Origin of the sequence: Parasaccharibacter sp. TMW2.1890, from assembly GCF_023337645.1 — a bacterium.
Lineage (GTDB): Bacteria > Pseudomonadota > Alphaproteobacteria > Acetobacterales > Acetobacteraceae > Bombella > Bombella apis.
Window position 1 is genome coordinate 345,069 of record NZ_NWUV01000002.1, and the last position, 57,671, is coordinate 402,739.

Here is a 57,671-nt window from a genome sequence, read left to right on the forward strand (position 1 = left end):
TGCCGTCCAGCCCTCAAAAGCATTTTTGTCATATTTTTTTAGGACGTACCCCCTCCGGGCCGAAAAACCCGCCATCATGGGCCGATATCCGGTACGACATGGCCACAATGCTTCACAGCCTCCCGGCAGCCGCCTATAGTTGCCGCACAATTGGCCGCACCGGGCCGCCAGTACGGTGACCATGGCAGAACCTTGTATCTGCCCCACAGCCTCAACAGAGAGAAGGACCAGCCGCATTCATGGCCAGTGATTCCTACATCCAGCAATGGACCCAAAGACCCGTCAGGGAAATATTGGCAGGCATGGTGGGCACGTTCGCCCTCATTCCTGAAGTCATCGCCTTTTCCTACATTGCTGGCGTGTCACCGGCCGTCTCGCTGTTCGCTTCCTTCGTCATCTCCGTTTCCATCGCCATCTTCGGAGGCAGGCCGGGCATGATCTCCGGGGCCGCCGGGTCTGTTGCCCTAGTGCTGGCACCGCTCGTCCATGCCCATGGCCTCCAGTACATGCTGCTGGCCACCCTGATGGCCGGGGGCCTGCAGGTCATCTTCGGGCTGCTGCGCCTCCACTCCCTGATGCGCTTCGTCTCCAGCGAGGTCCGTACCGGCTTCGTCAACGCCCTGGCCATTCTCATCTTTTCCGCACAGGTCCCGCAGATGCTGGGAGTGAGCTGGCAGACCCATCTGCTCATCATCATCGGGCTGGTCATCATCTATCTTCTGCCCCGGCTCTCCAAGGCCATTCCCTCACCGCTCATCTGCATCATCGTACTGACGGCCATCACCATCATCCATCCGATGCCGGTCCGTACCATTGCGGACCTCGGGGCCCTGCCGACAGGCCTGCCGCAGTTCACCCTGCCACAGCTTCCCCTGAATGCTGAAACGCTCACCATCACCTTTCCGTATGCCCTGGCCGTGGCGGCTGTCGGACTGCTGGAATCCCTGATGACTGCCAGTGTGGTGGATGACCTGACGGACACGCACGGCACACCACAGAGAGAATGTACCGGGCTGGGAATCTCCAACATTTTCGTCGGCCTGTTCGGCGGGATTGCCGGATGCGGCATGATCGGCCAGACCGTCGGCAACCTGCGCTATGGCGGGCGTGGGCGGCTCTCCACCTTCACGGCCGGAGCCTTCCTCCTGCTGCTGATGGTCGTGCTGCACCCGTGGGTGGCCCGGGTGCCGGTCGCCGCCCTCGTGGCCATCATGATCATGGTATCCGTCAGCACCTTCGCCTGGGGCAGCCTGAAAGACCTCTTCCACCACCCCAAGCTGACCAGCCTCGTGATGCTCGTCACCGTCGGCGTGGTCGTGCTGACCCACAATCTGGCGGCTGGCGTGCTCGTGGGCGTCCTGCTCTCCGGCCTGTTCTTTGCATGGCATACGGCCCGGCTGGTGCAGGTCCGCTCCACGGAAGAACATGACATACTGACCTACCACATACAGGGTCAGATCTTCTTTGCTTCAGCAGACCTGATGGCCGAGGCCATGACCTACACCACCCATGCCCACCGGGTGACGCTGGACCTCTCCCACGCGCGCTTCTGGGACATCACGGCCGTGCAGGCCCTCGAGAAGATTGTCGAGAAATTCCGCAAGCACGGCAAGGAGGTGACCGTCTGCGGGCTGGATCATGCCCAGCATGGCATCCTCACCGAGCAGTCCGACGAAAAGGCTTTCACCATCTGAAGGAGGCCCGACCTCGGCCTCCGGATACGGAAAACCCCGGCAGGATGACCTCGCCGGGGTTTTTCATGATCAGCCCTCCTGTTCCAGCATGAGGGGCAAGGCTGGAAACTGCCGGACAAAACGCTGCTGATCCGCCGGGAACAGACGGACCCGGAGATGCAGTCTCTCCTCATCATCCAGCCGTTCCATCACCTCCCCATGCTCATGAAGCCATGCCAGTGCGGCACCATCCGTGACAGGAACCTGCACCGAAAACTGCTTCATGGACCGTGTCATGAAGGCATCCAGAGCCTCCATGAGGTCCGGCAGCCCTTCCCCCGTCAGGGCGGACACGGCCACGCTGCCCTCACGGCGGGGCACGGCCTCCGTACCGCCCAGAAGATCAGCCTTGTTCAGCACCTCGATCGTCCGTTCCGGCCACGCCTCATCCAACATCCCGTCGGCTGTCATGTCACCCAGAACGGACAGCACGTCCTCCCGCTGGGAGGCACTGTCCGGATGGGCGACATCACGCACATGCAGGATGATGTCCGCCTCCGCCACCTCTTCCAGCGTCGCCCGGAAGGCGGCGATCAGCTCGGTCGGCAGGTCGCTGATGAATCCCACCGTGTCGGACAGGATGACCCGACGGCCTGAAGGCAGGGTCAGGTTCCGCATGGTCGGGTCCAACGTGGCGAAGAGCTGGTCCTGTGCGTGGACACCCGCCCCGGTGATCCGGTTGAACAGGGTGGACTTTCCCGCATTAGTGTAACCCACCAGAGCCACGACCGGGAACGGAACCTTGCGACGGGCATGGCGGTGCAGGCCACGGGTCCGACGGACCTGCTCCAGCTCCTTCCGCAGCTTGACCAGACGTTCATCCAGCATCCGCCTGTCCGCCTCGATCTGCGTTTCACCCGGGCCACCAAGGAAGCCGAACCCACCACGCTGCCGCTCCAGATGCGTCCAGAGCCGGACAAGACGGGACCGCTGATATTCCAGATGCGCCAGCTCCACCTGCAACACACCCTCCCGTGTCGCAGCTCTGGCTCCGAAAATATCCAGAATCAGGCCGGTCCGGTCCACCACCTTGCAGCCCATCTCTTTTTCTAGGTTGCGCTGCTGGGCGGGCGAAAGACGGGCATCGACCACCACCACGCCCACGGACTCCGCCTTGACGATCTCTGTCAGCTCCTCCAGCTGCCCCGCACCGAGGAGGGTCGCCGGGCGCTTCGTCCGCAGCGGATAAATGGCCGTATGGACGATCTCCAACCCGATGGAGGCCGCGAGCCCCACCGCCTCCTCCAGCCGGGCTTCTGCGGCTCGGCCTTCAGTGAAGGCCTGCTTCTCCGCAGGGAGAATGACGGCGGCGAGGGTGGGCTTGCGGGCGGTTTCCTTGGGCTGACGTCTCAAATCCGGAACATCCTGTCTTCAAAATCCTGTATCGGCCTTCTTCAGGCCCGCCTCATATGGGAGGGAGCCCTGCCAGACACAAGCACCCCCCGGAAGAGAGGCACCAGTCAGGGCAGGTCCGAAAGAGCCGCCACGGGCATGATGGTGCTGATCGCATGTTTGTAGACGAGCTGCACATGCCCGTCCCGGCGAAGCAGCACACTGCGACCATCAAACCGTGTGATGACCCCCTGGAGCTTGACACCATTGACCAGAAAAACCGTCACCGGTTCTTCCCGCTGCTGCACATGGGCCAGAAACTGCTCCTGCACGTCGCCTGTTCTCTGTTCTGACATGGATTCCTTCATCATTTCCCACCCTGCCCGTCACGTTCGGACGGGGCAGCAGACCGATCTTCCTGTGTTACACCAAGCTGCTTGAGTTTGCGGTGCAGTGCGCTCCGCTCCATGCAGACAAAATTGGCCGTCCGGCTGATATTGCCACCAAAACGCATCAGCTGGACCTGCAGATACTGTGTCTCGAACTGGTCCCGAGCCTCCCGCAAAGGCAGGCTCATCACATCAGCACCAGCTGTCAGGCAGGTCATGGAAGGAGCCCCCTCCCGGACTGCCTCTGGCAGCATGTCTGCCCGTATGACGTGCGGGGTGTCACCATCCCCACCGGGGGCCAGAATGAGCATCCGTTCCATCAGGTTCCGCAGCTCACGCACATTCCCCGGCCATTCGTAAGTCTGGAGACAGGCCAGAGCATCCACGGCAAGTGTCCGGACCGGCAGGCCGGAAGACCGGGCACAACGTTCCAGAAAATGCTGCGCCATGACCGGAATATCTTCTGGTCGCTCCGAAAGAGCCGGAACCTGAAGGGGCACGACGGCCAGCCGATAATACAGGTCCTCCCGGAAACGGCGCCGGACAATTTCAGCCTGAAGGTCCCGGCTGGTGGTCGCCAGCACCCGGACATCCACCTTCACGCTGTGATTGCCACCCAGACGCTCGAACGTATTGACCTGAAGCGCCCGCACGATCTTGCCCTGTGTCTCCAGCGGCATGTCGGCCACTTCATCCAACAGCAGGGTGCCCCGATGGGCACGCTCCAGCAGGCCCGGACGGCCCGGCCTGTCACCGGCTCCCTCAACCCCGAAAAGTTCTTCCTCCAGATGCTCCGGGGCCAAAGCAGCACAGTTCAGCACCACGAAAGGGCCCTCCGCCCTTTTGGATTCAGCGTGGATGAGCCGGGCCACCACCTCCTTGCCCGCACCGGCAGGGCCGGTGATAAGAACACGGGAGTTGGTAGGGGCCACACGGCTGATCTGCCCCCGCAGCGCATTGACGAGCGCACTGTTGCCCATGAGCGTGCTCTGCTCTCCGGCTCTCAGGCGCAGCTCGGCATTTTCCTTGCGCAGCCGGGCTGCCTCCAGCGCCCGACGGACAATGACCAGAAGACGGTCCGACTGGAAGGGCTTCTCCAGAAAATCATAAGCCCCCTGATGCAGGCTGGAGACGGCCGTCTCGATCGTTCCGTGCCCGGAAATCATGATGACAGGCACATCCGGCTGCTCCTCCCGGAACAGACGCAGCAGGGCCATGCCATCCAGACGGGAGTTCTGGAGCCAGATGTCCAGTATCACCAGCGAGGGCCGATTCTCCCGGAAAACCCGGATGGCCTCATCAGCCTCCGCAGCTCCACAGGTCACGTAGCCATCATCCTCCAGAATCCCGGCAAGCAGGAGGCGGATATCCGGCTCGTCATCAACGATCAGAATTTCATGCTCCATGGGATACCTTCATGCTTTGCTCACGCCCTCTGCTGCAAGCCCCCTGCCCACCAGCGGGAAGATGAGTGCCACCAGGGTGCCAGCCGTTCCCACATCTCCGGTACCGGCAAGCACCCGGCGCTCTTCCTCTGTCAGGGACCGCAGGTGCAGCCGCCCCTTATGGGCCTCCATCGCCCGGTGAACAATGGCCAGCCCCAGCCCGGTCCCCTTCTCCTTGTGGGTCACGTAAGGCTCTGTCAGACGCTGATGCTCCCCAGCGGGCAGCCCCACGCCGTTATCAGCCACACCAATGATTGCCGCTTCATCCTCAAGCGTCAAGCGGAGGACAATCCAGCCCAGCACGGGCTGGTCCACCCCCAGGCGCCGCCCTGTCATCAGGATGGCATCTGCTGCATTCTGTAGCAGGTTGATAAGAGATTGACCAATCAGGCGATGGTCACACCGCACCATGACCGGCCCACCAGCCGGGACATCCAGCCGATACGCTATCTCCGGATGGGCATTCTGCTGGAGGAACAGCGCCTCACGACACAGGCGGACAAGGTCATGCTCGGCCATCTCTGGCTGGGGCATACGGGCAAAGGATGAGAACTCATCCACCATGCGCCCGATATCCCCTACCTGCCGCACGATCGTGCTAATGAGCTGATCGTAGATTTCCGGGTCGCTGGTAATCTCCCTGTAAAAACGCCGTCTCAGCCTCTCAGCCGCCAGCTGGATAGGAGTCAGTGGATTCTTGATTTCATGGGCGATGCGACGGGCCACATCGGCCCAGGCGGCCTTGCGCTGGGCTACCTGAAGGAGGGTGATGTCATCAAAGGTGACAACATATCCCCCCCGGCCTTCATGCCCGTTCTGCTCCGCCACGGCAGAGACGAGCAGGGTCCGTCCGGCTCCGGCACCACCCCCGCCTCCCGGCCCACCCGGCGCCCGGGCACTTTCAGTATCGATCTGGATTTCAGCCCCATGCTCCTTCTCGGGATGCTCTTTCACAGCCTGAAGCAGAGTAGCGAATTCGGGCACATGATCGACCAGAGGGCACCCCTTGGCCTGTTCCAGGTCCCGCTGAAGAATGGAGGAGGCAGCCCGATTGGGAAGTTCGACAGTCTGGTCATGGTCCAGCCCGATCACACCGGCAGACACACCAGCAAGAACGGTCTCCGTGAAACGCCGCCGTTCGTCAATCTGGTCATAAGCCTGCATCAGCTCAGAACGCTGGCTGGCCAACTGGCTGGCCATCAGGTTGAAGGCACGGGAGAGGGCCACCAGCTCATCCTCACGCAGGCCACGGCTTTCCACAGGGACCCGTGCCGTCAGATCCCCCCGGGAAATGCGACGGGCTGCCCGGATCAGAAGGCTGAGGGGCCGGGTGATCCTGTTGGCCTGGGACAGGCCGCTGAGCATTCCCACCGCCAGCACCAGCAGACCCATCAGCGCCAGAATCACGATGAGTGTCAGCTGGGTCTTGCCACGATTGTTGAGCATCCGCTGATAATCCTGCACCAGCGTGTCTGTCCGTGTCATATGGTGGAGGATGTCCGGGTCCACTGGCCGGGTAATGACCAGCATGAGACCAGAATTGCCCCCCAGCGAGACAACCCCCCGCACCAGCTGCGCCTCTGGCTGGTCCAGAAGCACGACTTCTCCTGTTCTGGCCATGGCCGCCACAGACCGGGGCGGCAGCTCCTTTTCCGGGTCCCCCGCCCGGATGGCCATGAGCCCCCCCGTAGCGATGATCCTGTAGGTGATCGGATTGAAAATGATCGCATCATTCAGTCCCCGTTCCGTCACCTCATCTTCCAGCAGGGCCTGAAGGCGTGGCTGGTCGTGGAACAGGTCCGTCCCGTGGGCGAACATCTCGTCGTTCTGGACTGTCAGAAGCGTGTTGGCCAGGGCAAAGGCCTCTGTCCTCGTATTCTCATTATGCTCCCGCAGATATCCTGCCGCTACGGAACGGGCCTCGCTCAGGGCCGTGTTGACCCGGTTTGAAAACCAGATCTCCACACCATAATGGAAGAACAGGGCCGAAAGGGCACCGACCATCAGTGTAGGCGCCACGGCCACCACGCCAAACAGCATGACAAGCTGGCTGTGCAGCCGGGCCCCGGCCTGCCCCATGCGCCGTGCGGCCAGCATCCGGCCAATCTGCCGTACCCCGGCAGCACCGATGAGCATGAGCGTGATGAAATCCAGCAGGAAAAGCAGGGCCTGCGCCCGTGGTACCCGGGCCAGTGAAACACCACCCGCAAGGACGATGAATGTCACGAACGTGAGGACCAGCGCCACGACCGTCAGCACCACCACGCCATCAGGGCTGGTCAGACGCCCGAGAGAGGCCCGCATCCTGCTGGCAAGACGTCTGATCATCACGGTATCTTTCCTGCTCAACGGTCCCCCGGCTTCGCTCCGGGCCGGGGGACAACGATATGAAGTTCCCTGATGCGCTTGCGCAGAGTGTTGCGGTTCAACCCCAGCAGAGCAGCGGCACGGAGCTGATTCCCACCCGTATGCTGGAGGGCCATGGTGATGAGGGGACGTTCCACTGCTCCCACCACGCTGCCATGCAGGTTGCAGCTGCCCGCCTCCAGCCCTGCCCGTACATAACTGCGCATGACCGGCTCGAACATCGCTGCCAGCCCCCCGCTCCGGTCACCGGAAAGAGCCCGCACGGCCCGCAGACGTTCCGGCCCGAGGCACTGCTCCATCGGCAGGGAAGCCAGCCAGTGCCGCAGGCCATCCTCCAGCCCTCCGTGACGCAACAGGGTCGCCTGGTCATGCCGGCTGGCCACCACGATACGCACGGCCTCCTCCCGCCGTGCCGGCGGCCTGTGGGCCAGAACAGCCGCAAAACGCTTCTGGAGTGTCGGGCACAGGCAATCCAGCTCATCCAGAAGAAGCGTGCCGCCACGGGCCTGCTCCAGCCAGCCATTGCCTGCCGTACCAAACAGCCGCTCCTCCCGCAGGGCACGGGGAACAGCCGTCAGCCCCGCAACGACAAAAGCTCCGCCTGCACAGGAACTGTGGGCGTGAATCCTCTGGGCCACGTCCAGACGCTCCTGCGAGCTGGCACCATGCAGGAACAACGGGCGCAGCGCACGGACTGCCCGGGCCGTCGGCTCACCCATCACGCCACATGCCGGGCAAGAGCCCCTTCCCGATCACGCACGATGCCAGCCGCGATGGCGTCATCATAGAACCGCTCCAGCAGAGCAATGACAGCAGGAGCGGAATCCAGCCGGTTCACCTCCGCCCGGAATGCCGCCGACCCCGGAAGACCGGCGGAATACCAGGAGACATGCTTGCGGGCGAGGCGCAGGCCCGGTCGCTCCCCAAAATGGTCCATCATCATGTGATAATGTTTCAGGACAATCTCTTTCTCCGTTGCGAGATCGGGGTCTGGCACGTCCACGCCGCTCCGCAGGGACTGGGTCAGCTGGGCGAGGAACCAGGGCCGCCCATAGCAGCCCCGCCCCACCATGACGCCGTCCGCCCCCGAATCCGCCAGGGCCTGACGGGCCGAGGCCATGCTCACGATGTCACCATTGACGATCACTGGAAGCCTCACCGCCTCCTTGACCCTGCGGACAAACTTCCAGTCCGCCCGGCCATTGTAGAACATCTGGCGGGTCCGCCCGTGCACCGTGATCATGCGGATGCCGACATCCTCGGCAATACGGGCCAGGGCATGAGCATTGAGATGCTCATGGTCCCACCCCATCCGCATCTTCAGCGTCACGGGGACATCCACCGCCTTCACTGTCGCCTCCAGCAGGCGGGCGGCGAGAGCTTCATCCCGCATGAGGGACGATCCGGCCATCTGGCCGATGGCCACCTTCTTGACCGGACAGCCGAAATTGATGTCCACGACATCCGCACCACCCGCCACGGCGATCTTCGCTGCCTCTCCCATGGCCTGCGGGTCACACCCCGCCAGCTGTACGGCATTGACACCACCAGCCCCGGCGCTGCGGGCCATGCTCAGGGTCCGTTCATTCTCCCGCACCATCGCCCATGAGGCGATCATCTCCGAAATGACAAGTCCCGCTCCCAGCTCTCTGGTCAGCCTGCGAAACGGCAGGTCCGTGACGCCGGACATGGGAGCGAGGATGACAGGGTCATCAATCACGCAGCCCGTCCCCAGAGTGATGGGCGGCAGAGGAATCGGCATTGGCATGGATACGGGATACCTGTCAGGTTTTCGTGGAGCAGACCGGGGCGGGATTTTACAGTTACGGCCTTCAAAGCGCAAATGGCGGCTGCCTTACCCCTGCCTGCGCCGCCGGGCCCGCCTCATGGAAAGAATCTCCCGGTCATGACGCTGTTCCCCAGCCGGTGTGACCTCAAAACGTCCGTCATCCCTCTGCCGGGCCAGCCCCATGCCAGCCAGCCGCAGCAGGCAGGACCGGTCCTTGAGAGGGGCCCGGAAATCGGGCATCCGCCCTTCCGGCGGGGGGCCGACCGGGCGGCCCGTTTCACCGCTCAGCACAAGCCGGTGCAGGGCCGAACGGCAGCAGGTTTCCAGGTACAGGTCATCCCAGCTCATGGCTCCGGCTCCCGTTTCATCGACATGGCGCAACTCCCTCTCTGCAAAGCCACACAACAGTCATCAATACCGCAAATTGTCTTGACAAGAACGACCATGCGTTCTGAAAGGTTCTTAACTGTCAGTAAGGGAAGAGTGAATGCTCGATATCGGAAAAACAGCCACGTGGCTTCTGCGCCGTCTCAACCCTGAAACTGCACATGAGCTTGCCATCCACAGCATTGCCCACGGCCTCGCCGGTCGCGGCAAACCCGATCATTCGGCCCTCCGGACGGAAGCTCTGGGGCTTTCCTTCCCCAACCCGATCGGCCTTGCAGCAGGGTTCGACAAGAATGCCCGGGCCGTGCGGGGGCTGGCCAGACTCGGCTTCGGCTTTGTGGAGACCGGCACGGTCACACCCCGGCCCCAGCCGGGCAATCCCCGGCCCCGCCTGTTCCGTCTGGTCGATGACCACGCCATCATCAACCGCATGGGCTTCAACAGCTGTGGGATTGACCGGTTCTGCCAGAACCTGACACCCCTTTTCCGCCCGGACGGGAATGGCACCGTAAAAGCCGCCGGTGTTCCGCTGGGAATCAATCTGGGCATCAACAAGACAGGGGCAGACCCGCTTGTGGACTACCCCGCCCTGGTAGGCCGGACGAAATCCTACGCCGATTATATCACCATCAACCTCTCCTCCCCCAACACCCCCGGCCTGCGGGACCTTCAGGCTACCGACATGCTGGCCCGCCTGCTGGATGCCATACAGACCGCCCATCCCGACCGCCCCCCTTTGCTGGTGAAGCTTGCCCCTGATCTTGAAGATGACGCCTATGGCCCCATCCTCCAGACGGCACTGGACGGTGGCGCTGATGGTCTCATTCTCACCAACACCACGCTGGCCCGTCCCGCCAGCCTGACGGACCCTCACCGTGAGGAGGCCGGAGGCCTCTCCGGTGCGCCACTGGCCGAACGGGCCCGCCATGTGCTCCAGCTCGTGAGCGACCTGAACAATGGCCGCCTCTGCCTCGTTTCTTCCGGCGGCATCGAAACCGGAAAAGACATTCTCGAGCGTCTGAAAATGGGGGCGGACCTCGTACAGGTCTACACGGCCTTCATCTACGAAGGGCCCGCCGTCCTCACCCGGCTGAAGCAGGAGCTGCTGCACGAGATGAGCCGCTCCGGCATCCGCACCCTCGCCTCTCTCCGGCGCTGAATCACCGTAACGCAGGGGCCACGTAGCACCATGAAGACTGCTCTGGTCGGCATCGTCAAAAACGAAGCACACGACATACTGTACTGGCTGGCCTGGCATGCCCTCCTCGGTGTGGACAGTTTCATCCTGTTTGATGATGATTCAGATGATGGCACGAGGGATCTCGTCACGGCCGCCAGCCTGCACTGGGATGTGCGCCTTTTCCATATCCGTGAGCACAGCCTTGACCTGTCCAGCCAGGACCATGCAGAGCGCCAGAGACAGGTCTATCTCGATGCCCTGTCGGCCATTGCCATGGATGAACAGTCTTACGACTGGGTGGGTTTTCTGGATACGGACGAATATGTCAGGCTGTACGCCCACGAAACCCTGCCGGAATTTCTGGAATCATTGCCTGCCGATGCCGGTGCAGTAGCCCTGCACTGGCAGGTTTATGGCCATGACAATCACATCACGACACCCAGCCTGCCGCCTTTCCACAGTTTCAGCCGCCACAGCACGGCGGGAGAGGCCATCAACCGGCATGTAAAGAGCTTCATCCGCCCTCATTGCTGGAAGAAAGGCAAATGGGTCAATGTCCATTATTTTGCGCTGGCTGAAGGGCGTTATGTCACCTCATCCGGTGCGCCTGTTGCCTGGTCTGCCGTACCCGGCATTACGGTGGGGTATCCTGACTGGGCTGTTGCCAGCCTGATGCATTTCCAGCGGCGCAGTCTGGAACAGTTCGTCAAACGGGTCCTCAACCGCAAAGACCTCCAGCTCACCCTTTCAGACCACCAGCTGGCCCAATGGAACGACATTGAAGACACGGTCCCCCGTGAAAAGACGTCGGACGTTCTGCGCTGGGTCAGGCCGGTCATCACGGCAGGGGCCATGACCGTGCTGGAAGAGATGCGGCGTCAGCACCCTCCCATCCCCGGCCTGACTCCCCCCTCAACCCGGCAGAATCCGGCTGGCTTCCGGGTCTTTTCCCTGCATCCGAAGGATGCCCGCCATCCCGGTCTCGTCAATGATCTGCTCCAGGACCTTGGCAGTGCCGAGCAGCAGGGGGGTGAGTTCCAGCTTTTCCTGATCCAGAGCCTGATCCATCCCGAAGCCGCCTTTCTGTTCGGCCTGGATGAAAAGGACAGGATACGGGACTTCTTCATCCTGCATGATGGCCGCCTCACCGGCCTGCCCCGCTACGACATCCTGCCTGTCATCGAACAGACAGCCATTGCCCTGAGGCAGCATGGGGGCCAGAAACGTTTTCTCTGCTCTCCTCCCACGGAACCAATGGCGCCTGACAGGCAGGCCGTCAGCCTTTGGGAATGTTTCATCACCATTCCTCAGGAGACCACACCCTCAGGGGCCTCCTGGTTGAGCCTGTCGCCCTTCAACCTGCTGGAGATGGCTCTGGGCGCTCCAACCTTCACGCTGGACACCATTTCCACCCTGACAGCCATCGACCGGGAAACCACCGTATGGCTTCTCCCTCTTCTGGCCCTCCATTTACAGGCGCCACAATACAGGGAACTGCACAGCCATCTGGGCGCCCTGGCCCCCTTCATCCTGTAAGAACAGGGGAGCAGGCCCATTCCCTTCATTGAAAAAGGCTCACCAGAGGACTGGTGAGCCTTTTTTCTCTTCGTGCCAGACAGGCTGACCGCCATGGCTCAGCGCCCAAGTTTGCGCAGCTTCACACCACTCATCAGCCGTTCTTCAATCTTGGCCAGAGACATGCCTTTGGTCTCCGGCACGTACAGATATGTCAGACCAATGAAAATGAAGTTCAGAACGGCCAGAAGCCAGAACGTGCCAGAGGCCCCAAAGGCCTCCATCAGCGGCAGAAAGCTGACACTCACGCCCATATTGGCCAGCCAGTTCATCAGGGTAGAAGCGGACATGCCGAAATTGCGCCCCTGAATGGGCTGGATCTCTGCACACAGCACCCACATGAGCGGCCCCGCCGACATGGCATGACCGGCGCAGAAAACCATCAGCACGAACACGGCGATCATCTGGGAAGCCTGCTCCGCCATACCCTCATGCAACAGGGCTGCAAGAGCCCCCATTGTCAGCGCCATGACGGCAAAACCGACATAAAGAATGGGCTTGCGGCCCCAGCGGTCCACCAGACCAACCGCCACGAACGTGGCCAACATGTTCACCAGCCCGATGATGGCCGTACACCAGACCTGTGCATGTGTATCAAAATGGGCAGCCTGAAGAATCTTCGGAGCATAAAACATGACGATATTGATGCCCGCCAGCTGCTGCATGGCCTGAAGGCCAATACCCAGCAGCACGGAACGACGGAAATTGCTGTTGCGCTTCAGCAGTGCCCACCCTTCCTGCTTCGTTTCCAGCTGCTGGCGGATGGCCTGAATCTCCTTGGCGGCCTCCAGCGGGTCATCCCGCAGGTCCAGCAGGATTCTCCGCGCCTCCTTGTGGCGGCCTTTCATCACCAGCCAGTGCGGACTGTAAGGCAGGAACAGAACCCCGATAAGAAACAGCGTTGCCGGGAAGGCTGCAAAAGCAAACATGCTCCGCCAGCTGCCACGATAGGAAAAATAGGCATCGGCCAGAAAAGCCACGAATATGCCGATCGTCAGCATAAGCTGGTAGGTGGAGATCATCGCACCACGGGTATCTTCACTGGCAATTTCAGAAAGATAGAGCGGCGCCGTAAAGGCGGACAGCCCGATGGCATAGCCCATCACCACCCGGAAGGAGATCATGGAGGCGACAGACCAGCTCAGGCAGCAGCCCAGTGCCCCAATCACGAACACTGCGGCCCCGCAGATCAACGCCCGCTTGCGCCCGACCTTCTGGGCCAGCTTGCTGGCACTCACCGAGCCAAGGGCCGCACCGGCCATCATGGCACTGACAACCCATGAGAGCGCCAGTGTGGAAGGATGAAACTCCCGGGAAAACAGATCCAGCGCACCGGAAACCACGCCGATATCAATACCAGACATCAGCCCCGCAAGGGCCGCAACACCACCAATGACAAGAATCTTGAATTTCGTGGGATCGAAAAATGACGCATCGTCATCATCGCCTGTCCCTGGGGATACAGAACGGGGATCAACTTCATCTACCATGTAAAGGGCGCAACCTCCCTGATGCAGACCAGCCCCACCAGCCAGACACGAAACCGGGCAGAAGAGACGGACTGTCCCTCCTGCCCGGCAGTGCATGAACAGGGCTGATCTTCAATCAACTACCAAGATCACGCAGTTTTACACCACTCATGAGGCGCTTCTCAATAGTTTCCAGCGAAACATCCTTTGTTTCTGGAACGAAGAGATAAAGTAACACGACACAGATGGCGTTGAATCCGGCAAACAGCCAGAAAGTATTGGGGCCGCCAATCAGCTCCAGCACACTGAGGAATGTCGTGCCGATAAGAAGGTTGCTCAGCATGTTTGTCCCGGTAGAGATGGAGATGCCAAGACTGCGCCCTGCGGCAGGCTGGATCTCCGAGCAGATGACCCACATGAGCGGCCCGGCGGACATGGCGAACCCACCCACGAAGATGATGATCATGCCAAGAGCCAGAAGCTGAAGAGCAAGGGTCGTCGTCCCGTACCACAGCAGGAAGGCAAGAATGGCCATGCTGGCTGCCATGCTGGCATACCCGGCATAGAGGATCGGCTTGCGGCCCCAGCGGTCGGAATAACCAACGGCCACAAATGTCATCAGCACGTTCACAAGGCCGATCAGCGCCGTACACCACATCTGGGCCTCAAGGCTGAAATGGGCTGTCTCCAGAATACGCGGGGCGTAGTACATGATGATGTTGATGCCAGCAAACTGCTGCATGACCATCAGCAACATGCCCAGTCCGAGGGAACGGCGGTAGTTGCTGTTGGTCCGCAGCAGCTTCCAGCCCTCTTCCTTGGTCTGCAACTGCTCGCCAATGGCCTTCAGCTCCTGCCGGGCCTGGGACGGCGCATCACGCAGCTTTGTCATCGTCTCCAGAGCCTCTTCCTCACGGCCCTTGAGCATCAGCCAGCGTGGGCTCTGCGGCAGGCAGAGGAAAATCACCAGAAACACGACAGCCGGCACGGCCTCTACCACCATCATGGAGCGCCATGCACCGGAGGGGGCGAACCAGCTGTTGGAGAAGAAGGCCAGGAAAATACCGATCGTCTTGAGCAGCTGGTACAGCGAGACCATGGCACCACGCTGTTCCGTCCGGGCTACCTCGGAAAGATAAAGTGGCGTGCAGAAGTCGGAAAGGCCCATGCCCATGCCCACCAGCACACGGCAGATGATCATCATGGTGATGGACTGGGAAGCCGCACAGCCAGCCGCCCCTATGGAGAAGAAAGCCGCAGCAGTCGTCAGCGTGTATTTGCGGCCCAGACGCTGGGTCAGCTGTCCCCCTGTCAGGGCGCCAATCGTGGCGCCGACAAGCATACCCCCAACAATCCACTCCAGCGCCACGGTGGAGGCATGGAACTCGATACCAAACGGCCTCAGCACACCGGAAATTACCCCGATGTCCATACCGCACATCAGCCCCGCCAAAGAGGCAAGAATGCAGATGAAAAGCACTCTCCGCCTGGCAGCGGGATCCACAGCAGACCGTGGAGATTCAGCTGTCCCGTTCATAACAATCGGACCTTTATTACTGGAGGGAAAACTCCCTGAAGAGAATCTTCCATATCATAAAAAACAATTTAACCTACGCACCATGACTGACCAGAGGATCACAGTTCTGAGAGGTCGCATAACTCCCTGATCTACCTGATCTTTCAGAAAGACAAACCATATGTCTGCATGGCAGGAAAACAGGGCAGGCCTTAATTTTCCCTTACCTTCCTTTCTCCGGCGCAACGGGCACAGACTCCCTCAATCTCCACCGTGGCAGCCTCAGCCCGAAACCCCTGCCCCCGGGCAGACTGCAACAGCACCGCCGCCACAACATCCTGCTCCAGCTCCTGCACCTGACCACAGCTCCGACAGATCAGGAACTGGGCCCTATGGGCACCCCACGCACCATGGGACGTGCAATGTTCTTCACAGTCCAGCCGGTGATGACAGCCCACAAAGGCGCTCAGGCGCTCTATCCGGTGGATCAGCCCCTGCTCCAGCAGAAAATCCAGAGCCCGATAGACGGTCGGCGGCACGGCCCTCGGCTGATAGGCCCGCAAAAGGGAAAGAATATCGTAAGCGCCCAGCGGTCTGGTTTCCGAAAGAACAAGTCCCAGAACCAGGCGGCGGACCGGGGTCAGTTTCTGCCCGTGATGTCGGCACCAGTGAGTGGCCTCTTCCAGCCGGGCCATGACATCCCGGCTGAACGCCGGCCCGCCCGGTTCCTCCATCCTGTCCGGCTTCCCATGCGCCGCCTTCATGCCGTACCATCCAATGGTGGCACGGCCCAGCGGCATGAGGCCAGTCCGTTGCGGGCCAGCTCCCGATGCAGCACCATCACCGGGGCCCGAAGCTCCCCGATCATCGGGTCGGCTGCCAGGTCCTGTGCCAACGCCTCCACGACCGTGACGGAACGATGCCGCCCCCCGCTACAGCCAACAGCAATGGTGACGTATTTTTTCCCTTCCTGCGCAAAACGGGGCAACACGGTCTGCACCAGCCCCAATACATGGCTGTAAAAAGGCTGGTAGAACGGATCCGCCTTCACATACTCCGCCACGCTGGCCTCCAGCCCCGTATGGGGCCGCAGCTCCTCATCATAATGCGGATTTCTCAGGAAACGGGCATCCAGCACGATATCTGCCTCCCGCGGCAGACCTGCCGGATAGGCAAAAGACATGAGTGCCACGGACAGCATGGTCCCAACCCCGGCACTGAAACGGGCCTCGATCATCTGGCGCAGGTCCGGCAGGGGCAGGTCACTGGTATCTATCACGAAATCAGCCACGGCCCGCAGCGGTTCCAGCAGTCCGGCCTCCTGCTCCAGCGCAGGGCGCAGGCCACCTTCCCCGGCGAGAGGATGGCGCCGCCTTGTGGCGGTGAACCGGCGCAGCAGGACATCATAATCCGCCGTGGCAAAAACCAGCTGAGCCGAGCAGTCTGGTTCACGACGGGCCAGTGTCAGAAAATCCACGATCCGATGGGCATCAAACCCCCGGCTGCGCACGTCCACCCCGATGGCCAGACGGGACCCTGTCCGGGTAATCAGCGCCTCAAACAGGTCCAGCGGCGGATTGTCCACCACCTCGTAATCAAGGTCTTCCAGCATATGAAGGATGGAGGCCTTCCCGGCGCCGGAAAGACCCGTCACCAGAACAATACCCCGTGAAGACCGGCCCTGCATCCTCATACCCATGACCTGTTTCCCTGCATCACGCTGGCGGAACTGCCAGCGCAGTGGAGCATATCACAGTCTCCAACCCACAAGAAACAGACCCCCGCCTGCCTACTCCGGAACAGGCGGAAGTGCCGCAGCCGTAAAGCGGGGCAGACGGATGACAAAGCGGGCCCCACAGATGCGGCTCTGCTGGGTTTCCGGATCCAGCTCTTCCCGGTTCTCTGCGTGCAGGGTTCCCTCGAAGGCCAGAATGATCTGCCGGCTGATGGCCAGCCCCAGGCCGGAATGCTTCCCGAAATTCTCCCCGGGGGGACGTTCCGAGTAAAAGCGCTCAAATATGCTGTCCAGCTTTGCAGGCGGTATGCCAGGCCCGTCATCCTCCACGGCAATCTCTATGGTCGGGCCACCGGGGTAGATGGTGCCATCTTCGGCCAGCTTCGGCAGCCCCTTCATGACACGGACAGCAAGCCGGATGATACCATCCGGCGGGGAAAAGGACTTCGCATTGCCGATCAGATTATGCAGGACCTGGACAAGCCCATCCCGCCCGACCATCACATTGAGGGGTTCTTCCCCTTCCGGAATGGACAGCACCAGCCTGGCAGCATGCTCCTTGCGGGTGGCCTGGTTCACCTCGACAAACAGCTCCAGCAGCGCCACGACATCAACCACCACACGCCCGCCCCGCTTGAGCTCTCCCTCAACCCGGCTGGCAAAGGAAATGTCCGCTATCAGCCGTTCCAGCCGCTGGACATCCCGCCCGAGGATACCAAGCAGCCGGTCCCGGGCCTGAACATCCGCAATGCGGGGCAGGGTATCCAGAGCCGAGCGGATGGAAGACAGCGGATTCTTCAGCTCGTGGCTGACTTCCGATGCAAAACGTTCCACATCATCCATTCTGGCCCACAGGGCCAGTGCACTCTCACGCAGGGTCCGGGCGAGTTCACCAATCTCATCCCGGCGGCTGAGCAGAGCATAGGGCAGACCATCCACCCGCCCCTGCCCGGGCTCACGCATCTCCCGCGACCGCACGACAAGGCGACGCAAAGGCCGGGACAGTGTCATCGCAAAATACCACGACAGCAGGACGGCAGCTCCCATGCTCATCAGCATCATGATGACGATGACCCATCGCACCTTGATGATGGCCCGATCGATATCCGCATTGTGACGGGTCAGCTGAAGGACGCCGACCGTCTCCCCATTCACCACGACGGGCGCCACAACGGTCATGACCAGCTCATGCTGGGCAGTCTGCCGAATATAGGGTGGCAGGTCCTCCCGGGCACTGAGATGGACATCCTCACCCGTATCCTGCCCGAAATTCTGTGATGTCGTCGAATTGTCCAGAGGGACATCCCCCTCTCTGGTCCTGAGAGGAATCAGGGACAGGACCCAGCCATAAATACGGTCAACCACATTGACATTCGGCTGCCAGCGGGTGCCGGATGCCGTCAGGACGCCGCCCCTGGCGCTTTCTGTCAGCAAGGACCCGTTGGGCGCATAAAGCCGGACCTGCGCGTTGCGGCTGAAACGGATCATGTCATCCAGAAAAAGGTGGGCCACCTTCGTATCCAGCTCGACCTCCCCGCTTTCAGGATCGACCTTCTGCGCCTGCTGGAGAACAGAGGCATAAATGCGGGCCTGCTCCCGCAGGCTATCCACACTGTCATTCAGCAGCGTGTTGCGTACCTCATTGATGGAAAGAAGCAGCCCCCCCATGAACAGCAGCGGCAGAAAATTGACCAGCAGAAGCCGGCTCGTCAGCGGCGAAACCCAGCGCCGCAGCCGCACGGCACGCAGATATTCCCAGGTGCTCCGCAGGGGGCTTATCAGCTCGTCATGCCCGGTAATCATGACGGAACCCTGCCAGTGCCGACAGACATGATCTCTCCAGGGCAGGCCATAGGATCACCTCACTCCCGATAGCGGTACCCGACACCGTAAAGGGTCTCGATATGATTGAAACATTCATCCACCCGACGGAACTTCTTGCGGACCCGTTTGATGTGACTGTCGATCGTACGGTCATCAACATAAATGCTGTCCCCATAAGCCGCATCAATCAGCTGGTCGCGGGATTTCACCAGCCCCGGACGCACGACAAGTGCCTTGACGAGCAGAAACTCGGTAACTGTCAGCGCCACTTCCTGACCATTCCAGAGGCACTGGTGCCGGGCTTCATCCAGCGCCAGCGCACCGCGGACCAGGATGCTGCTGCTTGCCCCAGCCTCCCCCGTGATTTCCGCCTGACTGACCTCATGCCGGCGCAGCAGGGCACGGATCCGCTCCACCAGCAGGCGAACAGAAAAAGGCTTGGTAATATAATCATCCGCCCCCAGGCGCAGCCCCATGAGCTGGTCCATCTCTTCATCCTTGGAGGTCAGGAAAATGACAGGCAGGCTGCTCGAACGCATGCGCAGCCGACGCAGAAGCTCCATCCCGTCCATGCGGGGCATCTTGACATCCAGCACCGCCAGGGATGTCGAGCGGGACAGGATACCCTGCAGGGCACTTTCCCCATCCGTATAGACATGAACCGTGAAACCCTCGGCCTCCAGCGTCATCTGAACAGATGTCAGAATGTTCCGGTCATCATCCACCAGGGCAATGACCGGAACCTGCTGGGCCTTGGAACCATGTTTCTCTTCCGTGTGAGACGGAACCACGGGAGGGAAAGTGGTCTTCTTCATGCAAACTCCTGTGCCTTGCAACATAACAAGCAACAAAAAAATCTCAACACAAAGTTAAGACTGTTTACAGCAAATATTAACAGGAAGACGACTGCCAACACATGCCACTATTCTGACAACATTATACATTGAATCCCGGTAATTCCGCTAGCCCATTATGTAAATTGTGTTTTTTTACGCTGCCATCCAAAATTCAGCGCCACCCTTCCCCAGCACTACCTCCCCCCTTGCTTTTGCCGCATGGGACACTATCTCCTAGAGGCACGAAAGGAGCGCATCCTGCCACTGCAATCACGAAAACCCGAAAGGGCATAGTGAGTCGAGTCCGCAGGAAATGTGCTCACGAAGACGGAAACAGGGTCACGATATGACAGAACAGACTTCTCATACCGACATGCCACAGACCGATACCACACAGCACGAAGCCCAGCCGCACAACACGGCATCCCAGGCCGAGGCGCATGAGGCTCACGCTACGGAAGAACAGGCCGGGACCGGCACTGCCGAGGAGCGCATTGCCGCCCTTGAAGAGAAACTGGCTGAGATGGAAGACCGCTGGAAGCGCTCCGAAGCGGACAACCAGAATCTCCGTGCCCGCCACAAGCGCGAGATTGAAGACACCCGCCATTACGCCGTTCAGAAATTCGCCCGTGATGTCGTCGAAGCCGCCGAGAACCTGCACCGTGGCCTGTCCGCCCTGCCCCCGCATGAAGAGGGCGAGGATGCCCTGATCACCCGCCTGCGGGAAGGATTCGAAGGGACAGAGCGCTCCTTCCTCTCCATTCTGGAACGGAATGGCATCACCAGACTGGACCCGACACACGGACCGTTTGATGCCAACCTGCATCAGGCCATGCAGGAGCAGGAAGTCGACCACCTTCCGCCCAACCATGTCGTGCAGGCATGGACGCCAACATGGATGCTGAAAGACCGCCTGCTGAAGCCAGCCATGGTCATCGTCTCCAACGCTTCCTCAACGGGTCAGCCTCCCGAAAAGAAGGACTGATTCCCGGAACGATCACCCGGAGCCTCATGCCGCAGAAGATACTGATCATCCGTCATGGTGCTCTGGGAGATCTCTTTCAGGCGTTTGGAGCCTTTGCCTCCATCCGTCGTGCTTTCCCCCACGACCATGTCACTCTCCTGACAGCCAGTCCCTATCATGATCTGGCCTCGTGCTGCCCGTGGTTCGATGCCATCGCCACGGATGACCGGCCTCCCTTCACCAATCTGCGCCACTGGCTGAAAATCCGCCACATCCTGCGACAGATGGACATGGTGTTTGACCTCCAGAATTCCGGCCGGACAGCCCGCTATTTCCATCTTGTCCGCCCCGGCACTGTTTGGTCCGGCCAGAACAGGCGGGCCAGCCTGCCCCATCTCAATCCACAAGCCCGCCAGATGCACACGCTCGTGCGGCAGGCCGATCAGCTCCGGGCGGCTGGACTCCCTTCCCTGCCCCGTACCGTCCCGGAATTTCTCAAGAACCGAGGCCCATACCTGCCCGCCCCCTATGCCGTGCTCGTGCCCGGGGCCGCACCACACCGCCCGGCGAAACGCTGGCCTGCCCTCCATTTTGCCACGCTGGCACAGGCTCTCGACACGTGGGGCTGCCAGCCCGTCATCATCGGCAGTACGGCGGACCGCCCACTGGCAGACATCATCCGCTCCCGGGTTCCGCAGGCACTGGACCTGACAGGCCGGACGGACCTTCCCGCTCTGGCCGGGCTGCTCCACCGTGCCCTGCTCTGCATAGGCAATGACACCGGCCCGCTGCACATGGCCGCCACGATGGACTGCCCAACCCTGACCCTCTTTTCCGCCGACAGTGACCCGAGACGCTGTGCCCCCCTCAGCATCACGCCCGGGCAGAGCCGGGTACTGGACTGCCCCGACCTCTCCACCCTGCACCCGGAACGGGTTCTCAGACTGCTGGAAGACTGGGGCCGACCCCTCATGCAGGCCCGCCTGACGCTTCAGAAGCATGGTTGATCGACAAAACGTGACCAGCCGACCCTGCCCCGAAAACTGGCAGGAACCGGCAAAAAACCGCCCTTCCTCCATCTGGCTGCATATTAGGGCTTGCAGGACAGCGCCATAAAAGGCCATTTTCGCCCCCATCTCTGTCTGCTGCGCCTTTCCTTTCATACAAGGGCAGCATCCTCTTCTGACCAACAACCAAGGAGTTCCTCCATGCCCGCCATTACCCTGCCCGATGGAAGCATTCGCACCTTCGATGGGGCAGTGACCGGGACAACCATCGCCGAAGCCATCGGGCCGGGTCTCGCCCGTGCCGCCATGGCCATGGAAGTTGATGGCAAAGCCGTGGACCTTGGTTTCACGATCAGCAAAGACAGCACCGTCCGCTTCATCACCCGCAAGGATGATGACGTGCTGGAGATGATCCGCCACGATGCCGCCCATGTCATGGCCGAGGCCGTGCAGGAGCTCTGGCCGGGAACGCAGGTCACCATCGGCCCGAGCATCAAGGATGGTTTCTATTACGACTTCTTCCGGGACAAACCCTTCACACCAGCCGACTTTGAAGCCATCGAAGCCAAGATGGCCGAGATCATCACACGGGGCGATGCCTTCACCCGTGAGGTGTGGGACCGGGACGAGGCCATTGCCTTCTTCGAGAAACGTGGTGAAAAGTTCAAGGCCGAGCTGATCCGGGACCTGCCGGAAAGTGAGGAAATCTCCATCTACCGTCAGGGCGAATGGCTGGACCTCTGCCGTGGGCCACACCTCCGCAGCACGGCGGATGTCGGCAACGCCTTCAAGCTGATGCGGGTGGCCGGGGCCTACTGGCGTGGTGACCACCGCAACCCCATGCTGACCCGCATCTACGGCACGGCATGGCGGGACAAGAAGGAACTGAAGGCCTATCTCCTGCGGCTTGAGGAAGCCGAAAAGCGGGACCATCGCCGCATCGGCCGGGACATGGACCTCTTCCACATTCAGGAAGAGGCGGTCGGGCAGATTTTCTGGCACCAGAAGGGCTGGCGCCTCTACACGGCGGTGCAGGATTACATGCGCCGTGCCCAGAACCGGAATGACTATCAGGAAGTCCGCACCCCGCAGCTGGTGGACCGGACCCTCTGGGAAGCCTCCGGCCACTGGGACAAGTACCGTGAGCACATGTTCATCGCCACGGTGGAGGATGAGGACAAGACCCTCGCCCTCAAGCCGATGAACTGCCCCTGCCATGTGCAGATTTTCCGTCACGGCCTGCGCTCCTACCGTGAACTGCCACTGCGCATGGCGGAATTCGGCGCCTGCCACCGGTACGAACCGTCCGGCTCCCTGCATGGCATCATGCGGGTGCGGGGCTTCACGCAGGATGATGCCCACATTTTCTGCACGGATGACCAGATCGCCGAAGAAACGGCCCGTTTCGTCACCATGCTGGGCGAGGTCTACAGGGATTTCGGCTTCGAGAGTTTCCGTGTGAAATTCTCCGACCGTCCCGAAACCCGTGCCGGGTCTGACGAGGTGTGGAACCGGGCCGAGGGGGCCCTCAAGCGGGCCTGCGAAATGGTCGGCGTGGAGTATGAGCTGAATCCCGGTGAAGGGGCCTTCTATGGTCCGAAACTGGAATTCGTCCTGACCGATGCCATCGGGCGTGACTGGCAGTGTGGCACGCTCCAGGTGGACTACGTCCTGCCGGAACGGCTGGATGCCTCCTACATTGGCGAGGACAGTGCCCGCCACCGCCCTGTCATGCTGCACCGTGCCATCCTTGGCAGCTTCGAACGCTTCCTGGGTATCCTGATCGAACAGTATGCAGGCAAGTTCCCGCTCTGGCTGGCCCCGACGCAGGTTGTGGTAGCCAGCATCGTCACCGATGCCGCCGATTATGCGCTGGAAGTCACCGAACGTCTGCGCAAGGCCGGTCTTCATGCCGAGGCGGATGTCCGCAATGAGAAGATCAACGCCAAGGTGCGTGAGCACAGTCTGGCCCGGGTGCCGGTCATGCTCGTGGTCGGCCGCCGGGAAGCGGAAGAAGGCACTGTCAGCGTCCGCCGTCTTGGTGAACAGGCACAGAATGTGATGGCTGCCGATGAGATCATCGCCGCACTGGTGGAGGAAGCCACTCCGCCGGATATCCTGCGGGCTGCCTCCCGGAAAACGGCCTGATCTCTCCTGCGTCTGCCCCCTTGCACCATACCGGTGCGGGGGGTATGAATCTGAACAGGTAGTTTGAGTCCCGTTGCTCTTTCATCAGTGATGGGGCCGCAGCATCAACAGGAGATGACCATAGCTAGACCGCCGTTTCACGCCGCCCCGAACCGCGATGGGCCACGTGTCAATGAAGAGATCCGGGTGCCGCAGGTACGTGTTATCGACGCCGAAGGCGAAATGATCGGCATCATGCCGACGCGTGAGGCTCTTTCCCGTGCTTTTTCTGAAGGACTGGACCTGCTGGAAATCAGCCCGACGGCGGAGCCCCCGGTTGCGAAGATCCTCGATTACGGCAAGTTCAAGTACGAACAGCAGAAGAAACGTAACGAAGCCCGCAAGAAGCAGAAGGTCATCGAGATCAAGGAAGTGAAGGTCCGCCCGGGTACGGGTGAGCACGACTTCCAGACCAAGGCCAAGGCCGTCCGCTCCTTCCTGGAGGAAGGTGACAAGGTCAAGGTTTCCCTGCGCTTCAAAGGACGTGAAGTGGCCCATCAGGACCTCGGTGCCAAGATGATGCATCGCATCCGTGAGTCCGTGGAAGATATTGCCAAGGCCGAACAGATGCCTCGCCTTGAGAATCGCCAGATGATCATGATTCTGGCCCCGAGCAAGCAGCGGGACACCAAATGATGTTTCCGGCCACCCTGTCCTGAAGGTGGCTTGAGACATGCTCCATGAAAACCCCCGGTCCTGCATGGCAGAGCCGGGGGTTTTTACCTTCATGACCCCACGTTGCAGCGCCCCTCCGGTGAAGAAGGAGCGCATGAGTACGGGAACACCCTCAGGCCACGTTCTCCACCAGAGCATGGCAGCGCTGGCGGCCCAGCAACGTGCAGAGAGTTGACGTGGGTGCGCTCTGATTGAGCGTGTAGAAATGGAAATGCTCCACCCCTTCATCTCTCAGACGCTGGCAGATGCGGTCTGTCACCACGGCACTCAGGCGGGAGCGGATCGGAGCCAGATCATCCACCCCCTCAAACAGGGCTTTGAGTTCCTCCGGCACGGAGGCACCGCACATCCGGGCAAAGCGCCATGCCTGCGACGCCCGACCTATGGGCAGGATGCCCGGCACGATGGGCCTGGTGATTCCTGCCTTCACGGCACGATCCCGAAAACGCAGAAAACTCTCGGGGTTGAAAAAAAACTGCGTGATGGCCCTGTCTGCCCCGGCATCAAACTTCTCCTTGAGATGATCGATGTCTGACTGGGACGACTCCGCTTCCGGATGAGTCTCCGGATAAGCTGCGACAGAAATCTCGAAAGGAGCAACCTTCTTCAACCCCGCCACGAGGTCTGCTGCATAGCGGTAGCCCTGCGGGTGTGGCACGTAGGGCGTTGCCGCCGCCCCTTTTGCCACCGGCGGATCCCCCCGCAAAGCTACGATATGCTTCACTCCATTGTCCCAATAGGCTCTGGCCACATCGTCCACCTCTCCCCGGGACGCATTGACGCAGGTCAGATGCCCCGCAAGAGGAGTCGATACCCTGGCCAACATCTGCCGCAAGGTCTCCAGAGTCCGTTCCCGTGAGGAACCGCCTGCCCCATAGGTGACAGACATGAAGCGGGGCTCATAAGCCGTGAGCCGCTGGGCGACACGCAGCAGAGCTGCGGATTTTTCATCCGTTTTCGCCGGGAAGAATTCAAATGAGACCTCAGGCATGATGCCAGTTCCTTTTACATACGGTTCTACGTAACCCTTGATTGCTGATCCAACGGCAAGCGGCCCATCCAGAGCTTCACCGTCAATTCTCCATCGAGAGAGACAGGGGGGTCTGCTTCCAGCCCTGCCGCCTCGAACCATTGTTTCATGCGGTCATCACTGAAGCCGAGATACATGTGGGCATCCCGTGTGCGGAGTTCCTCACGGTCATGCAGGGCAAAATCCACCACCAGAAGACGCCCGCCGGGGCTGAGAATCCGGGCCGACTCGGCAATGACGGCGGCCGGGTGCTGCGCATAACGCAGCGCCTGATGCAGAATGGTCAGATCAGCCGAGCCTGCAGCCAGTGGCAGGGCATAGAAATTGCCCTGCCGCAGCTTGATCTCTTCTCCATCCGCCGTCCGGTTCTCTTCCAGCTTGACCCGGGCCAACCTCAACATGGAGGGGCTGCGGTCAAACCCGATGGCGCTTTCACACTGCGGGGCCAGAAGCTCGAGCATGCGCCCTGTCCCCGTCCCGATATCCACAACACGCCCGAGCGGTCCATCACCCACCAGTTTCACGATGGCCGACTCGACCGATTCTTCCGAAACATGCAGGGAGCGAATCGCATCCCACTCCGCTGCATGAACCTCAAACCAGTCCTCGGCCTCACCCATACGGACATTCCGCACGGCCTGGAGGCGTTGCCGGTCCGCCCGGCCCATCTCGTCATCATCCTCCTCGTGATAACGCCGCCAATGGTCCAACGCTGCAAAAATGGGCTCCAAGTCATTCTCGTCCCCGAGGGCAAGAAAAACCCAGCTTCCTTCTTTGCGGCGCTCCACCAGTTCGGCCTCCGCCAGCACCTTTACATGCCGGGAAACCCGCGGCTGGCTCTGGCCCAGAACCTGGGCCAGTTCGCCAACTGACAACTCCATTTCGCGCAGCAGGCGCAAAATTCTCAGACGCGTCGGCTCTGCAAGAGCCTGAAAGATTATAAGAGCACGATCCATGCAGACTATATATAATGACTTCATTATATATGCAATATCTGTTGACACATTTAAAAAGCCCTGTCACTTCTGGTTCCCGAAGCACAGCCCGGCCTGTCTCCCCACCCCGTGCAGGGGATGGACCGGACGCTTTTCCCGGCTGCCTCCCGGAGGCAGTCCCGATCTCATCGGTGGGGCAGATACCGCCCGCCCGTTTGCCTTTCTCCCCCGGCGGCACATCCCGCAGGGTGGTGGAAGGCAAATGGAACGGTTCCCACCCAACGCCAGGAGGCATGTCATGACCGTACGCGTCGCAACACTGGGCTTTCCCCGTATCGGTGGTCGCCGTGAACTGAAAAAGGCTCTGGAAAGTTTCTGGGCCGGCAACAGCAGCGAGGCCGAGCTGCTCCAGACCGCCGCCAGCCTCCGCAAGGAGAACTGGACCCGCCAGAAGGAGCAGGGAGCGGACATCATCCCCTCCAACGATTTCTCCCTCTATGACCATGTGCTGGATACCAGCGCCCTGGTCGGAGCCGTGCCGGATATCTATGGCCACAAGGGTGGCAAGGTGGACCTCACCACCTATTTTGCCATCGCCCGTGGCCGTCAGGTCGCCGGTGGGGAAGAGGCCGGGGACCATGCCCACGACTGTTCCTGTCATCACCATGCCGCCACCGATGTTCCCGCTGCGGAAATGACGAAGTGGTTCGACACGAACTATCACTACCTCGTGCCGGAATTCAAAGAAGGGCAGAGCTTCAGCCTCTCCTCCACCAAGATCATTGACGAATACAGGGAAGCCAAGGCCCAGGGCATCGAGACACGCCCTGTCCTGCTGGGGCCGGTAAGCTTCCTGCTGCTGGGCAAGGCCCACGGTGCCGCCTTCAACAAGCTGGACCTGCTGCCGGGGCTGCTCTCCGTCTATACCGAGGTGCTGCGTGAGCTGCGTCAGGCTGGGGCCGAATGGGTCCAGATTGATGAGCCGACCCTGGTGCTGGACCTTGATGATGCCACCCGCAAGGCTTTTGCCCTGGCCTATCAGAGCCTCACCAGTGCCGTTCCTGACATCAGGCTGCTGCTGACGACCTATTTCGGCGGGCTCGGTGACAATCTGGAGACAGCCCTGTCCCTGCCGGTTCATGGCCTGCATGTCGATCTGGTCCGTGCCCCGCACCAGCTGGAGGACGTCGTTGCCAAGGCACGCCCGGACCTGCTGCTCTCCCTCGGCGTGATTGATGGCCGGAACATCTGGAAGGCCGACCTTTCCAGAATTCTGAAGCACATCGCTCCGGTTGCCGCCAAGCGTGACATCATCGTGGCCCCGTCCTGCTCCCTGCTGCACACGCCGATTGATCTGGAGCGTGAGACGCAGCTGGATGCCGAGGTGAAGAACTGGCTGGCCTTTGCCGTGCAGAAGATTGCCGAACTCGCCACCATCGCCAAGGCCCTCAACGAAGGCCATGAGAGTGTGAAGGCCGTTCTGGACGCCTCCGATGCTGCTGCCGAGAGCCGCCGCACCTCCACACGCATCCATAATCAGGATGTGAAGAAGCGTGCCGCCCAGAAGGATGCCAAGCTGACACAGCGTCAGTCCGCCTTCCCTGTCCGCCAGAAGGCGCAGGAAGAGGCCCTGAAGCTGCCGCTCTTCCCCACCACCACCATCGGCTCCTTCCCGCAGACGAAGGAAGTGCGTCAGGCCCGTGCCCGCCACGCCAAGAAGGAACTCTCCACGCAGGATTACGTGGCCTTCCTCCAGAAGGAGACGGCATCCGCCATCAAGTGGCAGGAAGAAGTCGGGCTGGACGTCCTCGTGCATGGCGAATTCGAGCGCAACGACATGGTGCAGTATTTTGGTGAGAAGCTTTCAGGCTTCGTCTTCACCAAACATGCCTGGGTGCAGTCCTACGGTTCCCGCTATGTCCGCCCGCCCATCATCTTTGGTGATGTCTCCCGCCCGGCAGCCATGACGCTCGACTGGTGGCAGTATGCACAGTCCTGCTCTAGGAAGCCGGTAAAGGGGATGCTGACAGGCCCGGTCACGATCCTGAACTGGTCCTTCGTCCGTGACGATCAGCCACGCTCGGAGACATGCCGCCAGATCGCCTTCGCCATCCGTGACGAAGTGCAGGACCTGGAGAAGGCTGGCTGCCCCGTCATCCAGATTGACGAAGCCGCCCTGCGTGAGGGTCTCCCCCTGCGCCGCAAGGACTGGCAGCATTATCTGGACTGGGCCGTGGAAAGCTTCCGTGTCACGGCCAGCGGCGTGCAGGACAGAACGCAGATCCACACCCACATGTGCTACTCCGAGTTCAACGACATCATCCAGGCCATCGCCGACATGGATGCTGACGTGATCTCCATCGAGACGGCACGCTCCAAGATGGAACTGCTGGAAGCCTTCACCGATCACAAATACCCTGCCGAGATCGGCCCGGGCGTGTATGACATCCACTCCCCCCGTGTTCCGTCCGTCGAGGAAATGGTCGAGCTGCTGCGTGCGGCAGAGAAGAAGGTTGCCCGCCGCCAGCTCTGGGTGAACCCGGATTGCGGCCTGAAGACCCGCAACTGGAAGGAAGTCCGCCCGGCCATCACCAACATGGTCAAGGCTGCCGAGATCCTGCGTGGCTGAAGGCTGAAAGAGATGGAACCCGGCTTCGTTACCTAGCACGATCCATCCAATGAAGCCGGGTTCCGGGGGGCGATTTAAAACAGTCTCCCCCACATGGAAAGGGCTCCCTCTCTGGGGAGCCCTTTTCTGTATTTCCGCTTCCATTGTTGCAGGGCATCTGCCCCATGCTCAATGATCAGCCGTTTTCCCACCGGAAGGGACGACATGGCAGGAAAAGAACACATCATCCTTCCCCTCACGGGCAAACGTGACCTCATCACCCTTCGACCACCAGCTATAGCTGCCTGCCACATATTTGGCACCATCAGCCGCCACGACATTGGAAAACACCAGCACACGACCATCCACGGGCAGAATGGCCAATGCCATGATATCTGCTGTCAGATAGGTCACCGTGAAACGGCCAGCAGGCAGGGAAGTCCGCAGGGACCGGACATCATCACCCGCCTTCTTCTCATCCAGGCTGCATGTATAATCGACATCCTGCCGCCCCACGACCTCATCGGCCGGCAGGGGAATCAGGAGATGATTCTCGGCCTTCCGGGCTGGGACGGCCTTTTTGCGGGGTGATGGACCAGGCTTTCTGTCCTGTACCGGTGCGACAGACTGAGCCTGGAGAGACGCAGCCGTTTCATCACCTGCCACGGCCTCATGCCCCCCAGTCCAGACCACGCCCAGCAGCAGCCCACACAGGGAGGCTACCTTCATCCGGTCATATGCCATCAGTCACGACTCCTCTCAGTTCGACACGACGTCTTGCGGCCCTGCGTTCTTCCTCCGGCGGACGGGGCTGGCAGGCCATGAAATACAGACCCGTCACAAACGCCAGCTGCGACAGCAGGCCCAGACGGTTCCACAACCATGTGGCCGGAGAAGACGGAGCCATGAAAACGGATATGGTCTCATAGACCAGAAAGGCCAGACAGATCAGCCGCAGGCTGCGCATCAGCGGGCGCAGGGGATTGAGCGTGTTCGGCCTCACCAATGGGCGGAACCGCTGGAAGCCGACAAACAGCACGATACTGCACAGAAGTACCAGAACGGACTGGACACTCTCGCTGATGGAGGCCCCGTACATCAGCAACGGTGCCAGAAGGCAGGCAAACTGGAGAACGACGGACCCAAGCTCAAAATTGATGCCGATGCTCCAGGCAGACATGGCACCCGGCAGACGGTCCGCAACGGGCTGGAACAGCCTGTCCAGAATGAAATCATCCAGTGCCTGAAGAACCCCCTCCTTCATCCTGTCTCCTTTTCTCTGATACCATGCCATCTTGGCGTGGCCTGACTCCTGGCCGGGAGTATAACAGAACACACCCCTTGACGATATGTAACCAACACACCGAAAACAGACACAGACCCTTCCCCTGCTGAAAGGATGCGCAGCCCTCATGGCTCTACCCGCTTCACTGTTCCGTCCGGCCCTGCTTGCGGTCACACTGCTGACCACCAGCCTCACGGCCCTGCCCGCCCTGGCCGAAACGCCTCCCCAGCCGACCCGGACCCCAGCGGCACCAGCTGCCCTGACCACAACCGATGAGGAAGGCGTTACCCGGGCGACCCTGAAGAACGGCCTGCGTGTCATCATCGTCCAGAACCATCTGGCCCCGGTCGTGCAGACAATGATGAATTACGAAGTCGGGTCCGTGGATACCCCCAAAGGGTTTCCCGGTACGGCCCATGCGCTTGAACACATGATGTTCAATGGCTCGAAGTCCCTCAGCCGGGACCAGCTGGCCACACTCAGCGCACGGCTCGGCAACAACGACAATGCCGATACGACAGCAGACGTCACCCAGTATTACTTCACCGCCCCTGCCAGTGATCTGGACATTCTCCTGCGTATCGAAGCAGGCAGGATGGAGGGCCTGACTCTGAGCGGAGATGAATGGGCACATGAGCGCGGTGCCATCGAGCAGGAAGTCTCCCGTGATCTCTCCAGCCCGATCTATCGTTACCTCTCACAGGTGCGAGGCCTGCTCTACAAGGGGACACCATACGAAGCCGATGCCTTGGGCAGCCGCCCGTCCTTCGATGCCACGACGGTCGATCAGCTGCGGCAGTTCTATGAAAGCTGGTACGCCCCCAACAATGCCGTGCTGGTCATCACCGGAGATGTGGACCCGACCGAAACGCTGAAGAAGGTTGACGCCGCTTTTGGGTCCCTGCCAGCCCGCACCCTGCCAGAACACCCACGGGTTGTGCCGAAACCTGTCGCCAGCCAGACCCTGTCCCTGCCAACGGACCTGCCAGCTGGACTGGTCACGCTGGCATGGCAGATGCCCGGGCAGCGTGACCCCCGCTTTGCCGCCGCCACGCTTCTGGCCGACGTGCTGGCCAGCCAGCGGGCTGATCTCTTTGCCCTCGTCCCGCAGGGAACAGCACTTGAGACCGGCTTCATGTATGCACCAGAAGCCCAGGGCGGCATTGCCACGGCCTATGCGGTCTTCCCGCAGGGTGGCAATCCAGACCCGGTCCGGGTGAAGATGGCCTCCATTCTGGAGCATTACCGCTCCTCAGGCCTGCCGGCAGACCTCATCGAAGCGGCACGGCGGCGGGAAATCGCTGCGCTGGAATTCAACGCCAACAGCATCAGCGGACAGGCGGAAAGCTGGTCCCAGGCTGTGGCCATCCAGCACCTGCACAATCCCCGTGACATGATCCGGGCCTTCCAGACCGTCACCAAAGCCGATATTGATGCTCTGGCACAGGAATGGCTGGACCCCAACCACGCCATCAGTGCGACGCTGACACCCAGCAACTCTGGCAAGCCGCTGGCAGATAAAGGCTTTGGTGGTGCCGAATCCTTCACCAATCCGCCCAAGGAGCATGTCACCCTGCCGGACTGGGCAGAGCAGGCTCTTGCCCGGCTGACCCTGCCCCCAGCCTCCCCCCAGCCTTATGCCACCACACTGCCCAACGGCCTGCGGCTGATTGTCCAGCCCGAGCATGTAAGCCATACAATCGAGCTGTATGGCAGCATCCGCCAGAACCCCGCCCTGGAGCAGCCACAGGGCAAGGAGGGTATAGCCTCCCTGACGGACCGGCTTTTCCTCTATGGCAGCACGCAGCATGACCGGCTCTCGCTGGCCCGTGCCCTTGATGACATCTCTGCCGAAGAAGAAGCCGGAAGCAGCTTCAGCCTCAGCACCCTGACAGATTCCTTCACCACGGGCCTGTCCCTTCTGGCAGAGCACGAGCTGCACCCAGCCTTCCCAGCCCAGGCCTTCGTCATCACACGGGAGCAGGAAGCCCGCAGCCAGCAGGGCACGTTGCAATCCCCCGCCTATCGCTTCGGCCGGGCTGTCAAGAAAGCACTGGTCCCGGCAAAGGACCCGACCCTGCGTGAAGCCACGCCAGAGAGTATCCGGGCCCTCAGCCTCAATGATGTGAACACCTATTACCGGCTGGCCTACCGGCCAGACCTGACAACCATCGTCATCATCGGGGACATTACGCCAGAGGATGCCGTACAGAAAATCACGGCTGCCTTTGGCAGCTGGCAGGCCAAGGGACCGGCCCCGCAGATTGACCTGCCGCCAATTCCCCCCAGCCGTGCCAGCAGAACGGTGGTTGCCGACCCCGGGCGCTCCCAGGACAAGGTAACACTGACAGAAACACTGGGCCTGACCGTCACCAACCCGGACCGTCATGCTCTGGCCGTCGGCAACACCATTCTGGGTGATGGCTTCTCATCCCTCCTGATGCAGGACCTCCGTGTCCGTACAGGGTATGTCTATGGTGTTGGCAGTGCACTGAATTACAGCCGCACACGCAGCAGTTTCTCCATCACCTTCGGAGCGGACCCGGCCAAAGTACCCGCCGCACAGGCCCTGGCCATCAAGGACCTGAACCGGCTGAGGACAAAACCTGTCTCTGACGAGACGCTGGACCTCGCCAAGGCCAGCCTTCTGCGCAGTTTCCCGATGAGCCGGGCCAGCTTCGATTCCCTTGCCGGTCTCTGGCTCTCTCTGATTGATCTCGACCTGCCGCTGGACAACCCGGACAAGGCCGCCAAAGCCGTTTATGAAATGACAGCAACGGATGTGCAGAAAGCCTTCGCCCGGTGGATCCGCCCGACAGACCTGGCCCGCATCATCATGGGGCCCGCACCGGCACGATGAAGGGCAGTCATTCAACCCCCTGAACGAAAAAAGGGCACCCCCACGGGTGCCCTTTTCCATACCTGCCACACGTCAGCGTGACCCATGGCGCACTGCAGGTCAGAGCAGGCCCTCATCCATCAGATAATTCACGGCCTGGAGGATGCGGTTGCCATACAGATGCTCCTTCATGGTCCGCTCCTGCGCCTTCCTGGCCATCTCGAACCGCAGGTCATCATCCCGCAGATACCGGTTCACGATCTGCTCGAAATCATCACGGTTCGAGAAAACCGGAATCTCGTCTGCTTCATAATACCGGCGCAGCTCATAGGTTTCCTCATGAAAAACCTGGAAAGCCCCGGCCGCTGCAGCCTCGAACGTGCGTGGGCCCGGCGTGGACGGGGAAATCATGAAGCGCTTGTTCTCAAAATGCAGGGAGCGGCCCAGATTCAGCACCAGACGTGAGCGGCTATACAACTCGATGAGCTGCTGTTTCTCAATCCGGGCATCTGAGAAGCCCACACCCATCTCACCCCAGCCCGGCCCGATGATACGGATATTGAGCTGCTGGAGCACCGGCATGAGGTTGCGCACGACCTCCTTGCGGGAACTGAAAGCCACACCACAGAAGAGAACATCAATGGTCTTGTCCGCCTGCCTGTCGAGCGGCACATAGTGCTGTTTGGGGCAGGCCCCCAGCGGCAGATGGAACACCCGGTCACGCTGGTAGAAATTGTGCCCCCAGCGGTCGCAGGAAAAGATCACATCAAAATCATTGGCGATCTGGTAATGGGCATCCTGCTCATAGGGGTCTTCCGTGGCCCAGAAGGTCGTCACGGCACCAACCTTTTTCGCAGCCCGTGAGACCTCCCCGAAATAGGTGCTCTCCGGCAGGTAAGACCCCATGGCAAACACCAGGGCTGGCTGAAGGGTATGGATGGCCGAGGCAGCGGCCGTCACATGCACGGACACCACGTTCCCTTTGCCAAAGCAGTCTTCCAGTCCCTCCATGATGGTGGCACGCACCTGGGCATTGGCGTGGCTCTCATAACGGCCACCGCTGCAGAGCAGCACTTTGTGCTCTTTTCTTTTGGGCCTGTTCTTCTTCCGGCTGTCCTTGTCCTTCACGGCGGTCTGCCCTTCACCTGCGCTCATCTGTCACTCCCCCACAACGCCTTGCCCCATGTCAGTTCAGGGAGGCATCCACAATCTGTTTCAATCTATGTCTGAACTGCCCCAGATCGGTATCCCGTTTCACAGCCTCCAGGGCAGACTGGCGGATACGCTGCCAGAGTGTTTCATCATCATACAGCTGCTCCACCGCTGCGGCAAAACCTGCCGGGTCCGTTCCCGGTGCGCTCAGCAGGCTCTCCCCAGCCTGCCAGCCCACCTCCTCCCGAAGCAGATCCGTCACGACCATGGGCAGACCCCGGGCAGCAGCTTCATGCACCTTGAAGGGCAGACCACCGGCAAAGCGTGTCGGCGCCACAAACACCCGGTACCTGTCAAACAGTGCACCAAGATCATCCACCGCTCCCAGAATCTCGACGCGGTCATGCTGTCCCAGCGGGGTCATGTCCACGGCAGGATGAACATACCCGGCAATGTGCAGGCATACATCTTCCGGCAACGCCTCCAGCAAAGGCAGGACCTCTTCGACAAACCACGTCATGCTGTCGTAATTGGGCGAGGCCTCGCTATGGAAGGCCCCAAGGAAGAGGATGTCCCGCCGCTCCCCATAAGGCCGGGATGTCGGCTCGGCTGCCATGCCATGCCCCAGAACCATCACATTGGGATAGCCCGCCCGGCGGATCAGCCCGGCATCATGCTCTGTCACAGCCACGATCTGCTGGCAGTAATGGGCACAGCGCAGCTCCTCCGCCAGCAGCCGGTCCTGCTCTTCCTCCCAGGCTTCCGGCGCAAGCTCCGGAGCCGGGCTGCCATCAGCCATCAGGCCCGTCACCTTCTGCTGAAGGAGAGTTCTCGGGGCCGCCACCACTTCCGTATCCAGGACGGAGCCACAATGCGGCAGGAAGCGGCTTGCCTCATTCAGCAGAGGCAGAAGGCGGGCCATGTTGTGGGTCCGCCCGACCCAGAGCAGGTCATAATACCCGGCCCGTTCTTCCAGAAACTCCAGCAGAGTGGACATGTCCTGATTGAAGACCAGCTCCACCTCTTCCGGGAAATCCCGGTAAAGCAGGAAGGGCGGTATCTGCTCCCGCATGACGGGAAAGACCGTCACATGATAATCCAGCGCCACAAGCGCACGGACAATATCATTGGAACGCACATAGCCTGAACCCAGACCCCGCAAGGGAATCCGATCCTCGATCAGCAGGACACGCTGCCGCTCCGGCCTGCGCCGCTCGCGCCCCAGCAAGGCATTGCGGATATGCTGGGGCTGCTGCTGACGCAGGAACTCCTGATGCTGCTGGGCAAAAACCTTCCAGTGCCGCTGGATGAGCTGATGGGAGCCACTCTGCCCGGAACTGCCGAACTCCAGATGCTCGACCATCGCCAGCGGTTCATAGACAATCCGGGCCCCGATCTTCTGGAGCCGGACACACAGATCCGTATCCTCGAAATAGGCAGGCCAGTACCGGGTATCGTACCCACCAAGACGCCGGAGCAGCCCTGTCCTGACCAGCAGAAAGGCTGCCGAGCCATAATCGACCTCCCGGCTGAAGCTGGCCTCGGGAATGTTGGGGTCATCCTGCCGCCGGTATCCATAGGTCGCTCCGTCCCTCCAGATGATGGACCCGGCTTCCTGAAGGAAGAGATTGGTCCGCACCAGACGGGCTGCCACGGCCCCGGTTGTTTCCTGACGATACAGGCGCTTCAGCGCATGGTGCAGCGCATCGGGATAAAGCCGTATGTCATTGTTGAGATACAGCACAGCCGGTGCCGTGACATGCTCCAGCGCCTCATTGCAGCCCAGCAGATAGCCGATATTGGTCCTGTGCCGAAGGATGATCGCCCCCTCGACAAGCTGTTCCAGACCGGATGTCTCATCACAGGAGCCGGAATCCACGATGATGAGCTCGATGGCTCCATCATATCCAGCCCGCAGGGACGCCAGAGCCTGAAGGGTGAGGTCGATCTGGTCATGCACGACCATGATGACACTGACTTCCGCCATGCCCCGCACCCGGAAATCCAGCTTCTGACGGGCGAGGGCAGGCAGATGCAGGGCCGCATCATCCCGGAACAGCTGGCGGGTCTGGTCCTCATCAGGAAGAGGGTCCTCACATCCCACTGGTACGGCATGGCCAGCCTTTTCCGCTACCAGACGGGCGAAGGGACTGTCATAGACACCGCCCTCACAATCCGACCAGACGAGAGGATGGCGTTTATAAAGCGCCAGATCAATTCCCTCTGCTGGTGAACGTCCCTCATGCGCCCCGAACAGAACGAAATGTTCATACCCATTCCGCAATCCCCCGGCACCGACGGAAGGAAGAATATCCGGCGATGTCCTGCGGTAATAGGCCTCATCGAACCAGGGCGACGGATTGAAGGCCTCCGGCGTTGGATTTGTCAGATAATGATGCAGCGCATTACCATAATCCCCGGCCTCGATGGCTTCACGCACCTGCGGGTAGGTTTCCAGATACCAGGGGGCATCAAAATACCAGGAAAGTGGCGCAGCATCTGCGATATAGGCCGGCAGAACCAGCCATGAGGCCAGCAGCCCCTCCGGGCCGAACCACTCCTCATGACGGCCTGCCATTTCCTGAAGCAGCGTCACATCCACAAAGGGCCCCGCCCTGAACCCATGCGCCTCACCATGGGAGAGGTAATGGTCATACCCGTTGCAGAAACCACGCTCCGCCAGATGACGGTCTGTCAGCTCCAGATATCGACGGCGATAGGCCACCTCATCAAACAGCCAGTGTGGCGAGAAGCGATGATACCCCTCTGACCGGTAATGCTCGAAGCCGGACTTCCAGCGTTTTTCCAACAGGCCACGTCGCACTTCAGGATAGGCCTGCCGATACCATATCTCATCAAAATACCGGTTGGGCGAATGCCCCCTGTGGCAGCCAATCTCCTCGTAGAAACGCTGCGCATCTTCATAGCCATGCTGGAGCATCAGCTCCTGCGCATCAGGGTACCGCAGCAGATACCACTGCGGCTGGAACTCAAGCCACTGGGGTGACAGTCCCCCCAATGGCCCACCGGCCCTGTCCGCCACGCCAGAACTCATTGCCGGGACTGTCGGTCAGAAAGGTCCAGCACCAGCTGCCGGATACGCTCCTGCTGCTCGTCGGTCGGCATTTCACGGTAAAGCGCCTGGCAACGGCCCCCTTCCATCTGCATGCAGATATCCGTCACGACCGTCCCGAAAATCTCTCCGATGATATTCACCAGAGCCAGATGCCAGACGCCGCCCATTGGGCTGACACGTCCCTTCCATGGTCTCAGGAGCCCTTCAAAGCCAGAGCAGAGTGGCGCATCGTGATGGGCTGTCCGGACATCATCCCGGGCAAAACGGGACATGGCGAAAAGGACGATCTCATCCGTCTCCTCACTGACCATGGCAGCGTACACCGTACCAGACCGGCCCTGCCCCGCCATGAAGCTCCAGCCCCGCAGGACGACCCCCCCCCACTCCTCAGGCGGCACGACCAGCGTCGTATCCTCATTGGCTGCCAGAAGCTCCAGACGGTCCATGAAATAGAACTGCGTCCCCTGCTCCTGCGCAAAGAGGCGCCCTCGCGGGAAACGGGTCAGCGGAACACCCCGCAGGACATTGTCATCATTCACGACCCTGTAAAAATCGTTCAGGATCACATCATTGTCCGGACGGAAGGCCCTGATGCTCTTGACCTTGCTGCCCTCGACCTCCAGGCCATAGGCCAGCAGCTGGAACGCCCCACGGCCATTGATGGAGTTGACAAGGCCGATCCTGTACCAGCCCTCGCACCATTTGCCCCGAAGCGCTGCCTTGACGGAAAAACCGGACCGGCGCGGCACATCGGCACCGAACAGTTCCGAAATGTCCCCCCGGCTTTCCCGCTCGCTCTTCAGGAAGATCAGCGGGCTCCGCTCATCTTCACTGATCAGCACGACATGCAGCTGTCCCGCCGTCGTGACACCAGGAATGAACAGCCAGCCACGGAGATGGAATTCATCAGCCGATTTGAAGGTCTTCTCTGCCCCTTCAACAAGCACATGGTGGCAGATGTCATCCAGATAACAGTTGGCCCCCTGGATGGCGAACCAGTCATTGATGTGCGATGGCAGATTGATGGCCAGATCCCGCACCAGCGGGGGATCAAAAATATGACGGGGCGGCGCCTGGTTCTTCCAGGAAGAGATGGGCAGAAGGCCAAGCTGCCCGGCATCCAGCATCAGGTCTGACACACCGAGAAGACGCTTTGGTGCGAGCTCCCTGTAAAGGCTGAGCAACCCGGCCGTATAATCTCCTTCATGCGTCCAGAGATCAGGCGTGATGGCCTCCATCATCTTCCGGCGGATATCCTCCGAAGACCGCAGAAGCTCCAGACGTTCCAGCACAACGTCTGCCCGGCTGACCGGTACCTTGAAGCCATTGACACCATCCGTCACACGGTCATCCAGCGCCCCGATTTCCGTCACGATGGGCACCAGTCCGTACTGCCATGCCTCGGAGAGGGAGATGCAGTAGGTCTCGGGCCATATGGAGAGAAACAGCGCCACATCGGCCTGTTTCATGACATCCGTATTGCCAACCTCGTACCGCCCATGCACCGTTACGTTCGGGCGTTTCATCCCCTCCAGCACCGGCTGATAATCCGGATGGACATAGCCCAGAATGTGGAAATGGAAATGATCAGGATGGGCCGCCTCTATCAGGGAAAGGATGGTATCCGCTCCCTTGGTCCGGGCGAAATTGCCAACAACAGCCACGCCCAGCGGGCGTTCTTCCAGCGGCCTGTAAGCGTTGGGCACAACCGGTACCGTCACGTCGGGGCTCGGGATCCCGTTGACCAGACTGATCTTCCTGTCCAGCACAGGGTAGATCCTGTGCATGAAGTCCCGAGAATGGGCCGTACCGAACATGATGGCATCAACGTGGTGCAGCATCCGGTCGATGAAGGCACGGCGGGTCTGTTCCCCGCCATACTCGATCCCTTCCGCCTGCTTCAGCATGATATCCATGGCCAGAACGGAACCAAACTGGTCCTCCACATGCCGCATCTCCTGATTCAGCAGGTTGTAGCGGGATGACACCAGCCAGAAATCATGCGCCGAGAACAGGACGCCTGCCCCGCTTGCCTTGGCAATGAGCGGCAGGGAAAGAGCGTGATGCCCCAGATGCTGGAAGTGAACCACATCGATATTGTACTGGCTCAGCACACTGGAGAAGAGCATCTCTTCCTGCGCATCGCAGACGACATCATCCCAGCTGCATTCCGCAATATCGAAACGCTCCAGCTCATGCCCGTTGGCAGACAGGAGGCGGCAGTTCGTCCCCCGCCGCAGCCAGAAGAAAAACTCCACCTCCCGGCCCAGAAAGGAGCAAAGCTCCCGCTGGTAAACCTCAACCCCACCCCAGACCTGCTCATGAATGGTGGAGTGGGTGCACATCAGCACCCGCAGGCGGTTGCGGCGTGGTGTCGGCACCACACTGGCCGGAGCATGGCATGTGAACTCCGCCTGCGTGACTTCACGGATGAACTGGAGACGATGCGCATAGAGATGCTGCCCGATGACCGACTTCTGCGCCGCCAGGGCGGAGTCCTGCCGCAGCTCATGATCCCGCAGCAGTCGGGCGATGCTCTCCACCACCTCATCATCATCATGGGCCAGATGAACGCCATCCACACTCCTGAAGTGCTCGACATCCATGCCACGGGCCACTTCAACCACCTGCGCTGTCCCTGCGAGGCCAAGCTCAAAATAGCGTGGACCAGGCGCCGTCGCCTGGCTGACATCACCATGGCTGGCATAGTCCCGGAACATGGTCAGCGTCACAGCACTGGCATTGGCGAAATCAATAAAGGCCTCATGGCTGACAGGCCGCTGGAGGGCCAGTGCAGCAATATCGTCCGGCAGCGGGGGAAGATATTCATTGCCCGGGCAGACAAGCTTCAGCCTTACATCAGGAAAGCTGGCCAGAACACGCCGGAGAGTCCGCACCCGGTTGGGCCACATCGTCCCGGCAAAAAACAGATCATACTCACAATCAGCCGCAGCCCGCACGGGCCGCTCATGCAGGCTGGGACTCGCAGCCAGCGGCAGATAATGCCCCTTGCCCTGATAGACTGGCACGGAGGCCGGATCATTGGTGAAAACATGGTCAAACAGCGGAGCCAGCTGACCGTTTATCTCCTGCATGAAGGGGTCTTCAAATGTCCAGAGAATCACGGTCTTGAAGGCGGGGCGCACACGGCGGATCAGGGCCTGATTGATGCGCTGGCCATCAATACAGAGCAGGGTGTCATGCTGGCCGGAGGCCGCCGCACTGGCCAGACTCATATTGTCGGCAACGACAATGTTTTCTTTCCCGAACAGCTCTTCTGCCGCACGCTGTATTGCCAGTGTCAGATAGGCATTCGGGTTATGGGTATGATTCGTGTTGTAGATAATCGCCATTGCCAACCCTGAGTTCCAAGAAAAACCTATCTTCAAGTCTGGCCGCACCAGACAGACCGTAAGAACGGCTTAATTACAGAGGACGAGCCAGTCTGAAGCGCAGCTCCAGTAAAGATTTACCACCAACATAATTACAAAACAATAAAAGGGCGGCCAAATGGCCGCCCTTTTACCGCTTTGAATCCATGAAGAAATGTTACCATTCCGCCATGGTCCGAAAATGAGCTTCTCAGTCCTCGGAGCTACGACGACGGATGGCCGCACCAAGGATATCACCGAGAGATGCACCGGAGTCAGAAGAGCCATACTCACTGATGGCCTGCTTGTCTTCCTCAACCTCACGACCACGGATGGTCAGAGACAGCTTGCGGGAAGAACGGTCCAGACCGACCACCTTGGCATCGACCTTCTCGCCAACAGCGAAGCGTTCCGGACGCTGCTCGCTCTTGTCACGGGCCAGCTCGCCACGACGGATGAAGCCTGTCAGGACATCATCAACCTTGACCTCGATCCCGTTGCTCTGAACAGCCGTCACAACGCAGGTGACAACATCACCCTTGTTGATGCGGTCCAGCACATCGGCAGCCGGGTCTTCCTGAAGCTGCTTGATACCCAGGGAGATACGCTCCTTCTCGGCATCCACGTCGAGAACCTTGGCCTGAACGACCTGACCCTTCTCGTAGCGCTTCATGACCTCTTCGCCGGACTCGTCCCAGGACAGGTCGGACATGTGGACCATGCCGTCGATGTCGGCGGACAGGCCGATGAACAGACCGAACTCGGTGATGTTGCGGATCTCGCCTTCGATGACAGAGCCAACCTTGTGCTCTTCAGCGAACTGCTCCCACGGATTCCGCTGAACCTGCTTCAGGCCCAGGGAGATGCGGCGCTTGGCGCTGTCCACATCCAGAACCATGACCTCGACCTCCTGGGAGGTGGCCACGATCTTGCCCGGATGGACGTTCTTCTTCGTCCAGGACATTTCGGAGACGTGCACCAGACCTTCAACACCCGGCTCCAGCTCAACGAAGGCACCGTAGTCCGTGATGTTGGTCACGCGGCCCGTGAAGCGGGCATTGACCGGATACTTGACGGCCACATTCTCCCACGGATCAGCCTCAAGCTGCTTCATGCCCAGGGAGATGCGCTGCGTGTCGGAGTTGAAGCGGATCACCTGCACGCGGACAGGCTGGCCGATCTGAAGAGCTTCAGACGGATGGTTGATGCGCTTCCAGGCGATGTCGGTGACATGCAGCAGGCCATCAACGCCGCCGAGGTCAACGAACGCACCGTAATCGGTGATGTTCTTGACGACGCCATCGAGAATCATGCCTTCCTTCAGGCCCTGGATCAGCTCGGAACGCTGCTCGGCACGGGTCTCTTCCAGAACGGCGCGACGTGACACGACGATGTTGCCACGGGCCCGGTCCATCTTGAGGATCTGGAACGGCTGCGGCTGGCCCATGAGCGGCCCGACGTCACGCACGGGGCGGATGTCCACCTGGCTGCCCGGCAGGAAGGCCATGGCGCCGCCCAGATCAACCGTGAAACCACCCTTCACGCGACCATAGATCGTGCCGTTGACACGCTGGTTGTGGGCAAAAGCGCTCTCCAGAGCGGTCCATGCCTCTTCGCGACGGGCTTTCTCACGGGACAGAACGATGGAACCGTCACGGTCCTCGTAGCGCTCGATGAACAGCTCAAACACATCACCCGGCTTCACATCCGGGGTTGTGCCAACAGGGCCGAACTCGCGCAGGGCAACACGCCCCTCGCTCTTCAGGCCGACATCGACGATGGCGTGATCGTCTGTCAGACGGATGACACGGCCGCGGACAACGGTCCCGTCAAACGCACTGTCACTGCCCAGTGTTTCATCCAGCAGGGCAGCAAAATCTTCTTTACCGTGTTCCGGTGTATTCTGAGTGGCAGAAGCCATGTATTTCCAGCATTCCAGAGTGCCGCAGCCAGTGCCCGGCACCCAGCCATGCGCCGTCTCCCTCTGCCCAAAAACACAGTGATGGGCCCAAAAAACGACGTCTCCCCCCGACCCCACAGCCCGGAGCGGAAGTCATCACAAATCGCAGATCCCCCAAGGGGATTCATGACACCACGGGCTGTGCGGCGTCATACCCCCTCACCAACACGCATAAGGGGGGGACTGTCAACAGCGAAGATATGAATCAGCGCCGGATGATGCCCTTTTCCTGCAAAATCTGGCAGACACGGTCCAGCACGTCGGCTGCATCCAGATCATCCGTTACAATCTGCACGGCATCCTCGGCCGGGCGCAACGGTGCCGTCTCGCGGGAGGCGTCCTGCTGATCCCGTGCATTGATGGCCGCCACTTCCTCAGCCAGCTGGGCCGGAGACGTGCATGGCTGACCATGCCGCTGCACATAACGCCGCTGGGCCCGGACCTCTGCCGAGGCCGTAATGAAGAATTTGGCGGTGGCATCAGGAAACACGACCGTCCCGATATCACGGCCATCCACCACGGCACCCCGGGCCCGCCCGAAATGACGCTGCCGCTCCAGCAGAGCTTCCCGGACCTCCGGGTGCCGGGCCACGGCGGAGGCCGCCCGGTCCACCTCCGGCTCCCGCAGGTCGGTCCGGCGCATGTCCTCCGGCACGAGCTGACGGGCCTGCTCCGGCCCGTCATGAGCCGGATCGCCCCCCTGGTCCAGCACCCGGCGGGCCACGGCCCGATACAGCAGCCCCGTATCCAGATAAGGCAGCTCCAGCGTGTCCGCCAGCTGGCGGGCGAGCGTGCCCTTGCCTGCGGCGGCAGGGCCATCAATGGCGATGACCGGATATTTCATGCCCCGCCGGCTCATGCCTCCAGCCCCGCACCAAGACCATTCATCAGGGATACGAAACCGGGGAAGCTGGTCTCGATGAAGGCCGTATCATCAATATGGACCGGCTTCTCAGCCGCCAGCCCCAGCACGGTGGCGCTCATGGCCAGACGGTGATCCATGTGGGTCTGGACCTTCCCACCACCGGGCAGGGTTTTCTGCCCCTCGATGATCAGATCATCTCCTTCGACATGCACCTTCGCCCCATTGGCCTCCAGCAGCGCCACGGTGGCGGCCAGGCGGTCACTCTCCTTCACCCGCAGCTCGGCAAGGCCCCGCAGGCGGGATGTACCCTCCGCAAACGCACAGGCCACGGCCAGAACCGGATATTCATCAATCATGGAGGGTACCCGCACAGCTGGAACATCCACCGCCTTCAGCCGCCCCGCACGAACATGCAGGTCTCCGATGACCTCCCCCCCTTCAATCCGCTCATCACGGACCTCCAGGGACGCCCCCATTTCCTTCAGGGTTTTGAACAGGCCGGTCCGCAGTGGATTCTGGCCCACTGCCTCCACGACAATCTCCGAACCCGGCACCAGCAGGGCCGCCACGACGGGGAAAGCCGCTGATGACGGGTCCCCCGGCACCAGCACGTCCTGCGCCACGAGGCGGGCCGGGCCTTTCAGCGTGATGCGCCGTCCGGCTCCGGGCAGCTCCTCGACCTTCACCTCCGTGCCGAAATGACGCAGCATGTTCTCGGTATGATCCCGGGTCGGGGCCGGCTCTTCCACCACCGTTTCCCCCTCGCAGTTCAGCCCTGCCAGAAGGATGGCGGATTTCACCTGTGCCGAGGCCACCGGCAGGCGATAATGCAGCGGTTTCCCCTTGCCCGTTCCTTCCACGGCCATGGGCAGCTTCTGGCCCGCACGGGTCACGAATCGTGCCCCCATCTCACCCAGCGGAACGCTGACACGCCCCATCGGGCGGCTGCGGAGGGAGGCATCACCCGTCATGATGCTCATGAAGGGATGCGTCGCCAGAACACCACTGAGCAGCCGGGCTGCCGTACCGGAGTTGCCCATGTCCAGCACATCGGCAGGCTCTTTCAGCCCATCCACACCACAGCCATCGACAATCCAGCGGCCCTCTTCCCGGACGACCTTTGCCCCGAGGGCACGCATGGCCTCTGCCGTACGCAGCACGTCCTCACCTTCCAGCAGGCCGGAAATATGGGTCCGCCCTTCGGCAAGGGCGGCGAACATGAGCGCACGATGGCTGATGGACTTGTCTCCGGGAACACGGACCCGCCCGGCCAGCCCAGCCGGGGCAGAGGAGACTTTCAAGGGACGCTGTGCTGTCATAATCCTGCTTCACATCATCAAGGGTGGGATCATCCAATAGGGCCAGACTACTCCATCCATCTGGAAAAGTCTGTCCCCCCATGCGGCAATTCTGCCAGCAGGAACGGACCCCGAGGCAGAGCTCCGCCTCTTCTGCCACCACATGGAGAAATATTTGACAGCGGGACATTTCGGTGGCATGGCCCAGTCACTTCTCTTTTGTGGCAACATGGGCTCCAGCATTATGGCAAAACCAGAACTCGGTCTGAAACGGACATGCGTTGACTGCAATGCACGCTTCTATGATCTCAACCGCGTACCGGCTGTCTGCCCGAAATGTGGGACAACCCAGCCCGGAAACCTCTCCCGCCTGAAGAAAGAGGACGAGCTGGCCGACGAGAAGGACAAGAATCTCGCCCAGGAAGAGCATGAGGATGATATGGACATCGACACTGGCGATGATGACGATGTCATCTCCGGTGATGATGATCTGGATGACGATGATGACATCAGCCAGGATATCGAGGTCTCGACCGACAAGGATGACCGGGACGATTCATAAAGGGCTCTCCCTATTCTTCCCATGCAGGAGCCGCACCCCCACCCGGGTGCGGCTTTTCTGTCTCGGGATTGGCACCTGCATGGCCGGCATCGTGCAGGCCCATGCCGCAGCTCCCCGCCCAGCGACAGCAGAGGCCCTCGCACACGAGCTGGGCCAACGGGCCAGTGCCACAGCCACCCTGCAACAGCACTGCCCCCGCCCCATTACAGCCCATCTTCTGGACAGAGCGGCACCCCCTGCCCTCCAGCGGGACGCCAGACAGGCCCTGCAGGCCTCCCCAACAACACGACTGGTCATCCGGCACGTCCAGCTTCTCTGCGGGCGGGCAGTATGGTCAGAGGCATGGAATCTATACCTGCCCGACCGTCTGACGCCAGACGCCCGCCGGAAACTGGCCGGAAGCCATGTGCCTTTCGGCCAGGCCGTTGGTGAGGCCGCCTTTTCCCGGCAGCGTCTTGGAAGCCGCTTCACAGGACTGCCCGCAGGCGTCGTGCTGGAAAACCGGGCCATCCTCCACCGCAGGGTGGATCAGCGTGGTTTTTCCTATCTTGTTGAACGCTACAAAAAGGCGGCCCTTGAGATCAAGACGCCGCAGGCGACCAGTTCAGATGTTGCCCGCCATCAGGTGCCAGCATCTGTCCCGTGACAGATGGCAGCATCAGGAACATGCGGGCAATGGCAGCAATTTCATCCGGACCCGCACCCCGCTGAAGGGGTGTGCTGCGGCACATGCTCTCGAAATGGTCCAGAGACTGGCCTGCGGCAGGCAGGACAGGCCCCGGCCCGATGGCATTCACCCGAATGCGGGGTGCCAGCCCCAGAGCCATGCTGCGGGTCAGGCTCCATAAGGCAGAGCGGGATACGGTATAGCTGACAAAATGAGGCGTCAGATTCCAGACACGCTGGTCCAGCATGTTGAGGATCAGCCCCTCCGCTCCGTCCGGCAAGGAATCAGCCATAGCCTGGGACAGAACAAACGGAGCACGCAGGTTCGGCTCCATATGTGCATCCCAGCTTTCACGGGTCACGCCGCCCAGTTCATCCCGTTCAAAAACGGACGCATTATTGATGAGAACGCCAACCGGCCCCAGCCTGGCCTCAACCTCCGCCAACAGGGGCAGCAGAGTAGCCTCCTCCGCCAGATCAGCCTGCACGACACAGCCACGACCATCAATCTGCCGCAGCAGGGCCTCGGCCTCATCACGGCTGTGGCGGCAATGGATGGCCACGGCAAAGCCTTCCCGGGCCAGCATCTCCACCATCGCCCGGCCGAGGCGACGGGCTCCCCCCGTTACCAGCGCAACACGGGGCATATGGGGCGACAGACCAAACATGCTCACAGAACCTTCCGGGATGACATGGCGGCCGCCAGCGTGCCTTCATCCAGCACATCCAGCGCTCCTCCCATCGGCATGCCGTGACCCAGACGGCTCACCGCCACCTTGTGAGGGGCCAGTTTTTCCTGCAACCAATGGGCCGTGGTCGCACCATCCACCGTGGCCCCAAGGGCAAGAATGACCTCTTCCACCTCGCCTGACTGCACACGCTCCATGAGGCCCGTCAGATTGAGGTCTTCCGGCCCACAGCCTGAAAGGGCCGACAGCACACCACCCAGTACCTGATACCGCCCCCGATGCATTCCGGACCGCTCCAGCGCCCAGAGGTCACCAACACTCTCCACCACACAGATGACTGATGGATCACGCTGGGGGTCTGCACAGAGCGAACAGGGTGTACAGCTGTCCAGGTTGCCGCATTGCGGGCAGGTATGGATCGACTGTGCCGCCGCCTGCATGGCAGCAATCAGGGGCTGGAGACGTGCCTCTGGTGCCTGGAGAAGCGCCAGAGCCGCCCGACGGGCCGAACGGGGGCCAAGGCCGGGCAGACGGGCCAGACGGGACATCAGGGTTTCGATTTCGGGGCTTATGCGCACGTCAGACCCTCATCCTCGCTCCGGCTTTCAGAAAGGCAGGTCCATGCCCGGCGGCAGCTGGAGACCACCGGTGACCTTCTTCATCTCCTCCCGGCTCATGGCTTCCGTTTTGCTGCGGGCATCGGCAAAGGCAGCGACGATCAGGTCCTGCATGGTCTCCATGTCTTCCGGATCAGCCAGTTTGGGGTCGATCGTGATGGACTTGAGCGCCCCCTTGCCCGTCAGGGTCAGCCGTACCAGCCCGTTGCCGGCCTCACCGTCAACCTCCGCACTCTCCAGCCTGGCCTGAACCTCTTTCATGCGGGCCTGCATCTGTGTGGCCTGCTTCATCATGCCAGCAAGATTTTTCATCACGTCACTCCTTGGTTACAGAACTGGGCCGGGGCCATGGTGACCTCTGACGGCTCAGTAAAACTCATCCTCATCAGGGTAATCGGCATCCGGCGGGGCAAATTCAAAATCAGGCGGCACGTCTTCCCCCAAAGGCACCACCGTCTCCGGCGGCAGGCCGTAATCATCCAGAGTATGATCCCGCACCTCACCAATCTGGGCATGCGGAAACCGCTGCATGATGGCCCGGACCAGCGGATGCTGCCTGGCCTTGTCCTGATGCAGGGCGATGATTTCTGCCCCCTGCTCGTCCAGCGTCGCCTCACCCTGTTCTTCGGAGGCAACCACCTGCCAGCGGCCGGGATAGAGCCTGTCCAGCAGGGCTGTCAGGGCACGGAAGGCCTGCCGCTTCTGATCCCGGTCATTTTCAGCCAGACGGAGCACGAGACGGGGCGGCTCGAACTCCACGACATGCCCCAGATGCCGCAGCGTTCCGTGGAGACGGGCTTCCTTCTGCTGCCCCACAAGCGCAACCAGCTCCCGCCAGCTTCGGGGCATGGGCGGAATGGCCTCGCCCGCACCGCCATCATCCGGCCCCGGCCCTTCATCACGGGCCGACACGGCCGTGCCATTCTCCGTGGCCAGACGCAGAGGCTGCCTCGCAGGGACCGGTTCCGGCGCAGGCCCGTCCAGCTGCGGCTTCAGGACGGTACTGCCCTGACGGACCACATCACTCCCCCCGGCCATCGTCCCAGCCCCCTGCACGAAAGCTGAAGGCCCACTTCCCTCCTGCCCCCGGGGAACGGAAGACCGGGACACGGATGAGGACACGCCCCCTGCTGGAGCCGTCCCCCCGCCATGAGCGGCAGATGAAGCGGCATTTCCCTGCGGACCGGACCGTCCCTCGGTCTGGATGGCACCGGAAGACGATGCCTCCTGCATCTGCCGGATCAGCCTGTCCGGCGTGGGCAGGAGACTGGCATGACAGAGACGGATCAGCACCATCTCGGCTGCCTGCTGCCGGTCCGGAGCGGCTTCCACCTCGGCCAGCCCCTTCAGGAGCAGCTGCCAGGCCCGCCCCAGAACCGTGACCCCCACATGATCCACGATCGCCCCGCCACGGACCTTCTCCATTTCCGGCAGTTCTGGGCCGTCACGCAGTTCCGGCAGGGCCTTGATGCGGGAGAGAAGGTGCAGCACGTCCATCAGGTCCGTCAGCAGGACGCCCAGATCAGCCCCACGGGCATAAGCCCGCCCGGCAATCTCCAGCACGGACGCCACCTGCCCGTGCAGGGCGGCCTCCAGCAGGTCGAACACCATGCCACGGTCCGCCAGCCCCAGCATGTCCGCCACGCTGGCCGTATCGGACGCTCCCTGTGCGATGGCCTGATCCAGCAGGGACAGGCCGTCACGCACGGAACCGTCAGCGGCTCTGGCAATGAGGGCCAAAGCCCCCTCTTCCAGCTCCGCCCCCTCCTTGCGGGCGATGCGGGCAAAATGCTCGGCCAGCATGGCCTGCGGCACACGCTGGAGGTCGAAACGCTGGCAGCGGGACAGCACCGTGACAGGCACCTTCCGCAGTTCGGTCGTGGCAAAGATGAAGGTGACCTGTGCCGGAGGTTCCTCCAGCGTCTTCAGCAGCGCATTGAAGGCATTGCGGGACAGCATGTGCACTTCGTCAATCACGAAGACCTTCATGCGGGCCTGCATGGGGCGGAACCGGGCGGCCTCGATAATCTCCCGCACATCATCCACGCCCGTGCGGGAGGCAGCATCCATCTCCAGCACATCAGGATGACGGTCTGCCAGAATGGCCTTGCAGTTGGGGCAGACACCGCAGGGATCAGCCGTCGGGCCACCCGTGCCATCCACGCCAGTACAGTTCAGGGCACGGGCGATGATCCGGGCCGTGGTGGTTTTGCCCACGCCCCGCACCCCTGTCAGCATGAAGGCATGGGCCACACGGCCCACGGCAAAAGCCCGGCGCAGAATGCGGACGAGGCTCTCCTGACCGATCAGGTCATCGAATGTCTGGGGACGATATTTGCGAGCCAGAACACGGTAGGGTGCCTTCTGTTCCGAAGGAACGGCATCCGCTGGGGCAGCATCGGAGAAAAAACCGGCTCCGCCTTCGGGTGGGAGGGGAATGTCTTCTTCGCTCACGGCTGCAACGTGCCTCCCACAGCTTTCATCGTCTGGAAAGGACGCCCCGGAGGCACACGGGCCTGCACGGCAATCGGAGGAGACCGGACACCCGACCCGACACGAGCCCACTACGGCTGCTCCCTTCCGGGCCTGACCGGGTTCGCAGGTCAGCCGCCCGGGGCCGATCTCCCAAGCGGGCTTCTAGCACAGGAACAGGGGGGGCAGGCAAGCCCTTACTTTCCACCACACCCCATGCCCTTTCAGGGGGCGACAGCCGCACCACCGGGATGCCGGGGGTCCGCCACGCCATAGAACGGGCCGATCCCCTTCCGGGCCGGGTCCTGACCATCCAGCCGGGGCCCCCCGACCAGAATCGCCTCCGTGATGCCCCACGGACGATGGGGGATGAAATGGTACCCTTCCTGTTCCAGCGTCTTCTGCACGTCCGGACTCAGGGCGCCCGTCTCCATCTCCACATCATCGGGCTTCCACTGCTCATGCAGGCGGGGCAGATCGACCGCCTGTGCCAGGTCCAGCCCATAATCCACCACGCCCAGCAGGCTGGACAGCACGATGGTAGGAATGCGGGAGCCACCGGGGCTGCCTGTGACCATCACGACATGCCCGTTCCGGCTCACGATCGTCGGGGACATGGATGACAGGGGCGTCTTGCCCGGCGCAATGGCATTGGCCACAGAACCGACAATGCCGAACATGTTCGGCTCTCCCGGCTTGATGGAGAAATCGTCCATCTCGTCATTCATCCAGATGCCGGTGCGCCCCCCCATGACGCCCGCTCCAAACCAGCCATTGAGCGTATAGGTGGTGGACACCGCCATGCCATGGGAATCGATCGTGGAAAAATGGGTCGTCTCGTGCTTCTCCACGGCCGGGCCGGAAGTCGGCACGCTCCTGCCGGGGGCCGGACGCCCGACCTGAAGCGTATCGGATGGCACGGCCCTGTCCCTGGGCAATGCGGCCCGGATCTGCCCGGCGTAAGTGGAGTTCAGGAAATAGGAAACCGGATTGACGACAAAGGCCGGATCACCAAGGTCCCGCCTGTCGGAATAGGCATGACGCATGGCCTCCAGCTCCAGCTGGACGGCAGGCGCACTGTGCAGGCCAAGGCGACCCATGTCATACCCGGACAGAATGTTCAGCACCTCGCACAGGGCCACGCCACCACCGCTTGGCGGAGGTGCCGTCTCGATCTGATAGCCACGATACTGGCAGGTGACCGGCTCCATGAAGCGTGGCTTATAGGCACGAAAATCCGCTTCCGTCAGGAAGCCGCCACCCAGACGGGAGGCCCGGAGGATTTCCGAGGCTATGGGGCCACGATAAAAGGCGTCCCTGCCATCCCTGGCGATCAGTTCCAGCGACCGGGCCAGACCGGGCTGGACCAGCCTGTCCCCCACGGCCAGCTCCGTCCCGTCAGGCCGCAGGAAAATGCTACGGGCATACTCATCCTGCCGGAAATAGTCGGTGGACGTGTGCAGAAGCTCCACGTCACCTTCCTCCAGAACGAAACCGTCCCGGGCCAGGGCGATGGCCGGGGCCATGTCCTTCGCCCGGCTCAGCCGTCCCCAGCGTTTCCGCACGGCCTCCAGCCCGGCGACCGTCCCCGGTACGGCCACGGCCTTCCAGCCCACCGTGGAAAGACCCGGTTTCACCCGGCCTTCTTCATCCAGATACATGGCAGGCTGGGAACGCAGGGGTGCATGTTCCCGGAAGTCGATGAATACCGCAGGACCATGCGGGGGGCGCAGTGTCATGAAGCCACCACCGCCCAGATTGCCCGCCGCTGGATAGACCACGGCCAGCGCATAACCGACGGCCACGGCAGCATCGGCGGCATTGCCGCCCTCACGCAGAATCCGTGCCCCTGCCTCGGAGGCCAGATGCTGGGCAGAGACGACCATGCCCGTCTCCCCCTTCACCAGCGTGCCGGGGCGGGTGGTGTCCGGCCCATAGGCCAGCGGGTCATGTGCTGCACTCAGCGTCTCGGCCTGGGACAGGGCCACGCTGCCCAGCACCATGCTCCCCAGAGCCAGCCGGGCAGCCAGTTTACGCAATGCCATCATGACGGGCTTCCTTGTCCACGAAACAGATTTCAGAGGGCGTAAGGCGGTTTCGTATAACCACGGGGCGACAGGGTGAAGATTTCATACCCGTCTTCCGTCACACCCAGCTGATGCTCGAACTGGGCGGACAGGGAGCGGTCCCGTGTCACGGCCGTCCAGTCATCGGCCAGCACTTTCACGTCCGGGCGGCCAAGATTGAGCATCGGCTCGATGGTGAAGACCATGCCCGCTTTCAGTATCGTACCCTGGCCGGGCCGACCATAATGCAGGACGCTTGGCGCCTCATGGAAGTTGCGGCCAATGCCATGCCCGCAGAAATCCCGCACCACGCCAAGGCGGTGCTTCTCCGCAAAGCTCTGGATGGCATGACCGATATCGCCCAGCGTGGCCCCGGGCCGCACCTGCTCGATCCCCAGCATGAGCGCCTGATAGGTCAGGTCGATGAGCTTCTCGGCCTTGCGGGGCGGCTTGCCCACGACATACATGCGGGACGTGTCGCCATACCAGCCATTCAGGATGGAAGTGACGTCAATATTGAGGATGTCCCCCTCCTGAAGGCGTCTTTCACCGGGAATCCCGTGGCAGACAACATGATTGAGGGAAATGCAGCAGGATTTCGGGAAACCGTGATAGTTGAGCGGGGCTGGCGTTGCGCCATGCTCCAGCGTGTATTCATGTACAATCCTGTCCAGCTCACCTGTCGTGATGCCGGGACGTACATGCTCGGTGATCATGTCCAGCGTGGCGGCGGCCAGCTGCCCGGCTGCCTTGAGATGCCTGAAATCGTCCGTCGTGTAATGCTGGATGCTGCGCCCGTCCTGAGAAGACATGAAGTATCGTAATCCCTGTTCTTGTTCTGTGATGTGCTGTCGGCTCGACCATGATGTCGGAACTGCCCGCAGAATGCGCCCTGCCCTGCCCCAGTGCAAGACCCTCTCAGACACGGCCAAGTGACCGCCCCCTCAGCTGCCAGAAGCGGAACAGCCTGCCAGACAGAAAAAAGCCCCTCCGGCCATGGGGGCGGAGGGGCTTCCGGCTGTAGCCTCAGGAGCGATGATGCCCCCGGCGTGAGGCCCATGAATGATGCAGCCCCCGTGGAGCGCCGTGAGACCGGTAAGTGACCAGCACGACTCCCCGCCGCAGATGGGAACGGTGCGCCACCCGGCTGCCGCCATGCCGGGCTAGGGCGTAATAATGACCCGGCTGCTTGAGCAGCGGCAGCGGGGCCTGCCCGGAAGCGGAAAAACCATCATCCAGCAGGGAAATCATTGTCTGGTTCCGGCTTTCATTGCTGGAAGCCCCCAGCACGACGCCAATCAGCCGCACCTGCCCCTGCTGGGCAGAGCTGACAAGATTGTGCCCTGCCAGATCGGTATAACCGGTCTTGAAACCATCTGCCCCCTGATACACCCCAAGGAGCGGGTCGTGGTTGGGGATCATGTGACGGCGGAACGGGAATTCACGCACGCCGAAATAATGGTAATACTGGGGGAAATCCCGCATCAGGGCCCGTGCCAGCACGGACAGGTCCCGGGCCGTGGTGACCTGATCCGGGTCGGGCAGGCCGGAGGCATTGCGAAATGTCGTATGGGCCATGCCGAGCCGCCGGGCCTGATAGGTCATCAGTGCGGCGAAGCGGGTCTCATCCCCACCCCCCAGGTACTCGCCCAGCACGCAGGCCGCATCATTGGCAGACTTGGTGACAAGGGCCAGAATGGCCTGCTCCACCGCCAGATGCGTCCCCGGGCGCATACCCAGTTTCGATGGGGCCTGCATGGAGGCATGGATGGAAACCGGCATGCTGTCCTGAAGGGTGATGCTGCCCCGCTCCAGTGCCTGGAAGGTCATGTACAGCGTCATCATCTTTGTCAGGGAAGCGGGATAACGCTGGAGGTCGGCATCCGACTCGGACAGGACGGCTCCTGTCCGGGCATCAATGACCAGGGACGATACATGTCCGGCAAACTGCGCCCGTGCCGTACCGGAGAAAGCAGCCAGGGCGACCACACACGAAAACAGGGTACGACTGAAAAACGGGCGCATCAGAAGGAATCATCCCCAGTTTGTCTGGAATCCATAAAAACCGTGCAACTCTAGTCTTCAGTACCTGAGAATGTCCAGATTTTTCCACCAGACATGCCAGATATCCTCCCGGCCCATAAAGTTGAAAAAACGTTTTCACCACAACCCTGTTATGAACCAGAAAGGCAGCAGGCAGCATGACCGGCAGAAAAACGCCATATGCCTCTGTATCATGATGGGGCCAACGCCATCCCGTCAGAGCATCACACCATGCCCTTCGTGCATTTTCCTGATACAAGAAATAAGTCATATTTACCAACCAGTTCAGGAGCGTCCCCCATGCAGCACAGGCCACATGCCATGACATATGGGCTTCCCATGGCCTCTGCCATAGACGATACCGGCATGGCCCTGCCTGTCCACGCTGCCCGGGAAGACACACTGACATCCCGCAAGACGGATATCGCCTACCCCTCCATGTACAATGTCATCCTGCTGAATGATGACTACACCCCCATGGATTTCGTGGTGTTCGTGCTGGAACAGTTCTTTGACAAATCCCCCGCAGAAGCACAGGCTATCATGCTGGAAGTCCACAACCGGGGCAGCGGAGTCTGCGGGATTTTCACCTATGAAATTGCAGAAACGAAGGTCGGACAGGTCATGGACCTTGCCCAGAAGAACCAGCACCCTCTCCAGTGCACCCTTGAGAAAGCCTGAGGCCATCGCCACTTGATATCCTGACAGATTTCTGTACCGCCGCTTCATCATTCTGACATTCCTTCATGGCACAAGGAGCGCCTATGTTGTCCTCCACACTTGAACAGACGCTTCAGCGTGCGCTCCTCCTTGCGGGTCAGAATCACCACGAATTCATCACACTGGAACATCTCCTCTTTGCTCTCTGTGATGACCGTGATGCCATGGCGATCTTTTCAGCATGCCGGATCGACCTTGAGCTGCTCCGGCAGGATGTCGACCATTTTCTCCTGCATGAGCAGCAGGCCATCATCCGCCCCGAGCTGGACGATGCCCCCCAGCCGACAGCCGCCTTCCAGAGGGTGATCCAGCGGGCGGCAGTCCATATCCAGAGTGCAGGCCAGGCCATCATGACAGGAGCCCATGTACTGGTCTCCATGTTCGCCGAGAAAGAAAGTCACGCCGTTTTCTTCCTCCAGCAGCGGGGCCTGACACGGCTGAATGCCATCCATGCCATGCGGCATGACGACGTGGCAGACATCCCGCCGCAGACTGGCCAGACCGGCCGCAGGACCAGGGCCTCCCGCAAGGATGGTGGAGAAAACAGCGAACCTGCCGAGGCCGACCAGAAAGAGGCCCTCCAGACCTACTGCACGGACCTCAACGAGCGGGCCCGCCGTGATGGAATCGACCCGCTCATCGGTCGGGAAAAGGAAGTGGAGCGGGTTGTCCAGATCCTCTGCCGCCGGACAAAGAACAACCCCCTACTGGTTGGTGATCCCGGTGTTGGCAAGACCGCCATTGCCGAAGGGCTGGCCCAGAGAATCGTGAAAGGCCAGGTGCCCGCCATCCTGGCTGATGCCCGCCTGTACAGCCTGGACCTCGGTGCCCTGCTGGCCGGTACACGCTACCGTGGCGATTTTGAAGAACGCCTGAAGACCATCATGAGCGAACTGGAGCAGAAGCCGGGCAGCCTGCTCTTCATTGATGAAATCCACATGCTCATCGGGGCGGGCGCCACGACCAATGGCTCCATGGATGCCTCCAACCTGCTAAAACCGGCTCTGGCAACCGGGAAGCTGCATTGCATCGGCTCCACCACCTATCAGGAATACCGGCAGCATTTCGAGAAGGACCACGCCCTGACACGGCGTTTCCAGAAGATTGATGTCACCGAACCCTCACAGACCGACACGATCCGCATCCTGCGGGGCCTGAAGGAACGGTATGAGGAGCATCACGACATCCGTTTCACAGACCCGGCTATCCGCAGTGCTGTGGAGCTGTCGGTCCGATACATCCATGACCGGAAACTGCCTGACAAAGCCATCGACATCATCGATGAGGCCGGCGCCGCCTGCCGCCTCCTGCCCAGCAGCCGCAGACGGCGCACGGTTGGTGTTCGAGACATCGAAGCAACTGTGGCACGCATCGCCCATATCCCGCCCCGTCATCTCTCCGCAGATGACAGGACTTCCATCCGCCATCTGCCCGCCGACCTCCGCAAGGCCGTCTTCGGCCAGGATGAAGCACTGGATGCCCTCTCCTCAGCCGTCATGCTCTCCCGGGCCGGGCTGCGGGATACGGAAAAAACCATTGGCAGCTATCTCTTCTCCGGTCCAACAGGTGTTGGCAAGACGGAGGCAGCACGGCAGCTCGCCCAATCCCTGGGGATCAGACTGATCCGTTTCGACATGTCAGAATATATGGAGGCCCATTCCATTTCCCGGCTGATCGGTACGCCGCCCGGCTATGTAGGCTTTGAACAGGGAGGCCTCCTGACCAGCGCCATAGACCAGACACCCCATGCCGTCCTGCTTCTGGATGAAATTGAAAAAGCCCACCCAGACCTTTTCAACATCCTGCTTCAGGTCATGGATCATGGCAAGCTGACAGACAATACCGGCAAGACGGTGGATTTCCGCAATGTCATCCTCATCATGACCAGCAATGCCGGAGCCAGTGATCTTTCCAAAGAAGCCATCGGCTTTGCACGCACTGCCCGCTCCGGTGATGACGAGGAAGCCATCAAGCGGCTTTTCTCACCCGAATTCCGTAACCGGCTGGATGCCATCATCCCCTTCGCCCCGCTGACACCCGCTGTGGTGGCCCACGTCGTAGAGAAATTCCTTGCCCAGCTGACCACCATGCTGGCGGCCAAAAACGTCTCCCTGCACCTCACCGCCGGTGCCCGGGCATGGCTGGCTGAACGGGGTTACGACCGGACGAATGGAGCCCGCCCGCTGGGCCGCCTGATCCAGAACCACATCAAGAAACCATTGGCCGAGGAAATTCTCTTTGGCAGGCTGACAGATGGGGGAACCGTCAAAATCGGGGCACGTGATGGCCAGCTGACCTTCACCATCTCCGCTGCGCCTGCGGCACCATCAGACAGAAAGGGCCGCAAACAGGCAGGAACACTCACCCCGGCCTGACACCGGGGTGGGCCGGTCTTCAATCGTAACGCTGACCGTTCACGCTGACATAGCCCGGCCACGGCCAGTGACGGCCCGTGCCATGATGGGTCCAGTCCAACCCCTGACGGCCAGGCCCATCATAATAATACCGCCCCTGCACCTCGACCTGGTCTCCGGTCTTCACCCATGGCCATGACGGGGCCTTCATCTCATCCAGATTGGACACCACACGGATGGGCTGGCCGCCCGCAACGGACATCAGAAAATAACCATGCATCCCGCTTCGGCTGCGACGGGCCCGGAAGACCTTCACAACGGTTCCGCAGACATGCTCTGGCAGGTCCAGATGCTGCCCATAGGGCACCTGCCGATGGGCAAACTGCTGGGCGTATCCTGCCTGATCCTTTACAAACCGGGCATTGTCACACTGTGCCGGCATGGTGGCTTCTGCCTTTGCCGGATGGCTCAGGGCCATCACACCAGCCAGAGCCGCAAGCATGCCTGCCCTCATCATGACGGGATGAAAAAACCGCATATCTTCTCCTTTTCCTCCCCCTTCCCCCACGGGCGAGGCAGGAGTATCCTTGGAATGTTTCATCATTACTGGAACAATTGCCAGACATGATGCCCATTCATTACCGGATGACCCC

44 protein-coding genes and 1 other RNA gene are annotated in these 57,671 nt (G+C 61.1%); 13 read left to right on the forward strand and 32 right to left on the reverse strand.

The window, feature by feature from the left end; translation table 11 throughout:
- Positions 1-239: 239 nt before the first annotated feature.
- Positions 240-1,694, forward strand: coding sequence for a SulP family inorganic anion transporter (locus CPA54_RS06365; protein WP_043558022.1), 1,455 nt, complete (start codon positions 240-242; stop codon positions 1,692-1,694).
- 69 nt (positions 1,695-1,763) lie between these two features.
- Here the strand turns inward: CPA54_RS06365 and hflX are convergent, their stop codons facing one another.
- From hflX to CPA54_RS06400, 7 genes are all read right to left on the reverse strand, one after another.
- Positions 1,764-3,086, reverse strand: a complete 1,323-nt coding sequence (hflX, locus tag CPA54_RS06370; RefSeq protein ID WP_249085865.1) for a GTPase HflX — start codon at positions 3,084-3,086, stop codon at positions 1,764-1,766.
- 107 nt (positions 3,087-3,193) lie between these two features.
- Positions 3,194-3,421: an RNA chaperone Hfq gene (gene hfq, locus CPA54_RS06375; protein ID WP_081563414.1), complete on the reverse strand. Its 228-nt coding sequence runs from the start codon at positions 3,419-3,421 to the stop codon at positions 3,194-3,196.
- 11 nt (positions 3,422-3,432) lie between these two features.
- Entirely contained in the window at positions 3,433-4,860 is a 1,428-nt protein-coding gene (locus tag CPA54_RS06380) for a sigma-54 dependent transcriptional regulator (protein ID WP_043558015.1), read from the reverse strand.
- 9 nt (positions 4,861-4,869) lie between these two features.
- A complete protein-coding gene (locus tag CPA54_RS06385; protein WP_227449694.1) occupies positions 4,870-7,227 on the reverse strand; it encodes an ATP-binding protein in 2,358 nt (785 codons plus the stop codon).
- A gap of 17 nt (positions 7,228-7,244) precedes the next feature.
- Positions 7,245-7,985: a helix-turn-helix domain-containing protein gene (locus tag CPA54_RS06390; protein ID WP_043558012.1), complete on the reverse strand. Its 741-nt coding sequence runs from the start codon at positions 7,983-7,985 to the stop codon at positions 7,245-7,247.
- A complete protein-coding gene (gene dusB, locus CPA54_RS06395) occupies positions 7,985-9,034 on the reverse strand; it encodes a tRNA dihydrouridine synthase DusB (RefSeq protein WP_249085867.1) in 1,050 nt (349 codons plus the stop codon). The genes CPA54_RS06390 and dusB overlap by 1 nt, the downstream gene beginning before the upstream one ends.
- A gap of 87 nt (positions 9,035-9,121) precedes the next feature.
- Positions 9,122-9,403, reverse strand: coding sequence for a hypothetical protein (locus CPA54_RS06400; protein ID WP_043558447.1), 282 nt, complete (start codon positions 9,401-9,403; stop codon positions 9,122-9,124).
- Between the two features lie 139 nt (positions 9,404-9,542).
- On the opposite strand from CPA54_RS06400, the gene CPA54_RS06405 reads away from it, so the two are divergent.
- Positions 9,543-10,601 carry a quinone-dependent dihydroorotate dehydrogenase gene (locus CPA54_RS06405; RefSeq protein ID WP_043558005.1) on the forward strand — a complete coding sequence of 353 codons (1,059 nt, stop codon included), beginning with the start codon at positions 9,543-9,545 and terminating at the stop codon, positions 10,599-10,601.
- A gap of 30 nt (positions 10,602-10,631) precedes the next feature.
- Entirely contained in the window at positions 10,632-12,158 is a 1,527-nt protein-coding gene (locus tag CPA54_RS06410) for a glycosyltransferase family 2 protein (RefSeq protein ID WP_249085869.1), read from the forward strand.
- Between the two features lie 98 nt (positions 12,159-12,256).
- Here the strand turns inward: CPA54_RS06410 and CPA54_RS06415 are convergent, their stop codons facing one another.
- The 6 genes from CPA54_RS06415 to CPA54_RS06440 form a co-directional block, all read right to left on the reverse strand.
- On the reverse strand, positions 12,257-13,687 hold the full coding sequence (locus CPA54_RS06415; protein ID WP_154981125.1) for a sugar porter family MFS transporter: 1,431 nt from the start codon (positions 13,685-13,687) through the stop codon (positions 12,257-12,259).
- Positions 13,688-13,802: 115 nt separating this feature from the next.
- On the reverse strand, positions 13,803-15,203 hold the full coding sequence (locus tag CPA54_RS06420; RefSeq protein WP_052348889.1) for a sugar porter family MFS transporter: 1,401 nt from the start codon (positions 15,201-15,203) through the stop codon (positions 13,803-13,805).
- Positions 15,204-15,394: 191 nt separating this feature from the next.
- On the reverse strand, positions 15,395-15,916 hold the full coding sequence (locus CPA54_RS06425; protein WP_086431376.1) for a Fur family transcriptional regulator: 522 nt from the start codon (positions 15,914-15,916) through the stop codon (positions 15,395-15,397).
- A 26-nt stretch (positions 15,917-15,942) separates the two neighbouring features.
- Positions 15,943-16,875: an RNase adapter RapZ gene (gene rapZ / locus CPA54_RS06430; RefSeq protein ID WP_373364573.1), complete on the reverse strand. Its 933-nt coding sequence runs from the start codon at positions 16,873-16,875 to the stop codon at positions 15,943-15,945.
- Between the two features lie 96 nt (positions 16,876-16,971).
- Positions 16,972-18,720, reverse strand: a complete 1,749-nt coding sequence (locus CPA54_RS06435; RefSeq protein ID WP_081562831.1) for a sensor histidine kinase — start codon at positions 18,718-18,720, stop codon at positions 16,972-16,974.
- 59 nt (positions 18,721-18,779) lie between these two features.
- Positions 18,780-19,556 (reverse strand): response regulator transcription factor, encoded by a 777-nt coding sequence (locus CPA54_RS06440; protein ID WP_081562832.1) that lies wholly within the window; start codon positions 19,554-19,556, stop codon positions 18,780-18,782.
- 367 nt (positions 19,557-19,923) lie between these two features.
- Here CPA54_RS06440 and CPA54_RS06445 point away from each other — a divergent pair, with 367 nt between their 5' ends.
- The 4 genes from CPA54_RS06445 (at position 19,924) to infC (ending at position 24,371) form a co-directional block, all read left to right on the forward strand.
- Positions 19,924-20,562, forward strand: coding sequence for a nucleotide exchange factor GrpE (locus tag CPA54_RS06445; RefSeq protein ID WP_052348887.1), 639 nt, complete (start codon positions 19,924-19,926; stop codon positions 20,560-20,562).
- A 26-nt stretch (positions 20,563-20,588) separates the two neighbouring features.
- Positions 20,589-21,548 (forward strand): glycosyltransferase family 9 protein, encoded by a 960-nt coding sequence (locus CPA54_RS06450; RefSeq protein WP_249085888.1) that lies wholly within the window; start codon positions 20,589-20,591, stop codon positions 21,546-21,548.
- 201 nt (positions 21,549-21,749) lie between these two features.
- Positions 21,750-23,696, forward strand: a complete 1,947-nt coding sequence (gene thrS, locus CPA54_RS06455; RefSeq protein ID WP_043557991.1) for a threonine--tRNA ligase — start codon at positions 21,750-21,752, stop codon at positions 23,694-23,696.
- 114 nt (positions 23,697-23,810) lie between these two features.
- Positions 23,811-24,371, forward strand: a complete 561-nt coding sequence (gene infC, locus CPA54_RS06460) for a translation initiation factor IF-3 (protein WP_043557988.1) — start codon at positions 23,811-23,813, stop codon at positions 24,369-24,371.
- Between the two features lie 151 nt (positions 24,372-24,522).
- On the opposite strand, the gene metF is transcribed toward infC, so the two are convergent.
- Complete coding sequence (gene metF / locus CPA54_RS06465; protein ID WP_043557985.1) at positions 24,523-25,401, reverse strand: methylenetetrahydrofolate reductase [NAD(P)H]; 879 nt, start codon at positions 25,399-25,401, stop codon at positions 24,523-24,525.
- 26 nt (positions 25,402-25,427) lie between these two features.
- Complete coding sequence (locus CPA54_RS06470; protein WP_227449691.1) at positions 25,428-26,420, reverse strand: metalloregulator ArsR/SmtB family transcription factor; 993 nt, start codon at positions 26,418-26,420, stop codon at positions 25,428-25,430.
- A gap of 253 nt (positions 26,421-26,673) precedes the next feature.
- On the opposite strand from CPA54_RS06470, the gene metE reads away from it, so the two are divergent.
- Positions 26,674-29,004, forward strand: coding sequence for a 5-methyltetrahydropteroyltriglutamate--homocysteine S-methyltransferase (gene metE, locus CPA54_RS06475; RefSeq protein WP_043557978.1), 2,331 nt, complete (start codon positions 26,674-26,676; stop codon positions 29,002-29,004).
- A gap of 168 nt (positions 29,005-29,172) precedes the next feature.
- Here the strand turns inward: metE and CPA54_RS06480 are convergent, their stop codons facing one another.
- Both CPA54_RS06480 and CPA54_RS06485 read right to left on the reverse strand, forming a co-directional pair.
- A complete protein-coding gene (locus CPA54_RS06480) occupies positions 29,173-29,727 on the reverse strand; it encodes an MliC family protein (RefSeq protein ID WP_249085870.1) in 555 nt (184 codons plus the stop codon).
- Positions 29,717-30,247, reverse strand: a complete 531-nt coding sequence (locus CPA54_RS06485; protein WP_043558433.1) for a hypothetical protein — start codon at positions 30,245-30,247, stop codon at positions 29,717-29,719. The genes CPA54_RS06480 and CPA54_RS06485 overlap by 11 nt, the downstream gene beginning before the upstream one ends.
- A gap of 148 nt (positions 30,248-30,395) precedes the next feature.
- Here CPA54_RS06485 and CPA54_RS06490 point away from each other — a divergent pair, with 148 nt between their 5' ends.
- The gene (locus CPA54_RS06490; protein WP_249080172.1) at positions 30,396-33,128 is read left to right on the forward strand and encodes a pitrilysin family protein; all 2,733 of its coding nucleotides are present in this window, start codon (positions 30,396-30,398) and stop codon (positions 33,126-33,128) included.
- A gap of 99 nt (positions 33,129-33,227) precedes the next feature.
- Here CPA54_RS06490 and CPA54_RS06495 read toward each other — a convergent pair whose 3' ends face one another.
- The 6 genes from CPA54_RS06495 to aroA form a co-directional block, all read right to left on the reverse strand.
- Positions 33,228-34,262 (reverse strand): glycosyltransferase, encoded by a 1,035-nt coding sequence (locus CPA54_RS06495; RefSeq protein ID WP_081562839.1) that lies wholly within the window; start codon positions 34,260-34,262, stop codon positions 33,228-33,230.
- 31 nt (positions 34,263-34,293) lie between these two features.
- The gene (locus CPA54_RS06500; RefSeq protein WP_249085871.1) at positions 34,294-37,302 is read right to left on the reverse strand and encodes a glycosyltransferase; all 3,009 of its coding nucleotides are present in this window, start codon (positions 37,300-37,302) and stop codon (positions 34,294-34,296) included.
- Positions 37,303-37,310: 8 nt separating this feature from the next.
- Positions 37,311-40,688 (reverse strand): glycosyltransferase, encoded by a 3,378-nt coding sequence (locus tag CPA54_RS06505; protein WP_249085872.1) that lies wholly within the window; start codon positions 40,686-40,688, stop codon positions 37,311-37,313.
- A gap of 229 nt (positions 40,689-40,917) precedes the next feature.
- A complete protein-coding gene (gene rpsA / locus CPA54_RS06510; protein WP_043558429.1) occupies positions 40,918-42,627 on the reverse strand; it encodes a 30S ribosomal protein S1 in 1,710 nt (569 codons plus the stop codon).
- 244 nt (positions 42,628-42,871) lie between these two features.
- Entirely contained in the window at positions 42,872-43,525 is a 654-nt protein-coding gene (locus tag CPA54_RS06515; RefSeq protein WP_181005183.1) for a d(CMP) kinase, read from the reverse strand.
- Positions 43,522-44,850: a 3-phosphoshikimate 1-carboxyvinyltransferase gene (gene aroA, locus CPA54_RS06520; protein ID WP_043557972.1), complete on the reverse strand. Its 1,329-nt coding sequence runs from the start codon at positions 44,848-44,850 to the stop codon at positions 43,522-43,524. Before aroA ends, CPA54_RS06515 begins: the two co-directional genes overlap by 4 nt.
- 223 nt (positions 44,851-45,073) lie before the next feature.
- Between aroA and CPA54_RS06525 the strand changes: the two genes are divergently transcribed.
- Together CPA54_RS06525 and CPA54_RS06530 are read left to right on the forward strand one after the other, a co-directional pair.
- The gene (locus tag CPA54_RS06525) at positions 45,074-45,391 is read left to right on the forward strand and encodes a TIGR02300 family protein (RefSeq protein WP_043558425.1); all 318 of its coding nucleotides are present in this window, start codon (positions 45,074-45,076) and stop codon (positions 45,389-45,391) included.
- A 79-nt stretch (positions 45,392-45,470) separates the two neighbouring features.
- Entirely contained in the window at positions 45,471-46,037 is a 567-nt protein-coding gene (locus CPA54_RS06530; protein WP_249085874.1) for a hypothetical protein, read from the forward strand.
- Here CPA54_RS06530 and CPA54_RS06535 read toward each other — a convergent pair.
- The 8 genes from CPA54_RS06535 to CPA54_RS06570 all read right to left on the reverse strand — a co-directional run bounded on the left by CPA54_RS06535 (position 45,973) and on the right by CPA54_RS06570 (position 53,926).
- Entirely contained in the window at positions 45,973-46,725 is a 753-nt protein-coding gene (locus CPA54_RS06535) for an SDR family oxidoreductase (RefSeq protein WP_249085890.1), read from the reverse strand. The two genes, CPA54_RS06530 and CPA54_RS06535, sit on opposite strands and share 65 nt — an antisense overlap.
- Before the next feature lie 2 nt (positions 46,726-46,727).
- Entirely contained in the window at positions 46,728-47,294 is a 567-nt protein-coding gene (recR, locus tag CPA54_RS06540; RefSeq protein WP_043557970.1) for a recombination mediator RecR, read from the reverse strand.
- Positions 47,295-47,351: 57 nt separating this feature from the next.
- A complete protein-coding gene (locus CPA54_RS06545; protein WP_043557969.1) occupies positions 47,352-47,675 on the reverse strand; it encodes a YbaB/EbfC family nucleoid-associated protein in 324 nt (107 codons plus the stop codon).
- A 54-nt stretch (positions 47,676-47,729) separates the two neighbouring features.
- On the reverse strand, positions 47,730-49,817 hold the full coding sequence (locus CPA54_RS06550) for a DNA polymerase III subunit gamma/tau (RefSeq protein WP_043557967.1): 2,088 nt from the start codon (positions 49,815-49,817) through the stop codon (positions 47,730-47,732).
- A gap of 75 nt (positions 49,818-49,892) precedes the next feature.
- An RNA gene (ffs, locus tag CPA54_RS06555) (signal recognition particle sRNA small type) lies at positions 49,893-49,989 on the reverse strand.
- A gap of 70 nt (positions 49,990-50,059) precedes the next feature.
- Positions 50,060-51,883: a gamma-glutamyltransferase gene (gene ggt / locus CPA54_RS06560; protein ID WP_408868401.1), complete on the reverse strand. Its 1,824-nt coding sequence runs from the start codon at positions 51,881-51,883 to the stop codon at positions 50,060-50,062.
- A 29-nt stretch (positions 51,884-51,912) separates the two neighbouring features.
- Positions 51,913-52,713, reverse strand: coding sequence for a type I methionyl aminopeptidase (map, locus tag CPA54_RS06565; protein WP_249085875.1), 801 nt, complete (start codon positions 52,711-52,713; stop codon positions 51,913-51,915).
- Positions 52,714-52,927: 214 nt separating this feature from the next.
- The gene (locus CPA54_RS06570) at positions 52,928-53,926 is read right to left on the reverse strand and encodes a D-alanyl-D-alanine carboxypeptidase family protein (protein WP_052348884.1); all 999 of its coding nucleotides are present in this window, start codon (positions 53,924-53,926) and stop codon (positions 52,928-52,930) included.
- Positions 53,927-54,265: 339 nt separating this feature from the next.
- Here CPA54_RS06570 and clpS point away from each other — a divergent pair, with 339 nt between their 5' ends.
- The gene (clpS, locus tag CPA54_RS06575) at positions 54,266-54,625 is read left to right on the forward strand and encodes an ATP-dependent Clp protease adapter ClpS (protein ID WP_181005185.1); all 360 of its coding nucleotides are present in this window, start codon (positions 54,266-54,268) and stop codon (positions 54,623-54,625) included.
- 83 nt (positions 54,626-54,708) lie between these two features.
- Positions 54,709-57,039, forward strand: coding sequence for an ATP-dependent Clp protease ATP-binding subunit ClpA (gene clpA / locus CPA54_RS06580; RefSeq protein ID WP_103765308.1), 2,331 nt, complete (start codon positions 54,709-54,711; stop codon positions 57,037-57,039).
- A 19-nt stretch (positions 57,040-57,058) separates the two neighbouring features.
- Here the strand turns inward: clpA and CPA54_RS06585 are convergent, their stop codons facing one another.
- Positions 57,059-57,556, reverse strand: coding sequence for a DUF3465 domain-containing protein (locus tag CPA54_RS06585; RefSeq protein WP_154981118.1), 498 nt, complete (start codon positions 57,554-57,556; stop codon positions 57,059-57,061).
- Positions 57,557-57,671 lie beyond the last annotated feature (115 nt).

Bases quoted from the DNA above. Each gene is read 5' to 3' on its own strand.
- CPA54_RS06365 (WP_043558022.1), top strand. From the start codon at position 240: ATGGCCAGTGATTCCTACATCCAGCAATGGACCCAAAGACCCGTCAGG.
- hfq (WP_081563414.1), bottom strand. From the start codon at position 3,421: ATGTCAGAACAGAGAACAGGCGACGTGCAGGAGCAGTTTCTGGCCCAT.
- CPA54_RS06380 (WP_043558015.1), bottom strand. From the start codon at position 4,860: ATGGAGCATGAAATTCTGATCGTTGATGACGAGCCGGATATCCGCCTC.
- CPA54_RS06385 (WP_227449694.1), bottom strand. From the start codon at position 7,227: ATGATCAGACGTCTTGCCAGCAGGATGCGGGCCTCTCTCGGGCGTCTG.
- CPA54_RS06390 (WP_043558012.1), bottom strand. From the start codon at position 7,985: ATGGGTGAGCCGACGGCCCGGGCAGTCCGTGCGCTGCGCCCGTTGTTC.
- dusB (WP_249085867.1), bottom strand. From the start codon at position 9,034: ATGCCAATGCCGATTCCTCTGCCGCCCATCACTCTGGGGACGGGCTGC.
- CPA54_RS06400 (WP_043558447.1), bottom strand. From the start codon at position 9,403: ATGAGCTGGGATGACCTGTACCTGGAAACCTGCTGCCGTTCGGCCCTG.
- CPA54_RS06405 (WP_043558005.1), top strand. From the start codon at position 9,543: ATGCTCGATATCGGAAAAACAGCCACGTGGCTTCTGCGCCGTCTCAAC.
- CPA54_RS06410 (WP_249085869.1), top strand. From the start codon at position 10,632: ATGAAGACTGCTCTGGTCGGCATCGTCAAAAACGAAGCACACGACATA.
- CPA54_RS06415 (WP_154981125.1), bottom strand. From the start codon at position 13,687: ATGGTAGATGAAGTTGATCCCCGTTCTGTATCCCCAGGGACAGGCGAT.
- CPA54_RS06420 (WP_052348889.1), bottom strand. From the start codon at position 15,203: ATGAACGGGACAGCTGAATCTCCACGGTCTGCTGTGGATCCCGCTGCC.
- CPA54_RS06425 (WP_086431376.1), bottom strand. From the start codon at position 15,916: ATGGAGGAACCGGGCGGGCCGGCGTTCAGCCGGGATGTCATGGCCCGG.
- rapZ (WP_373364573.1), bottom strand. From the start codon at position 16,875: ATGAGGATGCAGGGCCGGTCTTCACGGGGTATTGTTCTGGTGACGGGT.
- CPA54_RS06435 (WP_081562831.1), bottom strand. From the start codon at position 18,720: ATGATTACCGGGCATGACGAGCTGATAAGCCCCCTGCGGAGCACCTGG.
- CPA54_RS06440 (WP_081562832.1), bottom strand. From the start codon at position 19,556: ATGAAGAAGACCACTTTCCCTCCCGTGGTTCCGTCTCACACGGAAGAG.
- CPA54_RS06445 (WP_052348887.1), top strand. From the start codon at position 19,924: ATGACAGAACAGACTTCTCATACCGACATGCCACAGACCGATACCACA.
- CPA54_RS06450 (WP_249085888.1), top strand. From the start codon at position 20,589: ATGCCGCAGAAGATACTGATCATCCGTCATGGTGCTCTGGGAGATCTC.
- thrS (WP_043557991.1), top strand. From the start codon at position 21,750: ATGCCCGCCATTACCCTGCCCGATGGAAGCATTCGCACCTTCGATGGG.
- infC (WP_043557988.1), top strand. From the start codon at position 23,811: ATGACCATAGCTAGACCGCCGTTTCACGCCGCCCCGAACCGCGATGGG.
- metF (WP_043557985.1), bottom strand. From the start codon at position 25,401: ATGCCTGAGGTCTCATTTGAATTCTTCCCGGCGAAAACGGATGAAAAA.
- CPA54_RS06470 (WP_227449691.1), bottom strand. From the start codon at position 26,420: ATGAAGTCATTATATATAGTCTGCATGGATCGTGCTCTTATAATCTTT.
- metE (WP_043557978.1), top strand. From the start codon at position 26,674: ATGACCGTACGCGTCGCAACACTGGGCTTTCCCCGTATCGGTGGTCGC.
- CPA54_RS06480 (WP_249085870.1), bottom strand. From the start codon at position 29,727: ATGGCATATGACCGGATGAAGGTAGCCTCCCTGTGTGGGCTGCTGCTG.
- CPA54_RS06485 (WP_043558433.1), bottom strand. From the start codon at position 30,247: ATGAAGGAGGGGGTTCTTCAGGCACTGGATGATTTCATTCTGGACAGG.
- CPA54_RS06490 (WP_249080172.1), top strand. From the start codon at position 30,396: ATGGCTCTACCCGCTTCACTGTTCCGTCCGGCCCTGCTTGCGGTCACA.
- CPA54_RS06495 (WP_081562839.1), bottom strand. From the start codon at position 34,262: ATGAGCGCAGGTGAAGGGCAGACCGCCGTGAAGGACAAGGACAGCCGG.
- CPA54_RS06505 (WP_249085872.1), bottom strand. From the start codon at position 40,688: ATGGCGATTATCTACAACACGAATCATACCCATAACCCGAATGCCTAT.
- rpsA (WP_043558429.1), bottom strand. From the start codon at position 42,627: ATGGCTTCTGCCACTCAGAATACACCGGAACACGGTAAAGAAGATTTT.
- CPA54_RS06515 (WP_181005183.1), bottom strand. From the start codon at position 43,525: ATGAGCCGGCGGGGCATGAAATATCCGGTCATCGCCATTGATGGCCCT.
- aroA (WP_043557972.1), bottom strand. From the start codon at position 44,850: ATGACAGCACAGCGTCCCTTGAAAGTCTCCTCTGCCCCGGCTGGGCTG.
- CPA54_RS06525 (WP_043558425.1), top strand. From the start codon at position 45,074: ATGGCAAAACCAGAACTCGGTCTGAAACGGACATGCGTTGACTGCAAT.
- CPA54_RS06530 (WP_249085874.1), top strand. From the start codon at position 45,471: ATGGCCGGCATCGTGCAGGCCCATGCCGCAGCTCCCCGCCCAGCGACA.
- CPA54_RS06535 (WP_249085890.1), bottom strand. From the start codon at position 46,725: ATGTTTGGTCTGTCGCCCCATATGCCCCGTGTTGCGCTGGTAACGGGG.
- recR (WP_043557970.1), bottom strand. From the start codon at position 47,294: ATGTCCCGTCTGGCCCGTCTGCCCGGCCTTGGCCCCCGTTCGGCCCGT.
- CPA54_RS06545 (WP_043557969.1), bottom strand. From the start codon at position 47,675: ATGAAAAATCTTGCTGGCATGATGAAGCAGGCCACACAGATGCAGGCC.
- ggt (WP_408868401.1), bottom strand. From the start codon at position 51,883: ATGATGGCATTGCGTAAACTGGCTGCCCGGCTGGCTCTGGGGAGCATG.
- map (WP_249085875.1), bottom strand. From the start codon at position 52,713: ATGTCTTCTCAGGACGGGCGCAGCATCCAGCATTACACGACGGACGAT.
- CPA54_RS06570 (WP_052348884.1), bottom strand. From the start codon at position 53,926: ATGCGCCCGTTTTTCAGTCGTACCCTGTTTTCGTGTGTGGTCGCCCTG.
- clpS (WP_181005185.1), top strand. From the start codon at position 54,266: ATGACATATGGGCTTCCCATGGCCTCTGCCATAGACGATACCGGCATG.
- clpA (WP_103765308.1), top strand. From the start codon at position 54,709: ATGTTGTCCTCCACACTTGAACAGACGCTTCAGCGTGCGCTCCTCCTT.
- CPA54_RS06585 (WP_154981118.1), bottom strand. From the start codon at position 57,556: ATGCGGTTTTTTCATCCCGTCATGATGAGGGCAGGCATGCTTGCGGCT.